The sequence below is a fragment of the Streptomyces sp. NPDC058751 genome (genome assembly GCF_042746485.1).
GTDB lineage: Bacteria > Actinomycetota > Actinomycetes > Streptomycetales > Streptomycetaceae > Streptomyces.
Window position 1 is genome coordinate 277849 of record NZ_JBHYPZ010000003.1, and the last position, 57224, is coordinate 335072.

The 57224-nt window shown below is 71.3% G+C and carries 50 protein-coding genes and 1 riboswitch (2 of these 51 only partly in view); of the genes, 15 read left to right on the forward strand and 35 right to left on the reverse strand.

All coding sequences use genetic code 11. The annotated features are described in order from the left end of the window. The 9 genes from gatB to ACFW6B_RS05020 all read right to left on the reverse strand — a co-directional run. Nucleotides 1-955: the 5' portion of an Asp-tRNA(Asn)/Glu-tRNA(Gln) amidotransferase subunit GatB gene (gatB, locus tag ACFW6B_RS04980; protein WP_386592074.1), read on the reverse strand. The gene continues 560 nt to the left of window position 1, outside the view; only the first 955 of its 1515 coding nucleotides appear in the window; it begins with the start codon at nt 953-955; its stop codon lies off the left edge, out of view. 16 nt (nt 956-971) lie between these two features. After that, a complete protein-coding gene (locus tag ACFW6B_RS04985) occupies nt 972-1202 on the reverse strand; it encodes a hypothetical protein (protein WP_103550499.1) in 231 nt (76 codons plus the stop codon). Nucleotides 1203-1210: 8 nt separating this feature from the next. Next, on the reverse strand, nt 1211-2716 hold the full coding sequence (gene gatA / locus ACFW6B_RS04990) for an Asp-tRNA(Asn)/Glu-tRNA(Gln) amidotransferase subunit GatA (protein ID WP_386592075.1): 1506 nt from the start codon (nt 2714-2716) through the stop codon (nt 1211-1213). Nucleotides 2717-2721: 5 nt separating this feature from the next. After that, nucleotides 2722-3018 carry an Asp-tRNA(Asn)/Glu-tRNA(Gln) amidotransferase subunit GatC gene (gene gatC / locus ACFW6B_RS04995; protein ID WP_037622623.1) on the reverse strand — a complete coding sequence of 99 codons (297 nt, stop codon included), beginning with the start codon at nt 3016-3018 and terminating at the stop codon, nt 2722-2724. A 398-nt stretch (nt 3019-3416) separates the two neighbouring features. After that, the gene (locus ACFW6B_RS05000) at nt 3417-5648 is read right to left on the reverse strand and encodes a putative bifunctional diguanylate cyclase/phosphodiesterase (protein WP_386592078.1); all 2232 of its coding nucleotides are present in this window, start codon (nt 5646-5648) and stop codon (nt 3417-3419) included. 260 nt (nt 5649-5908) lie between these two features. Beyond that, the gene (gene ligA, locus ACFW6B_RS05005; RefSeq protein WP_386592080.1) at nt 5909-8104 is read right to left on the reverse strand and encodes an NAD-dependent DNA ligase LigA; all 2196 of its coding nucleotides are present in this window, start codon (nt 8102-8104) and stop codon (nt 5909-5911) included. A gap of 15 nt (nt 8105-8119) precedes the next feature. After that, the gene (locus ACFW6B_RS05010; protein ID WP_386592189.1) at nt 8120-9076 is read right to left on the reverse strand and encodes a methionine synthase; all 957 of its coding nucleotides are present in this window, start codon (nt 9074-9076) and stop codon (nt 8120-8122) included. 81 nt (nt 9077-9157) lie between these two features. Further along, nucleotides 9158-9856: an SDR family oxidoreductase gene (locus tag ACFW6B_RS05015; protein ID WP_386592082.1), complete on the reverse strand. Its 699-nt coding sequence runs from the start codon at nt 9854-9856 to the stop codon at nt 9158-9160. Between the two features lie 42 nt (nt 9857-9898). Next, nucleotides 9899-10438 carry a TIGR00730 family Rossman fold protein gene (locus tag ACFW6B_RS05020; RefSeq protein WP_386592084.1) on the reverse strand — a complete coding sequence of 180 codons (540 nt, stop codon included), beginning with the start codon at nt 10436-10438 and terminating at the stop codon, nt 9899-9901. 71 nt (nt 10439-10509) lie between these two features. Here ACFW6B_RS05020 and ACFW6B_RS05025 point away from each other — a divergent pair, with 71 nt between their 5' ends. Both ACFW6B_RS05025 and ACFW6B_RS05030 read left to right on the forward strand, forming a co-directional pair. After that, nucleotides 10510-10833: a DUF427 domain-containing protein gene (locus tag ACFW6B_RS05025; RefSeq protein ID WP_386592086.1), complete on the forward strand. Its 324-nt coding sequence runs from the start codon at nt 10510-10512 to the stop codon at nt 10831-10833. Between the two features lie 64 nt (nt 10834-10897). Continuing rightward, the gene (locus tag ACFW6B_RS05030; RefSeq protein WP_386592088.1) at nt 10898-11683 is read left to right on the forward strand and encodes an alpha/beta fold hydrolase; all 786 of its coding nucleotides are present in this window, start codon (nt 10898-10900) and stop codon (nt 11681-11683) included. A gap of 80 nt (nt 11684-11763) precedes the next feature. On the opposite strand, the gene mnmA is transcribed toward ACFW6B_RS05030, so the two are convergent. Continuing rightward, nucleotides 11764-12885, reverse strand: a complete 1122-nt coding sequence (gene mnmA / locus ACFW6B_RS05035) for a tRNA 2-thiouridine(34) synthase MnmA (RefSeq protein ID WP_386592090.1) — start codon at nt 12883-12885, stop codon at nt 11764-11766. Nucleotides 12886-12957: 72 nt separating this feature from the next. Between mnmA and ACFW6B_RS05040 the strand changes: the two genes are divergently transcribed. Continuing rightward, nucleotides 12958-13650 (forward strand): N-acetylmuramoyl-L-alanine amidase, encoded by a 693-nt coding sequence (locus tag ACFW6B_RS05040; RefSeq protein ID WP_386592092.1) that lies wholly within the window; start codon nt 12958-12960, stop codon nt 13648-13650. A 63-nt stretch (nt 13651-13713) separates the two neighbouring features. Here ACFW6B_RS05040 and ACFW6B_RS05045 read toward each other — a convergent pair whose 3' ends face one another. The 3 genes from ACFW6B_RS05045 to ACFW6B_RS05055 all read right to left on the reverse strand — a co-directional run bounded on the left by ACFW6B_RS05045 (nt 13714) and on the right by ACFW6B_RS05055 (nt 15555). Then, entirely contained in the window at nt 13714-14883 is a 1170-nt protein-coding gene (locus tag ACFW6B_RS05045; RefSeq protein ID WP_386592094.1) for a cysteine desulfurase family protein, read from the reverse strand. Nucleotides 14884-14952: 69 nt separating this feature from the next. Further along, on the reverse strand, nt 14953-15309 hold the full coding sequence (locus tag ACFW6B_RS05050) for a DUF4190 domain-containing protein (protein WP_386592095.1): 357 nt from the start codon (nt 15307-15309) through the stop codon (nt 14953-14955). A gap of 78 nt (nt 15310-15387) precedes the next feature. Then, a complete protein-coding gene (locus ACFW6B_RS05055; protein ID WP_386592096.1) occupies nt 15388-15555 on the reverse strand; it encodes a hypothetical protein in 168 nt (55 codons plus the stop codon). A gap of 181 nt (nt 15556-15736) precedes the next feature. On the opposite strand from ACFW6B_RS05055, the gene ACFW6B_RS05060 reads away from it, so the two are divergent. Then, nucleotides 15737-16363: a TetR family transcriptional regulator gene (locus ACFW6B_RS05060; protein ID WP_386592098.1), complete on the forward strand. Its 627-nt coding sequence runs from the start codon at nt 15737-15739 to the stop codon at nt 16361-16363. A gap of 164 nt (nt 16364-16527) precedes the next feature. Here the strand turns inward: ACFW6B_RS05060 and ACFW6B_RS05065 are convergent, their stop codons facing one another. Continuing rightward, on the reverse strand, nt 16528-16881 hold the full coding sequence (locus tag ACFW6B_RS05065; RefSeq protein WP_386592100.1) for a hypothetical protein: 354 nt from the start codon (nt 16879-16881) through the stop codon (nt 16528-16530). A 267-nt stretch (nt 16882-17148) separates the two neighbouring features. Continuing rightward, nucleotides 17149-18009 (reverse strand): thioesterase family protein, encoded by an 861-nt coding sequence (locus ACFW6B_RS05070; RefSeq protein ID WP_386592102.1) that lies wholly within the window; start codon nt 18007-18009, stop codon nt 17149-17151. 161 nt (nt 18010-18170) lie between these two features. On the opposite strand from ACFW6B_RS05070, the gene ACFW6B_RS05075 reads away from it, so the two are divergent. Next, nucleotides 18171-19457: an alpha/beta hydrolase gene (locus ACFW6B_RS05075; protein WP_386592104.1), complete on the forward strand. Its 1287-nt coding sequence runs from the start codon at nt 18171-18173 to the stop codon at nt 19455-19457. Here ACFW6B_RS05075 and ACFW6B_RS05080 read toward each other — a convergent pair. The 10 genes from ACFW6B_RS05080 to ACFW6B_RS05125 all read right to left on the reverse strand — a co-directional run bounded on the left by ACFW6B_RS05080 (nt 19357) and on the right by ACFW6B_RS05125 (nt 30860). Continuing rightward, the gene (locus ACFW6B_RS05080; RefSeq protein WP_386592106.1) at nt 19357-20028 is read right to left on the reverse strand and encodes a trimeric intracellular cation channel family protein; all 672 of its coding nucleotides are present in this window, start codon (nt 20026-20028) and stop codon (nt 19357-19359) included. The two genes, ACFW6B_RS05075 and ACFW6B_RS05080, sit on opposite strands and share 101 nt — an antisense overlap. Nucleotides 20029-20099: 71 nt before the next feature. Further along, nucleotides 20100-21491, reverse strand: coding sequence for a M1 family metallopeptidase (locus ACFW6B_RS05085; RefSeq protein ID WP_386592108.1), 1392 nt, complete (start codon nt 21489-21491; stop codon nt 20100-20102). Between the two features lie 108 nt (nt 21492-21599). After that, nucleotides 21600-22796, reverse strand: coding sequence for an ABC transporter ATP-binding protein (locus tag ACFW6B_RS05090; protein ID WP_386592109.1), 1197 nt, complete (start codon nt 22794-22796; stop codon nt 21600-21602). Beyond that, on the reverse strand, nt 22793-23863 hold the full coding sequence (locus ACFW6B_RS05095; RefSeq protein ID WP_386592111.1) for an ABC transporter ATP-binding protein: 1071 nt from the start codon (nt 23861-23863) through the stop codon (nt 22793-22795). The genes ACFW6B_RS05090 and ACFW6B_RS05095 overlap by 4 nt, the downstream gene beginning before the upstream one ends. Continuing rightward, nucleotides 23860-24867, reverse strand: a complete 1008-nt coding sequence (locus ACFW6B_RS05100) for an ABC transporter permease (protein WP_386592113.1) — start codon at nt 24865-24867, stop codon at nt 23860-23862. Before ACFW6B_RS05100 ends, ACFW6B_RS05095 begins: the two co-directional genes overlap by 4 nt. A gap of 72 nt (nt 24868-24939) precedes the next feature. Then, a complete protein-coding gene (locus ACFW6B_RS05105; RefSeq protein WP_386592115.1) occupies nt 24940-26712 on the reverse strand; it encodes an ABC transporter substrate-binding protein in 1773 nt (590 codons plus the stop codon). 34 nt (nt 26713-26746) lie between these two features. Continuing rightward, nucleotides 26747-27745 (reverse strand): ABC transporter permease, encoded by a 999-nt coding sequence (locus ACFW6B_RS05110; protein WP_386592117.1) that lies wholly within the window; start codon nt 27743-27745, stop codon nt 26747-26749. A gap of 478 nt (nt 27746-28223) precedes the next feature. Then, nucleotides 28224-29024 carry an enhanced serine sensitivity protein SseB C-terminal domain-containing protein gene (locus ACFW6B_RS05115; protein WP_386592119.1) on the reverse strand — a complete coding sequence of 267 codons (801 nt, stop codon included), beginning with the start codon at nt 29022-29024 and terminating at the stop codon, nt 28224-28226. Nucleotides 29025-29255: 231 nt separating this feature from the next. Further along, nucleotides 29256-30029 carry an enhanced serine sensitivity protein SseB C-terminal domain-containing protein gene (locus tag ACFW6B_RS05120; RefSeq protein WP_386592121.1) on the reverse strand — a complete coding sequence of 258 codons (774 nt, stop codon included), beginning with the start codon at nt 30027-30029 and terminating at the stop codon, nt 29256-29258. A 156-nt stretch (nt 30030-30185) separates the two neighbouring features. Beyond that, nucleotides 30186-30860, reverse strand: coding sequence for an AAA family ATPase (locus ACFW6B_RS05125; RefSeq protein WP_386592191.1), 675 nt, complete (start codon nt 30858-30860; stop codon nt 30186-30188). Between the two features lie 169 nt (nt 30861-31029). After that, nucleotides 31030-31127: riboswitch (glycine riboswitch) on the forward strand. A gap of 145 nt (nt 31128-31272) precedes the next feature. Here ACFW6B_RS05125 and gcvT point away from each other — a divergent pair. The 4 genes from gcvT (at nt 31273) to ACFW6B_RS05145 (ending at nt 35787) form a co-directional block, all read left to right on the forward strand. After that, nucleotides 31273-32391: a glycine cleavage system aminomethyltransferase GcvT gene (gcvT, locus tag ACFW6B_RS05130; RefSeq protein WP_386592123.1), complete on the forward strand. Its 1119-nt coding sequence runs from the start codon at nt 31273-31275 to the stop codon at nt 32389-32391. A gap of 214 nt (nt 32392-32605) precedes the next feature. Continuing rightward, a complete protein-coding gene (gcvH, locus tag ACFW6B_RS05135) occupies nt 32606-32983 on the forward strand; it encodes a glycine cleavage system protein GcvH (protein WP_386592125.1) in 378 nt (125 codons plus the stop codon). Between the two features lie 12 nt (nt 32984-32995). Beyond that, the gene (gene glyA / locus ACFW6B_RS05140; RefSeq protein WP_386592127.1) at nt 32996-34255 is read left to right on the forward strand and encodes a serine hydroxymethyltransferase; all 1260 of its coding nucleotides are present in this window, start codon (nt 32996-32998) and stop codon (nt 34253-34255) included. A 164-nt stretch (nt 34256-34419) separates the two neighbouring features. Then, entirely contained in the window at nt 34420-35787 is a 1368-nt protein-coding gene (locus ACFW6B_RS05145; protein WP_386592129.1) for an L-serine ammonia-lyase, read from the forward strand. A gap of 77 nt (nt 35788-35864) precedes the next feature. Here ACFW6B_RS05145 and ACFW6B_RS05150 read toward each other — a convergent pair whose 3' ends face one another. Continuing rightward, the gene (locus ACFW6B_RS05150; RefSeq protein WP_386592131.1) at nt 35865-37169 is read right to left on the reverse strand and encodes a nitrate/nitrite transporter; all 1305 of its coding nucleotides are present in this window, start codon (nt 37167-37169) and stop codon (nt 35865-35867) included. Between the two features lie 319 nt (nt 37170-37488). Between ACFW6B_RS05150 and ACFW6B_RS05155 the strand changes: the two genes are divergently transcribed. Further along, nucleotides 37489-38031, forward strand: coding sequence for an MOSC domain-containing protein (locus tag ACFW6B_RS05155; RefSeq protein WP_386592133.1), 543 nt, complete (start codon nt 37489-37491; stop codon nt 38029-38031). Nucleotides 38032-38119: 88 nt separating this feature from the next. Here ACFW6B_RS05155 and ACFW6B_RS05160 read toward each other — a convergent pair whose 3' ends face one another. The 7 genes from ACFW6B_RS05160 to ACFW6B_RS05190 all read right to left on the reverse strand — a co-directional run bounded on the left by ACFW6B_RS05160 (nt 38120) and on the right by ACFW6B_RS05190 (nt 45288). Then, nucleotides 38120-38332, reverse strand: coding sequence for an EF-hand domain-containing protein (locus ACFW6B_RS05160; RefSeq protein WP_386592135.1), 213 nt, complete (start codon nt 38330-38332; stop codon nt 38120-38122). Between the two features lie 233 nt (nt 38333-38565). Then, a complete protein-coding gene (locus ACFW6B_RS05165; protein ID WP_386592137.1) occupies nt 38566-39765 on the reverse strand; it encodes a YncE family protein in 1200 nt (399 codons plus the stop codon). Continuing rightward, a complete protein-coding gene (locus ACFW6B_RS05170) occupies nt 39765-40589 on the reverse strand; it encodes a polysaccharide deacetylase family protein (protein WP_386592138.1) in 825 nt (274 codons plus the stop codon). Before ACFW6B_RS05170 ends, ACFW6B_RS05165 begins: the two co-directional genes overlap by 1 nt. Nucleotides 40590-40877: 288 nt before the next feature. Then, entirely contained in the window at nt 40878-41486 is a 609-nt protein-coding gene (locus ACFW6B_RS05175; protein WP_386592140.1) for an ATP-binding protein, read from the reverse strand. Nucleotides 41487-41735: 249 nt separating this feature from the next. Next, entirely contained in the window at nt 41736-42503 is a 768-nt protein-coding gene (locus ACFW6B_RS05180; RefSeq protein ID WP_386592142.1) for an enoyl-CoA hydratase/isomerase family protein, read from the reverse strand. A gap of 123 nt (nt 42504-42626) precedes the next feature. Continuing rightward, entirely contained in the window at nt 42627-43874 is a 1248-nt protein-coding gene (locus ACFW6B_RS05185) for an Ig-like domain-containing protein (protein ID WP_386592144.1), read from the reverse strand. Nucleotides 43875-44043: 169 nt separating this feature from the next. Continuing rightward, a complete protein-coding gene (locus tag ACFW6B_RS05190; protein WP_386592146.1) occupies nt 44044-45288 on the reverse strand; it encodes an Ig-like domain-containing protein in 1245 nt (414 codons plus the stop codon). A gap of 151 nt (nt 45289-45439) precedes the next feature. Between ACFW6B_RS05190 and glgX the strand changes: the two genes are divergently transcribed. The 3 genes from glgX (at nt 45440) to ACFW6B_RS05205 (ending at nt 51701) form a co-directional block, all read left to right on the forward strand. Beyond that, complete coding sequence (gene glgX / locus ACFW6B_RS05195) at nt 45440-47794, forward strand: glycogen debranching protein GlgX (RefSeq protein WP_386592148.1); 2355 nt, start codon at nt 45440-45442, stop codon at nt 47792-47794. Between the two features lie 131 nt (nt 47795-47925). Further along, nucleotides 47926-49839, forward strand: coding sequence for an ABC transporter ATP-binding protein (locus ACFW6B_RS05200; RefSeq protein WP_386592150.1), 1914 nt, complete (start codon nt 47926-47928; stop codon nt 49837-49839). After that, a complete protein-coding gene (locus tag ACFW6B_RS05205; RefSeq protein ID WP_386592152.1) occupies nt 49836-51701 on the forward strand; it encodes an ABC transporter ATP-binding protein in 1866 nt (621 codons plus the stop codon). Before ACFW6B_RS05200 ends, ACFW6B_RS05205 begins: the two co-directional genes overlap by 4 nt. Here ACFW6B_RS05205 and ACFW6B_RS05210 read toward each other — a convergent pair. Continuing rightward, entirely contained in the window at nt 51698-52114 is a 417-nt protein-coding gene (locus ACFW6B_RS05210; RefSeq protein WP_386592154.1) for a hypothetical protein, read from the reverse strand. The genes ACFW6B_RS05205 and ACFW6B_RS05210 overlap by 4 nt on opposite strands. A gap of 91 nt (nt 52115-52205) precedes the next feature. Next, the gene (locus ACFW6B_RS05215) at nt 52206-53006 is read right to left on the reverse strand and encodes a TNT domain-containing protein (protein WP_386592156.1); all 801 of its coding nucleotides are present in this window, start codon (nt 53004-53006) and stop codon (nt 52206-52208) included. A 573-nt stretch (nt 53007-53579) separates the two neighbouring features. Between ACFW6B_RS05215 and ACFW6B_RS05220 the strand changes: the two genes are divergently transcribed. Together ACFW6B_RS05220 and ACFW6B_RS05225 are read left to right on the forward strand one after the other, a co-directional pair. Then, complete coding sequence (locus ACFW6B_RS05220) at nt 53580-55619, forward strand: M4 family metallopeptidase (RefSeq protein WP_386592158.1); 2040 nt, start codon at nt 53580-53582, stop codon at nt 55617-55619. A gap of 303 nt (nt 55620-55922) precedes the next feature. Continuing rightward, a protein-coding gene (locus tag ACFW6B_RS05225; protein ID WP_386592160.1) for a M4 family metallopeptidase crosses the window boundary here: on the forward strand, nt 55923-57224 show its 5' portion. It continues 360 nt past the right edge of the window; the window shows 1302 of its 1662 coding nt (coding positions 1-1302); its start codon is at nt 55923-55925; its stop codon lies beyond the right edge, outside the window.

Consider the following 57224-nt stretch of genomic DNA (forward strand, 5'->3'; position numbering starts at 1 on the left):
CGGCGCGCAGCTCCTCGACCCACTCACGGGACGGGGCGACGGGGACGAGGTCGGGCTCCGGGAAGTACCGGTAGTCCTCCGCCTCCTCCTTCACGCGGCCCGAGGTCGTGGACCCGGTGTCCTCGTGGAAGTGACGGGTCTCCTGGATGATCGTGCCGCCCGAGTTCAGCACCGCGGCGTGGCGCTGGATCTCGAAGCGTGCGGCACGCTCCACGGAACGCAGGGAGTTGACGTTCTTCGTCTCGGAGCGCGTGCCGAACTTCTCCCGCCCGTGCGGGCGCAGCGAGAGGTTCACGTCGCAGCGCATCTGCCCCATCTCCATGCGGGCCTCGGACACGCCGAGGGCCCGGATGAGCTCGCGCAGTTCGGCGACGTACGCCTTGGCGACCTCGGGGGCCCGCTCGCCCGCGCCCTGGATCGGCTTGGTGACGATCTCGATGAGGGGGATGCCCGCGCGGTTGTAGTCGAGCAGGGAGTGCGAGGCGCCGTGGATGCGGCCGGTGGCACCGCCGACGTGCGTCGACTTGCCGGTGTCCTCCTCCATGTGGGCGCGCTCGATCTCCACGCGGAAGACCTCGCCGTCCTCCAGCTGGACGTCCAGATAGCCGTTGAAGGCGATCGGCTCGTCGTACTGGGAGGTCTGGAAGTTCTTCGGCATGTCCGGGTAGAAGTAGTTCTTCCGGGCGAAGCGGCACCATTCGGCGATCTCGCAGTGCAGCGCGAGGCCGATCTTGATGGCGGACTCCACACCGGTCGCGTTGACGACCGGGAGGGCGCCGGGCATGCCGAGGCAGGTCGGGCAGGTCTGCGAGTTGGGCTCGGCGCCCAGCTCGGTCGAACAGCCGCAGAACATCTTCGTCTTGGTGCCGAGTTCGACATGGACCTCGAGGCCCATGACGGGGTCGTACGACGCGAGCGCGTCCTCGTACGACACCAGGTCGATCGTGGTGGTCACGGTGAAAACTTCCCTCTCAGCCCAGCAGGACGTCGTCGTCGCCCAGGCGCTTGAGCTCCCGGTAGAGGATGGCGAGGCCGGTGACGATGGCGGCGGCGGACAGGGCCGCGTCGATGAGGCGCAGCGTGTCGTTCTCCTTGCGGGCCTTCTTGACCTGCTTGGCGACACCGATGGCACCGAACGCCGTGCCCGCCATGGACAGATACGTGCCGGACTTGGACTTCTTGAAGCCCTTGGCCTTGGACATTGCCTTGCTCACAGCGACGGAGCCTCCTCGAGCAGCGGGTGCCCCCACTTTTCCACGAAGGCCGCCTCGACCGCGGCACCGACCTTGTACAGACGGTCGTCCTTCAGCGCCGGGGCGATGATCTGCAGGCCCACCGGGAGGTTGTCCTCCGGGGCGAGGCCGCAGGGCAGCGACATGGCGGAGTTGCCGGCCAGGTTGGTCGGGATGGTGCACAGGTCCGCGAGGTACATCGCCATCGGGTCGTCGGCGCGCTCGCCGATCGGGAAGGCGGTGGTGGGCGTGGTCGGGGAGACGATCACGTCGACCTGCTCGAACGCCTTGTCGAAGTCGCGCGAGATGAGCGTGCGGACCTTCTGGGCGCTGCCGTAGTACGCGTCGTAGTAGCCGGAGCTGAGCGCGTACGTGCCGAGCATGACACGGCGCTTGACCTCGGGACCGAAGCCGGCCTCGCGGGTGAGGGCGGTGACGTCCTCGGCGGAGCGCGTGCCGTCGTCGCCCGTCCGCAGGCCGTAGCGCAGGCCGTCGAAGCGGGCGAGGTTGGACGAGCACTCGGACGGCGCGATCAGGTAGTACGCGGAGAGCGCCAGGTCGAAGGACGGGCAGTCCAGCTCGACGATCTCGGCGCCCAGCTCCTTCAGCAGCTCGACGGACTCGTCGAAGCGCTGGATGACACCGGCCTGGTAGCCCTCGCCGCGGAACTGCTTGACGACGCCGACGCGCATGCCCGCCACGCTGCCGTTGCGGGCGGCCTCGACGACCGGCGGGACCGGGGCGTCGATGGAGGTCGAGTCGAGCGGGTCGTGCCCGGCGATGACCTCGTGCAGGAGGGCGGCGTCCAGGACCGTACGGGCGCAGGGGCCGCCCTGGTCGAGGGAGCTGGAGAACGCCACCATGCCGTAGCGGGAGACCGCGCCGTACGTCGGCTTGACGCCGACCGTGCCGGTGACGGCGGCCGGCTGGCGGATGGAGCCGCCGGTGTCGGTGCCGATGGCGAGGGGCGCCTGGTAGGAGGCGAGGGCCGCGGAGGAGCCGCCGCCGGAGCCGCCGGGGATCCGGGTGAGGTCCCAGGGGTTGCCGGTCGGGCCGTACGCGCTGTTCTCGGTGGAGGACCCCATGGCGAACTCGTCCATGTTGGTCTTGCCGAGGATGACGACGTCGGCGGCCTTGAGCCGCTTGGTGAGCGTCGCGTCGTACGGCGGGATCCAGCCTTCGAGGATCTTCGAGCCGACGGTGGTCGGGATGCCCTCGGTGGTGAAGATGTCCTTGAGCGCGAGCGGCACGCCGGCGAGCGGGCCGAGCTTCTCGCCGGCCTCCCGCTTGGCGTCCACGGCGCGCGCCTGGGCGAGGGCGCCCTCGCGGTCGACGTGCAGGAAGGCGTGCACCTTCTCGTCGACGGCCTCGATCCGGGCGAGGTGCGCCTCGGTGACCTCGACGGCGGTCAGCTCGCCGGCCGCGATCTTCTCGGCGGTCTCGGCCGCGGTGAGCTTGATGATGTTGACGTTGGTGTCCGTCATGGTGATTAGTCCTCCCCCAGGATCTGCGGCACCTTGAAACGCTGCTGCTCCTGGGCCGGGGCGCCGGAGAGCGCCTGCTCGGGGGTGAGCGACGGACGGACCTCGTCCACGCGCATGACGTTCGTCAGCGGCAGCGGATGAGAGGTCGGCGGTACGTCTTGGTCGGCGACCTCGCTGACGCGGGCGACCGCGCCGATGATGTCGTCCAGCTGGCCTGCGAAGTGGTCGAGCTCTTCGCCCTTCAGCTCCAGACGCGCCAGCCGTGCGAGGTGGGCGACCTCCTCGCGCGTGATGCCAGGCATGCAGCGATCCTCTGGGGGTGAGTTGTTTGGTTTGGCCCAATCCTATGGGGCCCGGGCCGATGCCCGCGCCCGGGTTTGCCGGGGGCCGCGACTCCCCGCCCTCCAGCCGGACGTCTCCCACCCGCACAGTCCCGTACTGCCGTCCCGCCGTCGGCGGCTCCCGGCCGGGTGAACTCACCGGCCCGCGGCCGGGTGTTCCCCGCCCGCGCACCACCCGTTCGCCCCCACCCGACAAGCCGGGCTCTCCCGTCCGGGCACATCACCGTAGGCGTCGACCGGCCGTGCCCCCACGGCCGCGTGCCGCCGACGGCGGGACGGTGAAGCGGGCGAGCCCGGGTTGTCGGATGGGGGTGAACAGGTGGTGCGTGGGTGGGAGACGAACCGGCCGGAGGCCGGAGCTACTCGGCGGCGGGCAGCGCGGCCCGCGGCCGCTGCCACCCCCGGACCCCCCGGGCCAGCAGCCAGGCCGTGGCCTCCTCGGGCGGCATCGCCGCGGCGACCAGCCACCCCTGGACGGCGTCACAGCCCAGGTCCCGCAACCGCTCCCACGTCTCGTCGTCCTCGACGCCCTCGGCCACGACGAGGAGCCCCAGCGAATGGGCGAGGTCGACGGTGCACCGCACGATCTCGGCGTCCTCGGCGTCCACGGCGAGCCGTGCGACGAACGAACGGTCGATCTTCAGCTCGCTGACCGGCAGCCGCCGCAGATGGACCAGGGAGGAGTACCCGGTGCCGAAGTCGTCCAGCGACATCTTCACCCCGTGCCCGGTCAGCGCCGCGAGGGTGTCGGCGGCACGCTGCGGGTCCTCCAGGAGCACGTGCTCCGTTATCTCCAGTTGGAGCGCTCCCGCGGGGACTCCGTGCCGGGCCAGACGCGCGGCGACGGCGCCGGCGAAGCCCGGCGTGTGGACGTCGCGCGGCGACACGTTCACCGCGACCGGCACGTACAGTCCCTGCGCCCGCCAGCGCGCGACCTGTCCGAGGGCCGTCTCCAGGACGTACTCGGTGAGGTGCGGCATCAGCCCGGACGACTCGGCGATGGCGATGAACTCGTCCGGCGGAACCTTGCCGCGCTCGGGATGCACCCAGCGCACCAGGGCCTCCAGTCCGGCGACCTGTCCGTCGAAGCGGACCTTGGGCTGGTAGTGCAGTTCGACGTCGCCGGTGTCCAGGGCCCGGCGCAGATCGCCCAGCAGGCCCAGCCGGTCGGGGGTGTTGGAGTCACGCTTGGACTCGTACACCTCGACGCCCGTGCGGTCCCGCTTCGCCTGGTACATCGCGATGTCCGCCCGGCGCAGCAGCCCCTCCGCGTCGAGCGCGTGGTCGGGGAAGACGGCGAGCCCGGCGCTGGCCTCCAGGACGAGGGTGAGCCCGTCCAGGTCGAGCGGCGAGCCGAGGGTGGCGACCAGGTTGCGGGCGACCCGCGTGGCCGACGTGGTGGAGTCCGCGACCGGCAGTAAGACGGCGAACTCGTCACCGCCGAGCCGCGCGGCCTCCGCCCCGCGCGGCAGCGCGTTCCGCAGCCTCTCGGCTATCTGGAGGAGCAGCCGGTCACCGGCGAGGTGTCCCAGCGTGTCGTTCACCGAACGGAAGCGGTCCAGGTCGATGAGCATGAGGGCGGAGCGTGCGCCGACGCGCTCGGCGTCGTCCAGGGCCGTCCAGGTGCGCTCCAGCAGCCACTGACGGTTCGGCAGCCCGGTCAGCGGGTCGCGCAGTTGCTCCTCGGCCCGCGCGCGGGCTATCCACAGGGTGGAGTCGAGGGCGATCAGCGGGATCGAGAACAGCGGCAGCAGCGTCGGCTGGGCCAGCGCGACGACACAGATCAGCGGGGCGATGCCGAGCAGGGCCACGGCGACGAGTCCGTGTCGGACCAGGGCCGTACGGGCGACGGTGGGCAGGCCGCCGCCCGGCGTGTTCAGGTACCAGAGCAGGACGCGGGTGACGGCGAGATAGGCGCCGGCGACCAGCACCACCTGGGGTGCGGCGTAGAACGTCCAGGTGTCGGGGGCCCAGGGCGTCTCGACGCTCGGGAACCGCCCGAACGACGCGAGGACCAGGGCTCCGGCGCCGATCCCGAGGATGTCGACGGCGCCGTGCAGGACGCCCTGGCGCCAGCGGTTGCGGCGGGCCGTGCCCACCAGGACGACGACGGTGAGGCTGACCATGCCGGCCGGGACCCAGCCGTACAGCAGCAGGACCGCGAGGGTGAGCGCGGCACCGGAACCGGTGCCGCCCCACCAGCGGGCCCGGCCGAGGGCGACCAGGTGGCCGACGATGACGCCGGTCAGCAGGGCCAGCGCCCAGCCGACGGTGCCGCCGGGGAAGAGGGCGTGGTGGCCGCTGAAGGCCCGGTAGAAGCCCGCTCCCAGGACGAACGCGGCCGTGGCCACGACCGCCGACGGCAGCGCGGGCCAGGACAGGGGGCGTTCGGGGTCCTGTCCGGGCAGTCCGGTGCCGTGCCCGGCCGTGACGGCGACGGGGACGGCGGGAGCGGCGAGCGGTGCGGCACCGGGCCCGCTCCGGGCGGCACGCTCCGACGGCCGTCCCGTCCGCAGGCCGGTCAGCCACGCGCCGGTCGTCCGGCGCAGGCGCAGCCGTGAGCCGGGAGCGGCGCTCTCGGTCGGTTCCATTCCCGTCCCTCTCACTGCCGGCGGTGCCCACGCCACACGATCGGTCGCCGGCGACGACCGCCGACGGTGCCGCGTCGGAAAACCCTTCCCCCGGCTCGTGCGGAGCGGGGGATGCGCCGGTCGCGGCCGGGCACGGCAGGCGCACACGTCAACAGTAGGCCGCGGAAGGCTTCCACGGGCAGCGGTCGTCCACGGTTGCCCGAATGCGACCTGGTAACCCCTATCTCACCGATATGCGCCGAACGGGTGGTCTCCAACCGCTATCCCTCGACCGGGAGCGCGACTTCCGCCGCCGCGTCCGGCCCCTGCCCCAACAGGACGGCGAAGCCCTCCTCGTTGAGGACCGGCACCTTCAACTGCATCGCTTTGTCATATTTCGAGCCGGGATTGTCACCCACAACAACGAAAGACGTCTTCTTCGAAACAGAGCCGGTCACCTTTGCTCCACGGCTCTGCAGTGCCTCCTTCGCCCCGTCCCGCGTGTGGTGTTCGAGCGTGCCCGTGACCACGACGGTGAGGCCTTCGAGCGGACGCGGCCCCTCGTCCTCGCCCGCGCGCTCGTCCTCCATCCGGACGCCGGCCGCCTTCCACCTGCGGATGATCTCGCGGTGCCAGTCCTCGGCGAACCACTCCTTGACCGAGGTCGCGATGATCCCGCCGACCCCGTCGACCGCGGCGAGTTCCGCCTCGGTGGCCTGCTCGATGCGGTCGATGGAACGGAACTCGCGGGCCAGCGCCTCGGCGGCCACCGGACCCACGTGCCTGATGGAGAGCCCGTTGACGAAACGGGCGAGCGGACGGCTCTTCGCCTCGGCGATCTTGTCCAGCATGGCAAGCGCGTTCTTCTTCGGCTCGCCCTGCTGGTTGGCGAAGACCGTGACGACCTTCTCCTCACCGGTCTTGGGATCCCTCTTGGGCAGGCCGCTGACCTGGTCGAGAACGTACGCCTCGATGGGGAGCAACTGCTCGATCGTGAGGTCGAAGAGGTCGCCCTCGTCGACGAGCGGCGGGGCCACGGGCGCCAGCGGACGGGTCAGCGCCGCTGCGGCCACATCACCGAAATGATCGATGTCGAGGCATTCCCTGCCCGCGAGGTAGGAGACCCGCTCTCTCAACTGGGCGGGACAGGAACGGGCGTTGGGGCAGCGCAGGTCGACGTCGCCCTCCTTCATCGGCCGCAGCGCCGTACCGCACTCGGGGCACTCGGCCGGCATCACGAACTCCCGCTCGGTGCCGTCGCGCAGGTCGGCGACCGGCCCGAGGATCTCGGGGATGACGTCACCGGCCTTGCGCAGCACCACCGTGTCCCCGATGAGCACGCCCTTGGCCTTCACCACGTCCTGGTTGTGCAGGGTGGCGAACTCGACCTCGGAACCCGCGACCGTGACCGGCTCGACCTGCGCGTACGGCGTGACCCGGCCCGTACGGCCCACGCCCACGCGGATGTTGACGAGCTTGGTGTTGACCTCCTCGGGTGCGTACTTCCAGGCGATCGCCCAGCGGGGTGCGCGCGCGGTGGAGCCGAGCCGGCCCTGGAGGGGGATCTCGTCGAGCTTGACGACCACTCCGTCGATCTCGTGCTCCACCGAGTGGCGGTTCTCCCCGTAGTACGCGATGAACTCCCGTACGCCGTCGAGGTCGTCGACCACCTTGGCGTACCGCGTGGTGGGCAGTCCCCAGGAGTTCAGCAGGTCGTACGCCTCGGAGAGCCTGCCGAGGCCCTCGAACCCCTCCAGGGCGCCGATGCCGTGGACGACCATGTGGAGCGGCCGGGTCGCGGTGACGCGCGGGTCCTTCTGGCGCAGCGAACCGGCCGCCGCGTTGCGGGGGTTGGCGAAGGGCTTGTCACCCGCCGCCACCAGCCGGGCGTTGAGCTCCTCGAACTTCTCCATCGGGAAGTAGACCTCGCCGCGGATCTCCACGAGGTCGGGGACGTGATCGCCCGTCAGACGGTCCGGGATCTCCGTGATCGTACGGACGTTGGGCGTGATGTCCTCGCCCGTGCGGCCGTCGCCGCGGGTCGCCGCGCGGGTGAGACGGCCGTGCTCGTACGTGAGGTTGACGGCGAGGCCGTCGACCTTCAGCTCGCACAGGAAGTGGTGCTCCGAGGCTCCCACGTCCTTGGCCACGCGCTCGGCCCACGCGGCCAGTTCCAGGTCGGTGAACGCGTTGTCGAGCGACAGCATGCGCTGCCGGTGCTGGACGGAGGTGAACTCCGTGGCGTACGCCCCCGCGACCTTCTGGGTCGGCGAGTCCGGCGTCCGCAGCTCGGAGTACTCGTCCTCCAGCGCCTCCAGGGAACGCAGCAGCGTGTCGAACTCGGCGTCGCTGACGACCGGGGCGTCCTTCACGTAGTACCGGAAGCGGTGCTCCTCGACCTGCTCGGCGAGCCGCGCGTGCCGCTCCCGTGCCTCGGCGGGTACCGATGTGGGCTCTGCGTGCATTTCGCCGGCCACCGTTGTGTCCTCCCGTTACTCTGGGTTGTCCGCGAGGGACCTCGCCGCCCGGACGCAGTGGGCCAGCGCCCTGCGCGCGAAGTCGGGGGATGCCCCCGCGAGTCCGCACGACGGAGTGAGCGTGACCGCCTCCGCGAGCAGACCCGGCCGCAGCCCCAGCCTGCGCCACAGCGTCCTGACACCCATGACGCTACCGGCAGGGTCCGACAACGGTACGTCCGTGCCGGGGACGACACCGGCGAACAGACGGGTACCGCCCTCGACCGCCTCCCCGATCGCCTCGTCGTCACGTTCGGTGAGGAGCGAAAAGTCGAACGAGACCGCCGCCGCGCCCGCCCGGCGCAGCAGGGCGAAGGGGACGTCCGGCGCGCAGCTGTGGACCACGACGGGCCCGCCCGCGTTCGCCCCGATGACGTCCCGGAGCGTGGCCTCGGCGATCTGGCGGTCGACCGCGCGGTGGGTGCGGTAGCCGCTGGCCGTCGGCACCCGGCCGCGCAGCACGGCGATCAGGGAGGGTTCGTCGAGCTGCAGGACGAGCTCCGCCCCGGGGACCCGCCGACGGACCTCGTCGAGGTGCAGGCGCAGGCCCTCGGCGAGCGATCCCGCGAGGTCGCGGCAGGCGCCGGGGTCGGAGAGGGCGGACTCGCCGTTCCTCAACTCCAGTGCGGCGGCCAGGGTCCAGGGACCGACGGCCTGCACCTTGAGGGGGCCCTCGTACCCCTGGGTGAACTCCTCCAGGGCGTCGAGGTCCTCCCCCAGCCACGACCTGGCCCGCTTGGTGTCCCGGCCCGGCCGGTCCCCGAAGCGCCAGCCGCTGGGCTCCACGCGCGCGTACAGCTCGACGAGCATCCCCGCGGTCCGGCCGATCATGTCCGCGCCGGGCCCGCGCGCGGGCAGTTCGGCGAGGAAGGGGAAGTCCTCGAAGGAGCCGGTGACGGTCTTCGCGGCCTCCCGCGCGTCACCGCCCGGCATGGACCCGACCCCGGTGGCGGGACCGAACCTGAACTCGCTGTTTTCGCTCACCCCGGAAGCCTACGGAATCCCGTGCGGAGGTCAGCCTCCCGGGCGCACCGTGAGGTCGTTGACCTCGGCGTCGCGGGGCAGGTCGAGCGCCATGAGGATCGTCGTCGCGACCGACTCGGGGTCGATCCACCGGGAGGCGTCGTACTCCTTGCCCTCCTGCTGGTGGACCTTGGCCTGCATGGGGCTGGCGGTGCGGCCGGGGTAGACGGAGGTCACCCGGACCCCGGCCGCGTGCTCCTCGTGGCGCAGGGAGTCGGCGAGGGCCTTCAGCCCGTGCTTGGAGGCGGCGTAGGCGGACCAGTCGGCGTGGGCGTTCAGACCGGCGCCGGAGTTCACGAAGACCACGTGGCCCTGGGCCAGGCGGAGCTGGGGCAGGAAGTGCCGGGTCAGTTCGGCGGGGGCGATCAGGTTGACGTTGAGCTGGTGGCGCCAGGCCTTCGGGGTCAGTTCGCCGACCGGACCGAGGTCGACCACGCCCGCGATGTGCAGCAGGGAGTCGACGCGGCCGGGGAGCGCCTGGTGCGAGAACGCCCAGGAGAGCTTGTCGGGGTCGGCCAGGTCGCCGACGAGGGTCTTCGCCCCGGGGAACGCGGCGGCCAGGTCCTTCGCCCGGCCCGCGTCGCGCGCGTGGAGCACGAGTTCGTCCCCGCGCGCGTGCAGACGGCGGGCGACGGCCGCGCCGATGCCGGAACCGGCCCCGGTGATCACATGTGTAGGCATGGACGCCATGCTCGCATCACCGGGGCCGGGTCCGGACCGTTCACGGGCGCCTCAGCGGATGCCGGCGCTCTCCTCCAGATAGGCCAGCGCACCCACCGGCTCCTCGGCGAAGAACACCAGGTCGGTGAGCGGGCGCGGCAGGAAGCCCTCGGCGTCCATCCGCCGGAACTGCTCCTTGAGGCCGTCGTAGAAGCCGGCCGTGTTGAGCAGGACCACCGGCTTGTCGGTCTTCCCGTGCTTCTTCAGTTCCAGGATCTCGGTCGCCTCGTCGAGGGTGCCGGTGCCGCCGACCATGACGACCACCGCGTCGGCCTTCGCCAGGAGCAGCGCCTTGCGCTCGGCCAGGTCGCGGGCGACGACCATCTCGTCGGCGCCCGGCCGGACCCTGTCCGCCAGGAAGTCCACGGAGACGCCGACCAGCCGTCCGCCCGCCTCCTGCACCCCGTCGGCGACGACCTTCATCAGTCCGACGTCGGAGCCGCCCCACACGAGCGTGTGGCCGCCCTTGCCGAGGAGTTCGGCGAACTCCCGGGCGGGGCGCGTGTAGCGGTCGTCGAGGTCGGCGGCGGAGAGGAAGACGCAGATGTTCATGCCCTCACCGTACGCGGGAACGAATCGGGGCCCGGCGGGAACGAATCAGGAGCCGCGAGCGCTTTCCGTACATGGCTGAAGGACACACGATCACCATCGAGCAGGGCGACCAGCACGTCCGCGTCGTGCACGGCGGCCAGGTCCTGGCGGAGAGCGACCGCCCCCTGGTGCTGCGCGAGACGGGCTGTCCGGTGCGCTACTACCTCCCGCCCGAGGACGTCCGCACGGACCTGCTGACGCCCTCCGACACCCACACGTACTGCCCCTTCAAGGGCACCGCGTCCTACTGGTCGCGCCCCGGCGCGGCCGATCTGGTGTGGGCCTATCCCGATCCCAAGGACGAGGTCGCGGAGATCAAGGGCCACCTCTGCTTCTACGAGGTGGACGTGTCCTGAGACCGGGCGGGACGCGGGCGTGGTGACGCGATGAGTTCCCCGGCGGCGGGCAGTCTGTACAGGCATGGACAAGAAGACCATTTCCCGCGACGGGACCCCCATCGCGTACGAACGCCACGGTGACGGCCCGACGGTCGTCCTGGTCGGCGGCGCCATGTGCACGGGCGCCACGCTCGCGCCCCTCGCCGAGGCGCTCTCGGACCGCTTCGGCGCCGTCACCTACGACCGGCGGGGCCGCGGCTCCAGCGGCGACACGGCGCCCTTCGCGGTGGCCCGGGAGGTCGAGGACATCGCGGCGCTGATCGAGGCGTCCGGGGGCGGTGCGGCGCTCTACGGCATCTCGTCGGGCGGCGCGCTGGCCCTGGAGGCGGCCATGAGCGGGCTGCCCGTCCGCGAGGTCGCCGTCTACGAGACGCCGTTCGCCGTCGACGAGATCGCGGCCAAGCGGCGGGCCGAGTACACCGGACGGCTGACCGAGCTGCTCGGCCAGGACCGGCGCGGCGACGCGGTGGAACTGTTCCTGGCCCACGTGGGCACGCCCCCGGAGATGATCGCCGGAGTGCGCAAGTCCCACGCCTGGCCCGGCATGGAGGCCATCGCGCCGACCCTGGCGTACGACGACGCCGCGATGGGCGAGAGCCGGGTGCCCCGCGAACGGCTGGCCGCGCTCCGGGTGCCCCTGCTGTCCGTCGCCGGTGACGCGAGCCCCGCGTGGATGCGCGAGGCGGCGCGGAGCATCGCGGAGGCGGCGCCGAACGGGTCGTACCGCACGCTGGAGGGCCAGACCCACATGGTGGATCCACGGGCGCTCGCGCCGGTGCTGGCGGAGTTCTTCGGCACGGGCGGATAGACGGGTTCCGCGTCGGGGTCCCGCACGGACCCGGCCGCCGGGACCCCCGCGCGCCGTCCGGGCCGGCGCGGCCCGCCGTCCTAGACGGCCGCCGTCGCGCGCGTGGTCGTCGCGATCGTCGCCGAGCCCACCACGCGGGTGCCGTCGTACAGGACGATCGCCTGGCCGGGGGCGACGCCGCGGACCGGCTCGGTGAAGGTGACCCGCAGCTCGCCGTCGACCATGCCGGCGCTCACCTCGGTCTCGCCGCCGTGGGCTCGCAGCTGGGCGGTGTAGGTGCCGGGGCCCTCCGGGGCGGCGCCGCACCAGCGGGGCTTGATCGCGGTCAGCGCGGACACGTCCAGGGAGGCGGCCGGGCCGACCGTGACGGTGTTGTTCACCGGTGAGATGTCGAGGACGTACCGGGGCTTGCCGTCGGCGGCCGGGGTGCCGATGCGCAGCCCCTTGCGCTGGCCGATCGTGAAGCCGTACGCGCCCTCGTGGGTGCCGATCGTGGCGCCGGTCTCGTCGACGATGTCGCCCTCGGCCTTGCCGAGCCGGTTCGCGAGGAAGCCCTGGGTGTCGCCGTCGGCGATGAAGCAGATGTCGTGCGAGTCCGGCTTCTTGGCGACGGCCAGGCCCCGGCGCTCGGCCTCGGCACGGATCTCGTCCTTGGTGGTGACCGTGTCGCCGAGCGGGAACAGGGCGTGGGCGAGCTGGCGGTCGTCCAGGACACCGAGGACGTACGACTGGTCCTTGGCCATGTCGGAGGCCCGGTGCAGCTCGCGCGTGCCGTCCTCGCGGACGATCACCTGCGCGTAGTGGCCGGTGCAGACGGCGTCGAAGCCGAGCGCGAGCGCCTTGTCCAGCAGCGCGGCGAACTTGATCTTCTCGTTGCAGCGCAGGCACGGGTTCGGGGTGCGGCCGGCCTCGTACTCGGCGACGAAGTCCTCGACGACGTCCTCGCGGAAGCGCTCGGCGAGGTCCCAGACGTAGAACGGGATGCCGATGACGTCGGCGGCGCGGCGGGCGTCGCGCGAGTCCTCGATGGTGCAGCAGCCGCGCGCGCCGGTCCGGAAGGATTGCGGGTTCGCCGAGAGGGCGAGGTGCACGCCCGTCACGTCGTGCCCGGCTTCGGCGGCACGGGCGGCGGCTACGGCGGAGTCCACGCCGCCCGACATGGCGGCGAGGACGCGGAGGGGGCGCTGCGAGGTGTCAGTCATAACCTCTCCAGGGTACGGGGCCGCGGGAACCGGGACCCGCGAGTATCCGTTGAAGATCGCATGGGGGCGAAAATGGGGAAGCCGGGAGTGCCGGGGAGCCGGAGAGCCGCGGCGAGGGCTGCGGACGGCGACCGGCCGGTCGGGCGCCGGGTGCTGCTCGTCGGCGGTCTGGCGGCCGCCGCGGGCGCGGCCGCCCTCGCCCGGGAGGAGCTGTCGCACCTGTGGTGGCGGCTGCCGGGTGTGGAGAAGCCTCGCGTCGCGGGGGCGGTGGACTTCCGGGGCGCGCGGTGGGTGGCGGCGTCGACGGCGAACTGGCGCCGGGCCGACCGTCCCGACGACTACGGGATAGACCGCGTGGTCGTCCATGTCACCCAGGGCAGCTTCGCGAGCGCGCTGAAGGTCTTCCAGGACCCGGAGCACGGGGCGGCCGCCCACTACGTGGTCCGCAGGGACGGTCATGTCACGCAGATGATCCGTGAGCTGGACGTGGCGTTCCACGCGGGAAACCGCGCGTACAACGAGCGCAGTGTCGGCATCGAGCACGAGGGCTTCGTCGACCGCCCCTCGTCGTTCACGGACGCGATGTACGAGGCCTCGGCGCGGCTGACGGCCGCGATATGCGGGCGGTACGGCATCCCCGTGGACCGCGAGCACATCGTCGGGCACGTCGAGGTCCCGGGCACGGACCACACCGACCCCGGACCGCACTGGGACTGGGACCGGTACCTGCGGCTCGTACGACGGGCGCGCTCGGCGGCCGCCTGACGCGCGCCCGTACGCCGGCGCGCGTACGGGCGGCGGCACGCACCGCACCCGCCCCGGCGGACGTCAGGTGAGGCCGGCCCTGCGGGCCCGCTCCACCGCCGGTCCGATGGCCCGCGCCACCGCCTCGACGTCCGCCCGTGTGGAGGTGTGGCCGAGGGAGAAGCGCAGGGTGCCCCGGGCGAGGTCGGGGTCGGTGCCGGTGGCGAGCAGGACGTGGCTCGGCTGGGCCACCCCCGCCGTGCAGGCGGAGCCGGTGGAGCACTCGATGCCCTGCGCGTCGAGCAGCAGGAGCAGCGAGTCGCCCTCGCAGCCGGGGAACGTGAAGTGCGCGTTGGCGGGCAGCCGGCCCCCGGGTGCCGGGTCGCCGCCGAGGACGGCGTCGGGCACGGCCTTGAGGACGGCGTCGGCCAGGTCGTCGCGCAGGGCGCCGATCTCGCGGGCGAACCACTCCTGCCGCTCGGCGGCCAGCCGTCCGGCGACCGCGAAGGACACGATGGCGGGCACGTCGAGGGTGCCGGAGCGGACGTGGCGCTCCTGACCGCCCCCGTGCAGCACGGGCACGGGGCTGTACTCGCGTCCGAGGAGCAGCGCGCCGATCCCGTAGGGACCGCCGATCTTGTGGCCGGACACCGTCATCGCGGCGAGGCCCGAGGCCGCGAAGTCGACGGGGACCTGACCGAACGCCTGGACCGCGTCGGCGTGCAGCGGGACTTCGAACTCGGCCGCCGCGTCCGCCAGTTCACGGACCGGCATGACGGTGCCGATCTCGTTGTTGGCCCACATGACCGTGGCGAGGGCGACGTCCTCGGGGTTGCGGGCGATGGCCTCGCGCAGGGCATCGGGATGGACGCGGCCGTACGGGTCGACGGGCAGGTACTCGACCGTGGCGCCCTCGTGCTCGCCGAGCCAGTGGACCGCGTCGAGGACGGCGTGGTGCTCGACGGGGCTCGCGAGGACGCGGGTACGGGCCGGATCGGCCTCCCTGCGGGACCAGTACAGGCCCTTCACCGCGAGGTTGTCGGCCTCGGTGCCGCCGGAGGTGACGACCACCTCGCTGGGGCGGGCTCCGAGGGCGTCCGCCAGGGTCTCGCGGGCCTCCTCGACGGCCCGCCGCGCGGTGCGGCCGGCGGCGTGGAGGGAGGAGGCGTTGCCCGTGACGCCCAGTCTGGCGGTCAGAGCCTCTACTGCCTCGGGAAGCATGGGGGTGGTCGCGGCGTGGTCGAGGTAAGCCATGGTGGGCTCGATTCTACGGGCCCGCTCCCTCTCTTCCCGGCCCCGGCGGCCCCGGCCTCCGCGGCGGCCTCAGAAGCTCCAGGACACCGTGTTGTCGACCTGCATGAAGGTGACCAGGACGACCAGGTCGGCGATTCCGAGGCCGAGGCCGAGGAAGGCGCGGCCGCGGCGGGCCGTGCCGCGCCACAGGGCGATGGAGGCCAGGACGATGGCGACGGGGCCCAGGAAGACGTTCAGCACGAGGAGGCCGAGCAGGCCGAGGACGAAGGAGGCCACGGCCATGCCGTCGGCGTCCTGGACTCCGGTCCGGCGCGGGGCGCGGACGGTCCCGGTGGCACCGGCCGCGGTGGCACCGGAGGTGCGGACGGGGGTGCGGGTCGTGCCGGTGGTGCGGGTCGTGGCGGTGGTGTGCGCGGTGAGTTCCATGACGTGAGTCAGCTCCCAGCGATCGGTTGGTGCGGGTGTGGGACCAACGGCCGGTCGGCGGAGGTGCGGGACCGGCGGTCAGTGGGCGGAGTGGTGGCGTCGGCGGGCCCCGCGCTCGCGCAGCGCGAAGACGGTCAGCCAGACGCCGATGACGGCGGCGGCGACGAGGGTGAAGGACAGCGGCGCGTGCGCCACGGAGCCCAGCACCACGCCGAGCAGCAGGAGTGCGGCGACGAGGAACAGCATGGGACGCCTCTCGAAGTCTCGTGGTCCGGCCCCGGAACGTCCGGCACCTCAACGGTGAGGGCCCGGTGTTTCCGGGACTTGACGACTCGGTGAACGGTTGTAGTAACAGTTGTCCACTGACTTCCGAGTCTAACGGCTCCACCGCTTTGAAATTCCGGAGAACAGTTGTTAACTGCATGGCATGAGTCACACTCTCGGCATCCGCCAGGCGCAGAAGCAGAAGACCCGACAGGCGCTGCTGGACGCCGCGTTGGGGCTCCTGGAGCACCAGAGCCTGAGCAGCCTGGGGCTGCGTGAGGTCACCCGCGCCGTCGGAGTCGCCCCGACCGCCTTCTACCGGCACTTCCGCTCGACGGCGGATCTCGGCGCGGCACTGGTCGAGGAGGCGCTCGGCAGTCTGCACCCGATGATCGAGGACACGCTGTCCACGGCGGGGGACAGCGACGAACGCATCGCCCGCGCCGTGGAACTGATTGGCCGTCACGTGGCGGCGCACCCGGCGCACGTACGCTTCATCGCGCGCGAGCGGCACGGCGGCGTGCAGCCCGTGCGGGACGCGATCCGCGAGCAACTGGCCCGGTTCGCCGAAGAGGTCAGGGACTCGCTGGCCGAGCACCCCGAGTCGGCGGGGTGGAGCGACGACGATCTGCTGATGCTGGCGGGCCTGTACGTGGACCACATGCTGATGGCGGCCTCGGCGTTCCTGGAGGCGCTGGACGGGCCCGAGGCGGAACGGGAGCGGGTGGCGCGGGTGGCGAGCCGTCAGATGCGGCTGATCAGCATCGGCCGCCACCACTGGCTCGGCTGACCGCCGCCCGCCCCGGTCGACACACCCGCCGCCCCGCCGCCCCACCGCGCCCCTCAGCCCCACGGAGCCCGCCGGAAGCCCGGGGCACCCGCCCGGCGGGAAACCCGGCGCACGGCCCGGGAAGCCCGCCCCGCCCGGCCGGCTCCCCGCCGCTCCCCCTGGCCTCAGCCCTGCTCTTGCCCCTGCCCCATCCGGCCGCCGCCCGGGCCGCCGCAGCCGCCGCCCGCACCACCGCCCGGGGCACCACTGGGGGCACCGCTGGGCATGCCCGAGGGGAAGCCCGAGGGCGCCTCGCCGGTGGGCATGCCCGACGGGGTGCCCGACCACGAGGGCACGCCCGAGGGAGCGCCGCCGGGGCGTCCCGCCCCGCCGCTCGGCATCCCGGAGGGGCGGGCGCAGTCCTGTCCGCCGGAGGTCCTGCCGTCCGAGGACGACGTGTCACCGGAGCCGCAGGCCGCCAGCAGCGGTGAAAGGGCGAGGACGGCGACGAGGGGAACGAGTCGTGCGCGACGGTTCATTGAGGCAACTCCCGGTCAGGTCACATGAGTCGGCCGACGAGGGCCGGACGAGCGGGAGACAGCGGACCAGATCCGCGTAGGGCCGCGCTGTGCCGGAGCTGTGCCTTGCTGTGCGACGGGTCCCGGCACCGGGCACCCGGGCCCCGCCGGCCGCCCGAGACCGTTCACAGGTCAGGGCGGGACGCGGAGCGCCCGTACCCCGGCCCGACGCGCCTGGGCACGTCGGGCCGGGGTGCATCGGGCCGGGGTACGGGCGGTCCCGGGGAATCAGCCGAGGCGGGCGCGGGCGAGCTGGCGGGACTGGGCGACCAGGCGGTCCTGGCTGTCCCAGACCTCCGCGTCCTCCTCCAGGAAGCCACCGGCGAGGTTGCGGGTCGTGATCGACACCCGCAACGGGCCGGGCGCCGGACGGCACCGCACGTGCACGGTCAGCTCGACGGTCGGCACCCAGCCGGAGAGGCCGATCTCGAAGGCCGTCGGCGGCAGCGCGTCGACGGCGAGGAGCAGCGAGAGCGGGTCCGCGTCCCGGCCGTCGGCGAGTCCGAACCACGACCGCATCTCGCCCTTGCCGGAGGGGGCGCCGAGCGCCCAGCCGAGGGTCGCGGGGTCGAGCTTGAGGAACAGCCGGTCGGTGATCGCCGAGCTGCCGGGGATGGGCGCGGGCGCGTCCTGCGGTCCGAAGCACTGGTCCATGGGCGGGATCACCGGCGGCAGCGCGGTCGTGCGGACGTCGTCGGGCAGGGAGTCGAGGTCGCCGTACGAGGCGAGCACGCGGATGCGCTCGACCTCACGGCCCTCGTCGTCGTACTGGAAGAGGGACGCCTGTCCGGTCGACAGCGTGCGGCCGGTGCGTACGAGCTCCGTGCGGATGACGGCGGGGCCCGGCTGGGACGCGGTCAGATAGTGCGCGGAGACCGTGAACGGGTCGGAGTGCGGGAGGGCGTCGGCGAGCGCCCGGCCGAGGACGGCCAGCAGGTAGCCGCCGTTGACGGCGTTGATGATCGTCCACCCGGCGGAGAGGTCGATGTCGTAGACACCGGCCCCGCGCGGGGTGACGGCGGTGTCCCGGTCGAACTCGCTGTCGCCGATCGTGGCGCGTACGGCCTGTACCGAAGCTGCTTCTGGCATACATGAACGGTACAACAGGAAATTACTAAGCGGTAGCTTTTGCCCGTCCGGACGAGCGGACACCCCCATCATCCGGTCATCCGGGTGAGGAGTCGGAAATTTCTTGTCAAGAATTCACAGCAATCCGTGACCAACCGGTCCGAGTTCTCCTCTGATGGAACATGAGCCTCACCGGGACACCGTTCCTCCTGACCTCTTTCGCGCTGTGTGCCGTCGCCCTCGCACTGCCCCTGGTCCTGTGGTCCCGGGTGCGCGGACCGGCGCCGGTGCGGGCCGCGGCCCGGCTCCTGATGCTGCTGTTCGTCCAGGGGACGGCGGTCTGCCTGGTGTTCGTCCTCGTGAACAACGCCAACAGCCTGTACGACGACTGGGCCGACCTCCTCGGCACCGGCGACCACGTCCGGCAGGCCCCCGACCTCGGCGCGGACGGCACCGGAGGGATCGCCCCGGAGAGCCTGCCGAGGGTGCGGCAGACCTTCCGGCAGGCCCGCGGACCCCACATGCGTGAGGCCGGCGGGGTACGCGTCACCGACCTGAGGGGGCGGGTGTCGGGCGTCGACGCCGAGGTCTACGTCTGGCTGCCGCCGCAGTACGGCGAACCCGCCTACCGGCACCGGACGTTCCCCGTCGTGGAGCTGCTGCCGGGATATCCGGGGTCCGCCAAGGCGTGGTTCGGCTCCCTGAGGGTGCACGAGCAGCTCCGGCCGATGATGCTGGACGGCCGGGTCGCGCCGTTCATCCTGGTCGCGCCGCGCACCAACCTGCTGGCCCGCTCGGACACCGGCTGCGCGAACCTCCCGGGAACGGTGAACGCGGAGAGCTGGCTCAGCATCGACGTACCGCGGATGGTCATGGACAACTTCCGCGCCGAGCCCGCTCCCGGGGGCTGGGCCACGGCCGGGTACTCGGCCGGCGCGCACTGCGCCACCAAGCTGGCCGTCGCCCATCCCGACCGCTACCGGGCCGCGGTGAGCATGTCCGGCTACAACGACCCGAGGGGCGAGCGCAGTTCGCTCGCCGGGCGGACCCCCGAACTGCGCCGGCGCAACGATCCCCGTCTGCTGCTGCTCGCCGGCCGCGTCCACCCCCGGGTCGCCCTCTACTTCTCCGGCGAGTCCGGTGACGGGTACCAGGCGGGCGCGGCGATCCAGGCGATCGCGAAGCCGCCGACGAGCGTGGACGTGGTGCTGCTGCCGCGCAGCGCGGGCGGTCACGACATGGGGCTGTGGCGGCCGCAGCTGCCGGAGGTGTTCCGCTGGCTGACCGGTCGGTTCGCCTCCGACGGGGGAAGCGCGGCGGACGCGGGAGACACCGCCGGCACGGAGGACGCCACGGACGCGGCGGGCCTCAGGAGCCCTCTTCCTCACGCACCGTCGAACGACGGTTCCACGCGCGCGGAGCCCGCCAGTGGAACCGCATCGCGAGCAGGCGCAGCACGAAGGCCGTGACGACGGCGAGACCGCTGGTGAACGGGGTGAGCGCGTCGTAGCGGATGCAGAGCACCACCATGGTGGCGCCGACCATGGCCGGGACCGCGTAGAGGTCGCGGTCCCAGCGCAGCAGGGAGGGGACCTCGTTGGCGAGGACGTCCCGCAGCACACCGCCGCCCACGGCGGTCGCGAGGCCGAGGGCGGCGGAGGCGGTCAGGCCGAGCCCGTAGTCGTACGCCTTGACGGTGCCGGTGACGCAGAACAGTCCGAGCCCGGCCGCGTCGAAGACGTTCACGCCGACCTGGATGCGTTCCACCTCCGGGTGCAGGAAGAACACGAGCAGGGCGGCGACGAGCGGGGTGGTGAAGTACCCCAGGTCGGTGAAGGCCGCCGGGGGTACGGCACCGATGACGATGTCGCGCAGGAGCCCTCCGCCCAGCGCGGTGATCTCCGCGAGGACGGCCATCCCGAAGACGTCGAAGTTCTTGCGGACGGCCAGCAGGGAGCCGGAGATCGCGAAGACGAAGATGCCGATCAGGTCGAGCGTGTGCTGGACGGAGGGGGTGAAGAATTGCTGGAACACCCTCATATTCTCACCCGCCGCGGGGCGTGCACCTTACGAAAGAAGGTTCGAAGGGTGTGCGACTTACGAAGGAAGGACTAGAGAGCCGGCTTGCCCGTGGTGAACAGCCAGGTCCGGAAGAGATCGTCGAGCTGCTGCCCGGAGATCCTCTCGGCGAGGGCGACGAATTCGGCGGTGCTCGCGTTGCCGTGGCGGTGCAGCTTCGTCCACGCGGGCAGCAGTTCGAAGAAGGCGGTGTCGCCGATGCGTTCGCGCAGCACCTGGAGGGTCATCGCGCCCCGCTGGTAGACCGCCGAGGCGAACATCGTGTCGCGCTGGGGGTCGCCGACCGTGGTCTGCCAGAAGGCGGAGTCCGCGGGCCGCTGGCCGTACCCGGCGAGGAACGAGTCGTGCGCCGACCGGGTGCCCCTGTGCTCGGCCCACAGCCACTGGGCGTAGGTCGCGAAGCCCTCGTTGAGCCAGATGTCCTTCCAGCGCGCCACCGAGACGGAGTCGCCGAACCACTGGTGGGCCAGTTCGTGCACGATGGTCGACTCCGAGCGCACCGCGGAGTACACGGGCTTCGACTGGACCTCCAGCGAGAAGCCGGCCTCGGGCATGTCGTCGACGATCGCGCCGGTCTCCTCGAACGGGTACGGGCCGAACACCTGCGACCAGTAGTCGGTGGCCTCGGCGGTGACGCCGTACACGTCGACGCTGCTGCCGTTCGCGAGCACCGGGTCGACGGCGACGTAGATCGGTGTGCCGCCCGGGGTCGTGCCCGTCCTCACGTCGAACTTCCCGATGGTCGCCGTCGCGAGGTAGGTGGCCATGGGCCGGCTCTCGCGCCAGTGGGTGACCGTGGAGGCGCCCTTGTCGCGGGTCGACACCAGCCGCCCGTTGGAGACCGCCGTCAGGCCCTTGGGGGCCGTGATGCGGATGTCGTAGGTCGCCTTGTCGGAGGGGTGGTCGCTGGAGGGGAACCAGGTGGAGGCGGCGTTGGGCTCGCAGGCGACGAACACACCGTCCGCGGTCTTCATCCACCCGTACTCGGAGCCGAACACGATCGGGCCGCCGAGCGGCTCGGGGACCCCGCCGTAGGTGACGGTCACCCTGAAGTCCTTGCCCCTGGCCAGCGGGCCGCGCGGGGTGACGCGGATCTCGTCGCCCTCCCGCGTGAAGCGGGCCGTTCTGCCGTTCACCACGACCTCGGCGACGTCCAGCTTCTGGAGGTCCAGGTCGAAGGAGGAGAGGTCACGGGTGGCCCGGGCGGTGAGGGTCGTGACGCCGTCGAGGCGGTCGGTGCCGGGGTCGTACGCCACGTCGAGGGCGTAGTGGCGGGCGTCGAAGCCGCCGTTGCCGAGCCGGGGGAAGTACGTGTCGCCGATGCCGTCCGCGCCGGGGGTGGGGGCCGAGGAGGCGGCGACGAGGAAGAAGGAGGCCGTCGCGGTGGCGAGCGCGCCTAAACGTGCCGAACGGGAGAGTGCCATGTCGCGTCCCTTTCGTACGTGTTGCCGATCGTTTCCGATCAGACGGACACGCAGGACTGTGCACTCTCCCGCTCGGACATGCTCACGACTTTGCCAAGTCGTCATGACCTACCGGTCAGTTGACTCCTGGCGGTCGGCTTCCGCGACCGTGGAGTCCGACGCCGTGGCGGCGGGCTCGGCCGGAGCCTCGACCGACGCCAGGTCGACCGCCTGCCCGGCACCCGAGAGCAGGACGACGTCCTGCGGGGCCTGGTCCGGGCCGTTCTCCGGGTGGTGGCAGGCGACGCGCTGACCGGGCCTCACCTCGAGGAGCAGCGGCTCGGTCGTCTTGCAGACCTGCGTGGCCTTCCAGCACCGGGTGTGGAACCGGCAGCCGCTCGGCGGCTTGAGCGGGGAGGGAACGTCACCCTTGAGCAGGATGCGGTCGCTCTTCGTGCCCCGACGGCTCGGGTCCGGCACCGGCACGGCCGACATGAGCGCCTTGGTGTACGGGTGCATCGGCGTCTCGTACAGCTTGGTGCTGTCGGCGAGTTCGACCATCTTGCCGAGGTACATCACCGCGACCCGGTCCGACACGTGCCGGACGACCGAGAGGTCGTGCGCGATGATCACGTACGTCAGGCCCAGCTCCTGCTGGAGGTCGTCCATGAGGTTGACGACCTGGGCCTGGATCGACACGTCCAGCGCGGAGACCGGCTCGTCGGCCACCACGAGCTTCGGCTTGAGCGCGAGCGCGCGGGCGATGCCGATGCGCTGGCGCTGACCGCCGGAGAACTCGTGCGGGTAGCGGTTGTAGTGCTCGGGGCTGAGGCCGACGAGCTCCAGCAGCCGCTGGACCTCCTTCTTGACCCCGCCCTCGGGCTCGACGCCCTGGAGCCGGAAGGGCGCCGAGACGATCGAACCGATGGTGTGACGGGGGTTGAGGGAGCCGTACGGATCCTGGAAGATCATCTGGATGTCACGGCGGAGCGGGCGCATCTTCGCGGTGCTGAGACGCGTGATGTCCCTGCCCTCGAAGTGGATCGAGCCGCCCGTCGGGTCCTGGAGGCGGGTGATGACCCGGCCCATGGTCGACTTGCCGCAGCCCGACTCGCCGACGACGCCCAGGGTCTCGCCCTTGCGCACCTCGAAGTCGATGCCGTCGACCGCCTTCACCGCCGCGACCTGGCGCTGAAGGATGCCCTTCTTGATCGGGAAGTGCTTGGTCAGACCCTCGACCCGGAGCAGCACGTCGCGGTCCTCGGGAGCCGACGCCTGCCTCGGGACCGAGGCCCCGGCAGCGTCCGTCTTCTTCGTCTCACTCACAGCTTCGGCGCAATCTCTTCGGTCCAGATCCGCGTACGGTCCTCGGTCGAGAGGTGACAGGCGGACCAGTGTCCGCCGTCGGCCAGCTCGAGCTCGGGACGCACCGTACGGGTGACGTTCCCCTTGGGGAGGTCCGCGTACGGGCAGCGCGGGTTGAAGGCGCAGCCCGAGGGGACGTTGATGAGGCTGGGCGGCGAGCCCTTGACCGGGATGAGCCGTTCCGAGGTGTCGCGGTCGATGCGGGGCATCGAGCCGAGCAGACCCCAGGTGTAGGGGTGCTGCGGCTTCTCGAAGACCTCGACCAGCGGACCGCGCTCCACGCACCGGCCGCCGTACATCACGAGGACGTCGTCGGCGATCTCGGCGACCACACCCAGGTCGTGGGTGATCATGATGACCGCGGAGCCGAACTCCTTCTGCAGGTCCCGGATCAGGTCGAGGATCTGCGCCTGGACGGTCACGTCGAGGGCGGTGGTCGGCTCGTCCGCGATGAGCAGCTCGGGGTTGTTCACCAGCGCCATGGCGATCATGGCGCGCTGGCGCATACCGCCGGAGAACTCGTGCGGGTAGCTGTCCACGCGCTTGCCCGGCTCGGGGATGCCGACCCGGTCCAGCATCTCGATCGCCCGCGTGCGGGCGACCTTCTTGCTGACCTTGTGGTGCACCCGGTAGGCCTCCACGATCTGGTTGCCGATCGTGTAGTACGGGTGCATCGCGGACAGCGGGTCCTGGAAGATCATCGCCATCTCGCGGCCGCGGAGCTTGCGCACCTCGTCCGGGGAGGCGGAGACCAGTTCCTGGCCGCCCAGCCAGATCTCGCCGGACATCTGCACGTTCTTGCCGCGCGTGCCGAGCCGGTGCAGACCCATGATCGCCTGCGAGGTGACCGACTTGCCGGAGCCGGACTCGCCGACGACGGCGAGGGTCCGGCCCTTCTCCAGCGAGAAGGTCAGTCCGTCGACGGACTTGACCAGACCGTCGTCGGTCGGGAAGTGCACCTTGAGGTCGCGGACCCGGAGGAAGGCCTCGGACGCCGTGCCGGCGCCGGTGTTGGAGAGTCCGGTCACGAGAGCCTCACCCGCGGGTCGGCGGCGGCGTAGAGCACGTCCACCAGGAGATTTGCGATCACTACGAAGAAGGCGGCGAGCAGGGTCACGCCGAGGATCTTGGGCAGGTCGTTGTCGGTGATGCCCTGCACCGCGTACTGCCCGATGCCGGGCAGCGAGAAGACGCTCTCGGTGATGACGGCGCCGCCGAGCAGCAGACCGATGTCCATGCCGAAGACGGTGATGATCGGCGTGAGGGCGGCCCTCAGACCGTGCCGGACGACGACCGTGCGCTCACCCAGACCCTTTGCGCGGGCCGTGCGGATGAAGTCCTCGTTCATCGTCTCCAGCATGCCCGAGCGGGTGAGCCGGGCATAGATGGCCGAGTACAGCAGAGCCAGCGAACACCACGGGAGGAAGAGGGTGTTGGCCCACTGCGAGGGGTTCTCGGTGAGCGGGACGTAGTCGTCTCCGAAGAGGGGCCACGTGAAGTGGAAAAGCAGGAGCGCCAGGTTGCCCGTGAAGAACATGGGCAGCGAGACACCGGCGAGCGCGATGCCCATGAAGGTCCGGTCGAGGATCGAGCGCGGCTTCAGTGCCGAGACGACACCGGCCACCACACCCGAGACCAACCACAGTACGGCGGCACCTGCGGCCAGCGAGAGGGTGATCGGAAGGCGGGAGGTGAGCTCCGGCCACACTGCCTGGTGGTTCTTGAAGGAGTAACCGAAGCAGGGTGTGTCGCAGTGCACCGTGGTGGGGCCGAGGTCGTAGTTGGCGCCGGCCACGATCCCCTTGATGAAGTGCCAGTACTGGACGTAGACGGGCTGGTCCAGACCGAGGTTGTGCTTGACAGCAGCAATGTCCGCCGGTGACGGGCTCTTGCCGATGTACTGCTGCGCCATCTGGTCCGCTGTCTGGCCGGCAAGCCGTGGCAGCAGGAAGAAGATGGCGAAGGTGACCGCGGAGACGACCAGCAGCAGGATCACTGCCGCGAACGTCCGGCGGAGGATGTACGAGATCACGGGGATCGGCGCTGGTGCCCGCGGACCTTTCGGCCCGCGGGCACCAATGCCTTCACCTGCCTTCCGGGGCTGCTACTTCGACGCGACGCCGATGTTGAGGTAGTCGTACTGACCGCTGAAGGCCGCCGAGGAAACCAGGTTGGTGTAGGTCGTCGGGCGGGCCAGCAGGACCTTGAAGTAGGTCAGCGGGACGAGGACTGCGTCGTCCATGGTCTTCTTGTCGATCTGCGTGTAGATGCTGTTGCGCTCGGCCATGTCCTGCGTGCCGATCGCCTTCGCGAGCAGGTCGTTGACGTCCTTGTTGTCGTACTGCGACAGGTTGGTGTTACCGGACTCGCCGATGGCGCTGCCGTTCAGGATCTGCTGCAGGAAGCCGTAGCCGGAGGGCCAGTCGGCACCCCACTGCATCATCTCCAGGCCGATGTTCTCCTTCTTGGTGAACTTCGGCACACCCGCGTAGTCGGTGAAGTACTTACCGGACGGGTACTGCTTGAGGTTGGCCGTGATGCCGACCTTCTTCAGCGAGTTGATGATCGCCGTGGCGGCGTCCACCTCCTGCTGACGGTCCGAACGGGCCGAGATGTTGGTGGTGATCTTGTCCTTGCCGCAGGCCTTCAGCTGCTCCTTGGCCTTGGCGACGTCACCCTTGCTGCCGGCCGACGCGTAGACGTCGGACTTCTCGTAGCCCGGGATGTCCGGCGGGAGGACCGTGGTGGCGATGTCGCCGCGGATCGGGCCGCCCTCGGCGGTCTGCACCGAGACCTTGTCGATCGCGAACTGCACGGCCTTGCGGCACTCGACCTTGTCGAACGGCGCCACGGTGGTGTTGATCGCCATGTAGACGAGACGGCCACCGTAGGTGTTGTCCGTGTTGGCCTTCTTCGAGGCGTCGGTGAGCACCTGCGCCTGGGTCGCGGCCTGGACACCCGTACCGGCGAGGTCGATCGCCTTGCCCGCGAGGACGTCCTTGTCGATCGTCTCCGGGTTGACCTTCAGCTTGACGACGATCCGGTCCGGCAGCTGCTTGCGCAGCGGGTCCGTCTTCGCGTTCCACTTGTCGTTGCGGACGAGGACGGCTTCCTTGCCCTCGGCGTAGCTCTCGAACTTGTACGAGCCCGAGGACACGATCTTCTTGACGTAGTCGACGCCGGTGTCCTTCGCCTGCGGCACCGGGGCCGTCTGCGGCGAGGCGACCAGGTAGTCGAACTCCTGGAAGGCCTGCTTCAGGTGGAAGACGATGGTGGTGTCGTCCGGGGTCTCGATGGAGGAGAGGCCCTTGCCGCTCTTGTCCTTGTAGGGACCCTTGTACTTGTCGCCGCCGACCATGAACTGCTGGAAGTAGTTCGGGCCGAGGGAGAGCACGTCACGCGCGAAGTTGGAGCGCTCGACGGCGTACTTGACGTCCTTCGAGGTGATCGGCGTGCCGTCCTCGTAGGTCAGGCCGGCGCGCAGCTTGTACGTCCAGACCTTGCCGCCCTCGCTCGGGACACCCTTGCCCTCGGCGAGGTCGGGGACGAGGGTGTTGCCCTTGTCGCCCGGACCGGGCTGGAAGGTCATCAGCGGGCGGGCCCACAGACGGCTCAGGTTGTACATGTACGCGTAGTACGTGTTGCCCGGGTCGAACGAGTCCGGGACGTCGGACAGCTCGTAGGTGAGCGTCCCGCCCTTCTTGTCCGACGCGTTCACGACGCCCTTGGTCGCGGCATCGGCGCCAGCCGACTGCGTGCCGTTGTCGTTCTTGTTGTCATCGGCCTTGCTGCAGCCCGTGAGGAACAGGCTGGCGGAACCGATGGCCGCGATCGCGGCCAGCGCTGACCTTCGCATGATGGGGGCTTTCTCCTCCATTGTTGGAAACTTTTCGATCTCTCGGTGGCAGTCGTCAGCGACTGCGCGGGTCGAGAGCGTCGCGGAGACCGTCGCCGAGCAGGTTGAACGCCAGGACGGTCAGGAAGATGGCAAGGCCCGGGACGACCATGTACGCGGGATCGACCTGGTAGTAGGTGACCGCCTCGCGGAGCATGCCGCCCCAGGACGCCTGCGGCGGCTGGATGCCCACGCCGAGGAAGCTCAGGGACGCCTCGAAGAGGATGTTGGTCGGGATGAGCAGCGTCGAGTAGACGATGATCGGGCCGACCAGGTTGGGCATGAGCTCCCGGAACAGGATGTACGGCGCCTTGGCTCCCATGCCGCGGGAGGCGTCCACGAACTCGCGCTCACGCAGGGCCATGGTCTGGCCTCGGACGATCCGGCCCAGGTAGGGCCAGTTGAAGAAGCCGATCACGAAGATGAGCACCGCGAGGTGCAGCGGCAGTCCGTTGAGACCGAACGCGCCGCCCTGCAGGCTGGCGGAGATGGAGATCGCGAACAGCAGGAGCGGGAAGGCGAGGAACGTGTCCATCAGCCGGCTGATGATCGAGTCGACCCGTCCGCCGTAGTAACCCGCGACGACACCGAGGATCGCGCCGATGACGTTCGACAGGATGGTGGCACCGAAGGCGACCACCAGCGACACCCAGGAGCCCTCCAGGATTCGGGTGGCGATGTCGCGTCCGAACTTCGGGTCCACGCCGAGCGGGTGGTCGGCGCTCATGCCGCCCAGGTCGCCCTTGGGCAGCGAGGTGTTCGGGTCGATCAGGTCCTGGTTGAAGGCGTTCGGGTCCAGCCCCAGCATCGACTGGAGAGGCCGGGCGAGGATCGCCATCAGGACGAGCAGTACGACGATGACACCGCCGGCAACCGCCACCTTGTCGCGCTTGAAGCGCGTCCAGGCGATCTGTCCCAGGGAACGGCCCTCGATCTGCCCCTTGCCGGTTCCGGCGAGCACAGCCTCTGGCTGCGCTTCCGATTCCGCCGCGGTGGTCTCGATCGGTGCGGTCACAGTGACCCGACCCCTCTCGCCGGTGGTGACCGGCCTACGACTGCCGCTGTCTGCGGCTTGGTTCACTTGCTCGCCGGGAAGTCGACCGCAGATGGTGCGGCCCGGTGACCCGGTCGATGGTTCGACTTGCACTCGCTCACAGGATCGATCGATCCGGTGTCTGATGGGCGAGTCTTCAGTGCCGCCACGATCAGGTGCCAGGCCTCATGGAGAAACTATGCGCAACCGTGATGCTTGTTGAGGGATTCCGTTATCCGAACAGTGGGTAACGAGAGTCGGACGATTGCCAATTGATCTCAAAAGACTCACAGAGTCCGTTTTGACCAGGAGCCCCGCCAAAATGGGACAATAGGCACATCTATCCGCTTCCCTGCAGGTCAGCAGCATGGAATGCACGCTTCACGAAGGCTGTGTGCAGTCTCATGATGCCAGCAGTTCTCGCACGGTTATGCGAGGGGGTCCGGAATCCGGAACGCTCTCAGTAACCGCCGCGGGCCGGCGGATAGCCGTAACCGCCCGCCGTCGGCGCCTGCGAGGGAGCCGCGTGGGCCTCGCGGTCGTAGAACGGGCGTGCGTTCGCACGCAGCCACATCGCCACCGGGTCGAACTCGTCCGACATCGCGACGGTGGAGACCGGCAGCCCGTCCGGAACCGCGCCGACGGACTGCTGCATCATCGCCCGGACCGAGTCGACGGCGGGCGGCGAGGTGTCGTACACGTCGAGACCGATGGCCAGATACGGCGCCCCGAGAGTGGGTTGGACCCAGGCGCGGCGCAACGACCGTACGGCCGGGGTGCGATGGGCGTTCTGCGTGAGCAGGGCGTAGAACTGCGGGATCTCGATGCCCGGTTCGGACAGGCTCAGCGGGCCGGCGGGCTGCCGCTCCAGACCCGTGGCGATACGGCGCAGATCCAGCCACGGGATACCGAGGCCGCCGTTCGGAGCGTGCGGATTGAGCCAGAGGCCGAAGTGGTCGGGGTACAGGGTGCGGGCGACGTCCAGCCCGTCCACGACCTCGTAACTGCGGTTCCAGCCGCTGGCCGAGAGCTCCTGGGCGGAGGTGACGCAGGGCGCGTACCCGAAGCCGTCCACCTCCATGTTCCCGTACTGGGCGTCCGGAGAGCCCGCCTGGCCGTGCCAGAGCAGCATCCACACCTGGCCGGAAGACGGTGTCGCGAGCGCGCGAAGGAGCGCCTCGTAGGCGTCGTAACGCCCGGGAGTCACCTGGCGCAGCATGTGCTCGACCTGCCCGGCCGCGGCCGTGCCCGACGCGCTCACCCTCAACCGCCCCTTCGCGAACAATTCACGACGAACTCATCCCTTGTGCCCGAGGTACCCCGGTTTACCGACATGGGTCAACACCTCGACCAGGCCATGAAACCAGCTTATGCGGCGATCGTGCTCCGCCGGGTGAAGCAGTCGAGAGCCGGGAACCCCCGCGCGGGGCGACCCGGAACCCCCGCGGCGGGGGTGCGCGGCCCGGCCGGGCGCCCCCGCCGCGGGCGCCTTTCAGTGGCCGTGCTGGTAGAAGGGCCGCACCCGGTCCCGCATCCAGTCGGCGACCGGATCCTGCGCCACGTCGAGGAGGACCAGGTTCACCGGGACGTTCACCGGGACACGGCCCAGGGCGCGGCCCAGGGCGTCCAGGGGCAGGGCCCGGACGTCGCCCTCCCACGCCGAGAGCTCGACGCCGACGAACATGACCGGTGCGTCGCCCTCGATGCTGGCCAGACAGCGGCGGGCGCTCAGGACGACGCCGGTCGCGGCGAACTCCGCCGAGGCCGCGGCGAGGAAGTCCACCGGGTCGTCCTGCCAGTCGGGCTCGAAGAGCCGCACGCGGCCCCCGGTCGCCGCCCCGTCCAGCTCGGTCCGCCCGGCCCGGCACAGCTCGGCGACGGCCGGCGGCGGCAGCGGCACGCCGACCACGCCGTCCGGGTTCACCACGATGCCGACCTGCGGGGGAAGACCGCGGGCGAACTCCACGGCGGGCGCGATCGTGTACGACATGTGGCCGCCGACGACCTGGCGGAACTGCTCCTCGGAGCTGAAGACGGGGACGTGGACCTGGCCGCCGATGTCCATGGTGGGCAGGTCGAGCGGACCGGTCTGCGGGCCGCCGCCGTTGGGCAGCGGCACCCACACGAAGCTGCGCCCGAGCACCTCGACGATGCGGGCGGCCGCCGAGGGCCCCGGCACGCCGAGGGAGGAGGACAACACCTCCTCCAGCTCGTTGCCGGGCCAACCGCCGTGCGGATGGGGGTGCGCCTGTGCCGGGAAGTCCATCTGTCTACCGTCCGCTTCGAACCATTGTTCCGGCTGGAAAGGTTAGGGCCTGCGCGGCGGATCGGGGCCGGGGACGGCCCGCGGACCCGCGTCCTCCCGCGGACCCGCGTCCGCGTCGTGGTCCGCCGGACGGGCCCGGTGGGTCCGCGCGGTCCGTCAGTGGCCGAAATCGATGCTTCGCAGCACGTCCGCCGCCTCTCGGTCGATCAGTACCGCGGAGCCGCACCCCCGGGGCAGGTTCCCCCGCTCGGCGGAGCGCAGCAGCCGGGCGATCGCGCCGCGGTGGCGGGCGAAGGCGTAGCGCGAGACGCCCCGGCCGCGCTCGCGCTGGCCGTCCAGCGCGGTGGCGGGCGTGACGTCGAGCAGCAGCAGGTGCAGCGCACCGCCACGGCGCCGGGCCTCGCGGGCGAGCCAGCGGCGCACCCAGGCCTGCGTACCGCAGTCGTGCACGACGAGTCCGCCGCCCTCGCGCAGGACGCGGCGCAGGCCGGCGTAGTGCGCGAGGCGGACGAGGGGGCGGTAGAGCGCGTACGGCACCAGCCCGGCCGCCCGGCCGTCCCAGCGGTCGCGGGTGTCCTGCGAGTCGACGCGCGTGCCCCGCACGGCCCGCCGCATCAGCGTCGACTTGCCGCTGCCGGGCAGTCCGCTGACGACGACCACGTCGTGCGGCCCGAAGCGCAGGCCGCGCGGGCTGCGTCCGGCACGGTCACGGAGATCCCGCACGACGGCCGCGGGACGCGCCGCGCGGGCGGCCCGCGCGGGTGCGCCGGGCTGCCCGGGAAGTGCGAGACCCGAGGTCGTCGCGTACGCCGAAGTCCTGTTCACCGTGATCGTCCTCCCCTTGGATGTGGAGTCCCATCCCCGTCGAGTGTAAAGAGAAGGTAATGCCCTGCGCTTCCCCATTTCGTGCGCGGACTGCCACAGCCCGGTCACAGATGGCGGGCTGCCGTGATCCGGCGGCCCGTGCGATGATGGCCGCGCCAACTGCATACCGGCCGCTTGAATCCGCGCGGGAGAGTCCTGGGTAGGTGTTACCCGGGCGCCGAAGGAGCAAGTCCCTCCCTTGAATCTCTCAGGCACCGTTACCGCGCGGGCGAGGCACATCTGAAAAGCGGGCCGCTCCGCCGGCTCCACCCAAGGTGCAAGTCACGACCACCGTTTCGCGGGGTCTTGATGAACCTCTCAGGTTCCGATGACAGATGGGGAGGAACGACCTCGCCGTCATGCCCTGGGAGCCAGACCGATGAGCAGCAACGCACCCCGTCGCACCGCGCTCGATGCCCTGCATCGTTCGCTCGGCGCGACCATGACCGACTTCGCGGGCTGGGACATGCCCCTGCGCTACGGCTCGGAGCGCGACGAGCACGTCGCCGTCCGTACGAAGGCCGGTCTCTTCGACCTCTCCCACATGGGCGAGATCACCGTCACCGGACCGCAGGCCGCGGCCCTCCTGAACCACGCGCTGGTCGGCAACATCGCCACCGTCGGCACCGGCCGCGCCCGCTACACCATGATCTGCCAGGAGGACGGCGGCATCCTGGACGACCTGATCGTCTACCGGCTCGCCGAGCACGAGTACATGGTCGTCGCCAACGCCTCCAACGCCCAGGTGGTGCTGGACGCCCTGACCGGGCGCGCCGCCGGTTTCGACGCCGAGGTGCGCGACGACCGTGACGCGTACGCGCTGATCGCCGTGCAGGGCCCCGAGTCCCCCGGCATCCTCAAGACGGTCACCGACGCCGACCTCGACGGCCTGAAGTACTACGCGGGCCTGCCGGGCACGGTGGCCGGTGTCCCGGCCCTGATCGCCCGCACCGGCTACACCGGCGAGGACGGCTTCGAGCTGTTCGTCGCCCCCGCCGACGCCGAGAAGGTGTGGCAGGCGCTCACCGACGCGGGCGCCCCGGCCGGTCTCGTCCCCTGCGGTCTGTCCTGCCGCGACACGCTGCGCCTGGAGGCTGGCATGCCGCTGTACGGGCACGAGCTGACCACCTCGCTGACCCCCTTCGACGCCGGTCTCGGCCGGGTCGTGAAGTTCGAGAAGGACGGCGACTTCGTGGGGCGCGCGGCGCTCCAGGAGGCCGCCTCGCGTGCCGAGCAGAACCCGCCGCGGGTCCTCGTCGGCCTGATCGCCGAGGGGCGCCGCGTGCCGCGCGCCGGGTTCTCGGTCGTCGCCGGCGGCGAGGTGATCGGCGAGGTCACCTCCGGCGCCCCCTCCCCCACGCTGGGCAGGCCGATCGCCATGGCGTACGTCGACGCCGCGCACGCCGCGCCGGGCACCGCCGGGGTGGGCGTGGACATCCGAGGGAAAAGCGAGCCGCACCAGGTCGTCTCGCTCCCCTTCTACAAGCGCCAGAATTGAATCCTCCCTGACCACGAAGGCAAGGGATTCCTGACTCACGCTGCTCGATGACCAGGCAAGCCATCGAGTCTGACGCGATCAGCGCCAGCCGGGTTGAAACCAGCCCGGGAAACGACACAACCGTAGCACGCAGCAACCGGCTGATTCCCCCGCGTAATCAAGGCCGTACAGCCCCGTGCAACAGCACTCCACCGCGTACAGGAGAATTCAGGTCATGAGCAACCCCCAGCAGCTGCGTTACAGCAAGGAGCACGAGTGGCTGTCCGACGCCGAGGGCGGCGTCCGGACGGTCGGCATCACCGAGTTCGCGGCCAACGCGCTCGGCGACGTCGTCTACGCCCAGCTCCCGGCCGTCGGTGACACGGTGACCGCGGGCGAGGCCTGCGGCGAACTGGAGTCGACCAAGTCGGTCAGCGACCTGTACTCCCCGGTCGACGGCGAGGTCGTCGAGGCCAACCAGGACGTCGTCGACGACCCGGCCCTGGTCAACTCCGCCCCGTTCGAGGGCGGCTGGCTGTTCAAGGTGCGCGTCACGGACGAGCCCGAGGACCTGATGTCCGCCGACGAGTACACCGCCTTCACGGCCGGCTGAGGAGTCACCTACATGTCGCTCATGAACACCCCCCTCCACGAGCTCGACCCGGACGTCGCGGCCGCCGTCGACGCCGAGCTGCACCGCCAGCAGTCGACCCTGGAGATGATCGCCTCGGAGAACTTCGCTCCGGTCGCGGTCATGGAGGCCCAGGGCTCGGTCCTGACCAACAAGTACGCCGAGGGCTACCCGGGCCGCCGCTACTACGGCGGCTGCGAGCACGTCGACGTGGCCGAGCAGATCGCCATCGACCGGGTCAAGGACCTGTTCGGCGCCGAGTACGCCAACGTGCAGCCCCACTCGGGCGCCTCCGCCAACCAGGCCGCGCTGTTCGCGCTCGCCCAGCCCGGCGACACCATCCTCGGCCTGGACCTGGCCCACGGCGGCCACCTGACCCACGGCATGCGCCTGAACTTCTCGGGCAAGCAGTTCGACGTGGTCGCGTACCACGTGGACGAGGCCGGCCTGGTCGACATGGCCGAGGTCGAGCGGCTCGCCAAGGAGCACCGCCCGAAGGTGATCATCGCGGGCTGGTCGGCGTACCCGCGGCAGCTCGACTTCGCCGAGTTCCGCCGGATCGCGGACGAGGCCGGGGCCTTCCTGTGGGTCGACATGGCCCACTTCGCGGGTCTGGTCGCGGCGGGTCTGCACCCGAACCCGGTCCCGTTCGCGGACGTGGTCACCTCCACCACGCACAAGACCCTCGGCGGTCCCCGCGGCGGCATCATCCTGGCGAAGAAGGAGTTCGCGAAGAAGCTGAACTCCTCGGTCTTCCCGGGCTTCCAGGGCGGCCCCCTGGAGCACGTGATCGCCGCCAAGGCCGTCTCCTTCAAGGTCGCCGCCTCGGACGACTTCAAGGAGCGCCAGCAGCGCACGCTGGACGGCGCGCGCATCCTGGCCGAGCGTCTGGTCCAGGACGACGTGAAGGCCGTCGGCGTGGACGTCCTGTCCGGGGGCACGGACGTGCACCTGGTCCTGGTCGACCTGCGCGACTCCGAGCTGGACGGGCAGCAGGCCGAGGACCGCCTCCACGAGGTCGGCATCACGGTCAACCGCAACGCCATCCCGAACGACCCGCGCCCGCCGATGGTCACCTCCGGCCTGCGCATCGGCACGCCCGCCCTCGCCACCCGCGGCTTCGGCGCCGAGGACTTCGCCGAGGTCGCGGACATCATCGCCGAGACGCTGAAGCCGTCCTACGACACGGAGTCCCTGAAGGCCCGTGTGTCCGCTCTGGCCGACAAGCACCCGTTGTACCCCGGCCTGAAGTAGTTCCGTAGGATTTCCTTCATTTCCTTTTCACCCGTACGGTCTCTATTCGTACGGACATCCGGGGCACCGCGCACACTGGAAGCAGAGCGCGGTGCCCCGTTCCATGCAGTCACGCACCACCTCGGCCGGACAACGGCGTCCGGCGAAACCAGCAAGGAGTTCCCGTGGCCATCTCGGTCTTCGACCTGTTCTCGATCGGCATCGGCCCGTCCAGCTCCCACACGGTGGGCCCGATGCGCGCCGCGCGCATGTTCGCCCGGCGGCTGCGCAACGAGGGCCTGCTGGCCCCGGTCACCTCGATACGCGCCGAGCTGTACGGCTCCCTGGGCGCGACCGGCCACGGCCACGGCACCCCCAAGGCGGTGCTGCTCGGCCTGGAGGGCTCCTCGCCCCGGACGGTGGACGTGGAGGGCGCCGACGAGCGGGTCGAGCAGATCAAGGCCTCGGGCCGGATCCGGCTGCTCGGCGAGCACGAGATCGCCTTCTCCTTCGACGACGACCTGGTCCTGCACCGCCGCAAGGCCCTGCCGTACCACGCCAACGGCATGACGATCTTCGCGTACGACGCCTCGGGCGCCCTCGTCCTGGAGAAGACGTACTACTCGGTCGGCGGCGGCTTCGTGGTCGACGAGGACGCGGTGGGCGAGGACCGCATCAAGCTCGACGACACGGTCCTGAAGTACCCGTTCCGCACGGGTGACGAGCTGCTGCGGCTCACGAAGGAGACCGGTCTGTCGATCTCCGCCCTGATGCTGGAGAACGAGCGGGCCTGGCGCACCGAGGAGGAGATCCGCGAGGGGCTCCTCGGGATCTGGCGCGTGATGCAGGCCTGCGTCTCGCGCGGCATGACCCGCGAGGGCATCCTGCCCGGCGGCCTCAAGGTCCGCCGCCGCGCCCCCCTCTCGGCCCGCCAGCTGCGTGCCGAGGGCGACCCGCTGGCCCACGCGATGGAGTGGATCACCCTCTACGCGATGGCGGTCAACGAGGAGAACGCGGCGGGCGGCCGGGTGGTCACCGCCCCCACCAACGGCGCGGCGGGCATCATCCCGGCGGTGCTGCACTACTACGTCAACTTCGTGCCGGGCGCCGACGAGGACGGCGTCGTGCGGTTCCTGCTCGCGGCCGGGGCGATCGGCATGCTCTTCAAGGAGAACGCCTCCATCTCGGGCGCCGAGGTCGGCTGCCAGGGCGAGGTCGGCTCGGCCTGCTCCATGGCGGCCGGCGCGCTCGCCGAGGTGCTGGGCGGCAGCCCCGAGCAGGTCGAGAACGCCGCCGAGATCGGCATGGAGCACAACCTCGGCCTGACCTGCGACCCGGTCGGCGGCCTGGTCCAGATCCCCTGCATCGAGCGCAACGGCATGGCCGCGGTGAAGGCCGTCACGGCCGCCCGGATGGCCATGCGCGGCGACGGCTCGCACCTGGTCTCCCTCGACAAGGTCATCAAGACCATGAAGGAGACCGGCGCCGACATGAGCGTCAAGTACAAGGAGACGGCCCGGGGCGGGCTGGCGGTCAACATCATCGAGTGCTGAGCGGGCACGTCCGCCCGGCACGCCGAAGGGCCGGCCCGTCGGTCGACGGGCCGGCCCTTTTCCGCGTCGGTCGGACCTCAGCGTGTCCGCGCCGGGGCCCCGGCGGCCGCCAGGGTCCGCCGGGACACCGCCTGACGGACTCCGGTCCCGGTGAAGGCCAGTGCGGCCGCGGCGACGAGTCCCAGCAGGACCAGACCGGCCCCGTAGTCGCCGTACGCCCCGTAGAGCATGCCCATGATCAGCGGCGGGAGGAATCCGCCCAGGCCGCCCGCCGCGCCGACGATGCCGGTGACGGAACCGACCTGGCTGGCCGGGGCCAGCAGCGCCACCAGGGCGAAGACCGCTCCGCTGCCCGCGCCGAGGGCGGCGCCCATGGAGAGGAAGGCGACGGTGCCGACCGGGGCCAGCGAGGGGGTCAGCGACTGCACGGCCGCGCCGACGACCAGCACGCTCAGCGATCCGGTCAGGACCCGGACCGGGCCCATGCGGTCCGACAGCCAGCCGCCGACCGGCCGCATCGCCACGGCCAGCAGCACGAATCCGGCCATCCGGTCCGCGGCGTCGGCCTGGGCCAGGCCGTAGCCGGTCTTGAGGTAGGTCGGCAGGTAGACGGAGAAGGCCACGTAGCCGCCGAACGCCACCGCGTACAGGGCCGAGGACTGCCAGGTGATGCCCAGTCGGACGGTCGCCGCCAGCCGGCGGGCGAGCGGCTCCGCAGGCACGGTGCGCCCCGGGGCGTCGCGCAGCAGGAGCGCCGCGGTCACCGCGTACACGGCCAGCACCCCGGCGGTGATCAGGAACGGGGCGGCCAGTCCGTGCGCGTCGACCAGCTTCACCGTGGTCAGGGCGCTGACGGCGGTTCCGCCCATGCCCGCGCCGAAGACCCCGATCGCCAGGCCCCTGCGCTCGGGCGGGAACCAGGCGCTGACGAGCGGCACCCCGACGGCGAAGGCGGTGCCTCCGATGCCGAGGAAGAAGCCGCCGACCAGCAGGGCGGTCAGCGAGGAGTGCCCGGCGAGTCCGAGGTAGAGCACCGGGACGATCGTGGCCGCCGAGACCAGCGGGAACATCACCCTGCCGCCGAACCGGTCGGTGAGGGCCCCGACCGGGATGCGGCCCAGCGAGCCGACCACGACCGGCACCGCCACCAGGAGCGACTGCTGGAAGGAGGACAGGTCCAGGGAGTCCTTGAAGCGCGTGCCCAGCGGGCTGAGCAGCGCCCACGCCCAGAAGTTGACGGCGAACCCGAGCGTGGCGATCGCCAGCATCAGCCACGCCTTGCCGGGCACGGCGGCCGCGGACGCCTGCGCCGGGTCCTGCCCGCGGGTCCGTTCCCGTTCCGGACCCGGCTCCGGTTCCTGGTTCCTCGACGACTGCAGCATTCCGCCCGCTCCTTCGCTCACTCCGGCCGGGTCCGGTCGTCCTCCGGTCCCGCGGGACGACGGCCCGTTCGCGCGGTCGCCGCCCGGAGCCAGAATCCGTGAGACGGGGGGTCCACGGCGTGGGCCACCCGGCCCCGGGAGCCCGGCCGATGGGGCATCACGGCGCGGCCGACCGGCCCGGCCCGCACAGCCCGTCCGGGCCGGCGCGGGCGTGCCGCCCACACGTGCGGGCGCGGAGGGGGCCGGACCGGGGCCTTACGATTTGGCCGGTCACCGGCGCGACCGGGCGCCGGACGAACGGGTAACGGGGAGTGGTCACATGGGCGGGACGGTCACAGCGGTCAGCAGGAACGGGACGTACTCGTTCACCAAGCCGAACCGGGAGAGCGTCACCCTGCTCGCCGGGCTCGGGGTGGAGGGCGACGTGCACGCCGGGACGACGGTCAAGCACCGGTTCCGGATGGAGAAGGACCCCACGCAGCCGAACCTGCGGCAGGTGCACCTCATGCACGAGGAGCTGTTCGACGAACTCCGGGAGGCCGGGTTCGAGGTCGCGGCCGGTCAGCTCGGCGAGAACGTCACCACCCGGGGCGTCGATCTGCTGGGGCTCCCCACCGGGACGCGGCTGCGCCTCGGGGCGGAGGCCGTCGTCGAGGTGACCGGACTGCGCAATCCCTGCGCCCAGATCGACGGCTTCAGGAAGGGACTCCTGAAGGAGGTCGTCGGACGGGACGCGGACGGGCGGGCCCGGTTCCGGTCCGGGATCATGGGGGTCGTCCTCGCCGGCGGAGTGGTACGGCCCGGCGACGGCGTGGCCGTGGAGCTCCCGGACGGGCCGCACCGGCCCCTGGAGATCGTCTGACCCCGCTCCGGGACGCGGGGACCCGGGATGTCCGGGTACGCGGAAGGGGCGCCCGCCGAAGGACCGGTGGGCGCCCCTTCCGCCGACGTCACTTGTTCAGGTGGGTCCAGAACTCGTCGAACGAGAGGACCTTGTCGCCGTTGAGGTCGCGGCTGGCGATGACGGCCTCCGCCACCGTCTCGGTGACGTTCCAGTCGCCGCCCTGGGCGAGAGCGCTCTTGAACTCGGCCGCGGTGATGAATCCGTCACCGTCCGAATCGATCCGCTCGAACTGCTTGCGTGCTTCCTCGATGTCGGCCACCGATCCACCCCTTCGTCGTGCATCACTGCATGCGTCAGCCTTTTGTACGAAGGTCAGGTTAACGGTCTCCCCGAGCGCGCAATGCGGCGAGTACCCGGGCGAATCTCACACGGCCCGGACGGAGGCCCGGTCCGCCCCTCGCGCTCACGGAGACCGAGGCCCCCGCCCACCCGCGGGTCGCGGGGCCCGCAGGCGGCGCGACGGTGTGCGGGCGTGGGCCGCCGACGGCGGGCCTAGCGGAAGATGCCGGTGTGGCCGAGCGAGTACCGGCCGGGCTGGGGGTAGACGGCGAGGCCGTGCGGGCCGCTGCCGACGGGGATGCGGGCGAGCTGACGGCCGGTGCGGGTGTCGATGGCGTACACCTCCGCGTCGTAACGGCCGGAGAGCCACAGGACCTTGCCGTCCGCCGAGACACCGCCCATGTCGGGGCTGCCGCCGTCGGGCAGGCGCCACTTCTTGGTGAGCCGGTTCTGCGGGAAGTCGAAGACGGAGACGGTGCCTTCGCCGCGGTTGGAGATGTACATCTCGCGCGAGTCCCGGCTGATGTACAGCCCGTGGGCGCCCTTGCCCGTGTGCAGCAGCGTCGGCTGGGTGAACCTGTCACCGTCGAGGACCCACACGCCGTGGGCCATCATGTCGGCGATGTAGAACCTCTTGCCGTCCGGGGAGATCTTCACGTCCTGCGGCATCGCCCCGTGGAGGGGCAGTCTCTGCTGGCCGATCACCTTCATCCGCTCGGTGTCGACCTTCAGCAGCTCACCGCTGAACTCGCAGGACACGATGAAGTAGCGGCCGTCCGGGGAGAAGTCGGCGTGGTTGACGCCGTAACAGCTGACCGGTTCCGCCTTGACGGTCTTCATGGTGTGCGCGTCGCGGAAGACGAGCTCGCGGTCCAGGGAGGCCATCACGATCGCGTGCTTGCCGTCGGGCGTGAAGTAGAGGTTGTACGGGTCGTGCACGTCGACCGGCTCGCCCGCCCTGCCGGTCCTCGGGTCGATGGGGGTGAGGGTGTTGCCCCGGTCGTTGTTGACCCACAGGGTCTTCATGTCCCAGGAGGGGACGACGTGCTGGGGCTGGTTGCCGACCGGGATCGTCTCGATCACCTTGTACGTCTTCGGGTCGATGACCGAGACCGTGTTGGAGTTGGTGTTGGGCACGTAGACGCGGGACGGGAAGTCCTTGACCACCGGGGAGAGCCGGTTCGGGCGGTCGGCTGCGTAGACGTCCGCCGGGTCCAGCAAGGGGGGCATGCCGGGCAGGCCCTGGACGGCCGGCTTCTTCACCGGGGCGGGCCGGACGGCCGCGTTGGTGGTCGCGCGGGCCTGCTCGGCGTGGTCCCGGGAGGAACCGCCGCAGCCCGCGAGGAGGGCGAGCGCGGTGAGGGCGGCACCGGCGATCAGCGCGCGGCGCGGGGAGGAGGGTGGTGTCGGCATCAGCTCAGCAGCTCCGTGGTGGTGACCGCGCCGAGGCCGCGGCGGTCGAGTTCGTGCAGGAGGGCGGGGAGGGCGGCGACCGTGCCGGGGTGTCCGAAGTGCAGGCTCACGACGGAGCCGGGACGGATCTCGGCCAGCACCTTGCGGGTGACGGCGGCGGCTCCCGGATCGGTGTGGTCGAGGGAGTCGACGTCGTAGGAGAGCGTGTGCGGGTAGCCCGCGTCGCGGGCGAGGCGCTGGACCAGGGGGGAGGCCCGGGGACTGCGGGAGGGCCGGAACCAGGTGCCGATCGAGCCGGTGAGCCGCTTGAGGCGGTCCGCGCAGCCCCGGATCTCCGCGGCCGCCTCCGTCGCCGTCATGGCGTTGATGTCGAGGTGGCGCAGGGTGTGGTTGCCGAGGTCGTGGCCGCCGTCGAGGACGCGGCGGGCGAGGTCCGGGTGCTCGTCCAGCCAGGTGCCGACGGCGAGGACGGTGACCCGGGCGCCGGCCCGCTCCGCTTCGCCGAGCAGTGCCTTCGCGACGGCGGGCTCGCCCTGGCCGTGGAAGGTGAGGGCCACGCGGGGCGGGTGGGTGCGGGGGCCGTGGGTGATCTCGAGGGGCTGGGCGGGATAGCGGCGGGGGGCGGGCGCGGTGACCGGGCGGGTCACCGTGGCGGCGGGCGCGGCCGGAGGCGTCGCGAGGGAGTGGGGGCGGGTGCTCCGCTCGGCGGAACAGCCCGCGGCCGCCCCGGCGGCGAGGGTTCCCGCGGTGAGCGCGAGTCCCGTGAGCAGGGCGGCGCGCCGGGGCGGGGCGGGGGCTGCCGGGTCTTCGGCGGGCGTGGTCACCGGACCATTTAAGGGCGAATGGGACGGAAAACCGGCGATTGGTCCGATCGGACGGCCGTACGGGTCGCCCCACGGCTTCCGGGCACGAGGCCGTACGGGGACGAGGGGCCAACCCACGGAAACTACGGGGACGTACGGAACCACAGGGGCACACGGAACCACGGGGACGTACGGGAGCGACGGACCCGCGAGCGGAGCGGGACCCGCCGTCCCGGATCGACGGGCCGGTCCACGACGGCCGGCGGCCGGAGCGGACCGGTGACCGGGCGGGTCGGCGGCCGGAGCGGATCAGCGGTCGACGACGCGCATCTCGAACCAGGTGGTCTTGCCGCGGGGCAGCAGGTCGACGCCCCAGCGGTCGGAGAGCTTGTCGACGAGGAAGAGGCCCCGCCCGCTCAGGTCCAGTTCCTGGACCGGCATGAGACAGGGCAGACCGCGCGAGGGGTCACGGACCTCGATGCGGATCCAGCCCCGGCGGCGGCGCGTGCGGAGTCCGAAGACGCGGGCGCCCGTGTGCCGTACGGCGTTGCCCACGAGTTCGGAGACGAGCAGGACGACGTCCTCGGTCATCTTCGGGGAGAGCCCCCAGTGCCGCAGGACCACGACCTGGGCGAGCCGCCGCGCGGTGGCCGCGGACTCCGGACGGGACGGCAGCAGCACCTCCGCCTCGGCGGGATTGCCGAACAACTCCAGCGCCTTGAGGGCCCGTTCGTCCTCGACCGCAGGTGTCCAGCGCGCCGCGGTCGCACTTCCGTGCCGCCGCGGCTGTTCCATGCCCTCCAGCCCCGCCATGCCCCCATCATGGCCGTCCACCGCCCCCGCCGGGGCCGTTCCAAAGGATTGGGCCCCCCGGAACGGGACATTCCGCACCATTCGATAGGCATATGCCAACGGCATTTCAGAGGCGGCCACAGCCCGTCCGACCTGCCGGAACCGACCGTTCGAGGGCAATCGCCCCGTCTCCCGACAAGGCACGCTTAAGGCTGCCTTAAGGCTGCGGCAAAGCGCCCCATCGAGGGACACCGGCAGGACACCGCGTCAACCACGGGTGGACCGGAGGGAACCGGGAGGGCGGAACCGGCCGCGCCGGCCCGGGAGGCGGACGCCGCGCCCCGGGCCGGCGCGACGGACGGCTCGGCGGACGGCTCAGAGGAACTTCGCCTTGCCGGGGCCCTCCTCCACGAAGCTCCGCATCCCCCGCTCGCGGTCCTCCGTCGCGAACAGGCCCGCGAACCAGTTCCGCTCGACGGTCAGCCCGGTCTCGATGTCCGTCTCCAGACCGGCGTCGATGGCCTCCTTGGCGGCCCGCAGCGCGATGGCCGGGCCCTGCGCGAGCTTGGCCGCCCAGGCGTGCGCGGCGCTGTAGACCTCGTCGGCGGGGACGACCCGGTCGACCAGACCGAGGGCGAGGGCCTCGTCGGCCTTGACCATGCGGCCGGTGAAGATGAGGTCCTTGGCCTTGGAGGGGCCGATGAGCCGGGAGAGCCGCTGGGTTCCGCCGGCGCCGGGGATCAGACCGAGCAGGATCTCCGGCTGGCCCAGCTTGGCGTTGTCCCCGGCGATGCGGTAGTCGGCGCACAGGGCCAGTTCGCAGCCGCCGCCGAGCGCGTATCCGGTGACGGCGGCGACGACGGGCTTGGGGATGCGGGCGACGGCGGTGAAGGAGTCCTGCAGGGCCCGGGACCGCACGACCATCGCGGCGTGGTCCATGGCCTGCATCTCCTTGATGTCCGCGCCCGCCGCGAACACCTTCTCCCCGCCGTACAGCACCACGGCGCGGACGTCCGGCCGGTTCGTGGCCTCCTCGGCCAGTTCCTTGAGGCGGTCCTGCGTCGCCACGTCCAGGGCGTTCATGGGAGGGCGGTCCAGGCGGATGGTACCCACGCCTTCGGCCACTTCGAGATGCACAGTCATGTAAGCAGGTTAATGGCCGTTAACGCCACCGGGCCGGGTGTGCTGAGTCACAGCACACCCGGCCCGGTGGGGAGCGGTCACGCGAGCCGGACGAGAGCCGTCACGCGGCCCGGTGCGGCGGGATCACTTGGTCCAGTCCGCCCAGGACATGTTCCAGCCGTTGAAGCCGTTGGCCGGGTCGACCGTCGGGTCGGTGGAGTTCTTCACGACCACCACGTCACCGACCATCGAGTGGTTGAAGAACCAGGCGGCCGGCACGCCGCTGTCGTAGCCGCCGCGCACGTCGCGCAGACCGACGCAGCCGTGGCTGGCGTTGTAGTTGCCGAAGGCGCCGCCGCCCCAGTAGTTGCCGTGCACGAAGGTGCCGGAGTTGGTCAGGCGCATGGCGTGCGGGACGTCCTTGATGTCGTACTCGCCGTCGTAGCCGACGGTGTCGCCGTTCATCCGGGTCACCTTGAACTTCTCGCTGATGACCATCTGGCCGTTCCAGGTGGCGTAGCCGGCCTTGCCGGTGGTCACCGGGATGGTCTTGACGACCTTGCCCTCCTGCATGACCTTCATCGTGTGCTTCTTGGCGTCCACGACGGACACCTGGTCCCGGCCGATGGTGAAGGAGACGGTCTTGGCCTGCTTGCCGTAGACGCCCTTGCGGCCCTCGACGCCGTCGAGGTTCAGCTTCACGGTGACCTTGGTGCCGGCCTTCCAGTACTTCTCGGGCCGGAAGTCGAGGCGGTCGTTGCCGAACCAGTGGCCCTGAACGTCGACGGCCGGCTCGGTCGTGATCTTGATGGCCTTCTCGACGTCGTCCGGCTTGGTGATGCCCCGGGTGAAGCGGACCGAGAACGGCATGCCGACGCCGACCTTGGAGCCGTCCTCGGGCGTGAAGTTGCCGGTGAAGGTGTTCTGCGGGCTCAGCGTCGTGAAGGACGAGTCCTCGGCCGCCGTGCGGCCCTCGGAGTCCTTCGCGACCGCGTGCACCTTGTACTTGGTGGACGCCGCGAGGTGCGTGGCGGGCGTCCAGCCGGCGCCGTCGGCCGATATCTCGCCGTCGATCTTCGTGCCCTCGTCGTCCTTGACGGTGACCTCGGTCAGCTTGCCCTTACTGGCCGTGACCTTGAGGGTGCCGCTGGTGTCGACGTCCTTGGCGCCGGCCTTCGGCGCGATCGTGACGACGGCCACCGACTGCTTGCTCTCCGCGGTGGTGCTGCCCTTGCCGTCCTTGTCCTTCCCTTCGGACCCCGAGTCCGTTCCCCCGCCTCCGCCGCAGGCCGTGACGGCCAGCAGCGCACCGCCGACGATCACCGCCCACCGCTTGTTGCGGCCGCGTGAGCGTCCACCTGCCGACGCCCCCGATATCGGTCGCACGTTCACAGTCTTTCTCCCCTCGCAAGGCCTGATCAGGCCCCCCACCCCAGCGCGTCCCGCGCGATCACTGGCGCATATTAACCTCACGGTTTTGAGCTCCGTGTCAGGCCAATGTCACCGTTCCGTCGCAACTTGGACCATCGGCCGCGAAGATGGTTGCACCGGGGAGCGAAGATCAGTCGACCGCGCTGCCGGTCCTCCACTCCTTCCAGCCCATGTTCCAGCCGCCGAGTCCGTTGTCGGGGGCGACTTCCTTGTCCTCGCTGTGGACCACCTCGACGACGTCCCCGACGAGGGTGCGGTCGAAGAACCAGCCCGCCGGGGTGTCGGAGCCGCCGCCCTTCACGTCGCGCAGGCCCACGCAGCCGTGGCTCACGTTGGCGTTGCCGAAGACGTCCTGCGCCCAGTAGTTGCCGTGCAGGAAGGTGCCGGACTCGGTCAGCCGCATGGCGTGCGGCACATCCGGGATGTCGTACTCGCTCTTGCCGTCCTTCTTCTTGAAGCCGACCGTGGCACCGTTCATCCGGGTCAGTTCGAACATCTCGGTGACGACCATCTTCCCGTTGTACGTCGTCGACTTCGGCGCGCCCGCCGTGATCGGCACCGTGGCGAGGAGGTCGCCGTCACGGCGCACCTCCATGGTGTGGGCGGCGGCGTCGACGAGGGACCTCTGGTCGCGGCCCACGGTGAACGAGAAGGTCCTGGACTGGAGTCCGTACACACCGGGTGACCCCTCGACGTCGCGCAGCCGCAGCGCCACGGTGACCTTCGTGCCCGGCTTCCAGTACCGCTCGGGACGGAAGTCGACGCGCCCGCCGCCGAACCAGTGCGCGCGGATCTCGACCGGCGGCCGCGCCTCGACGTGGATGGCCCGCTCGACGGCGGCCCGGTTCTCCACCTCCCGGTTGAACTCGAGGGAGACGATCATCCCGGTGCCGACGACGGAGCGGTCCTCCGGGGTGACGTACCCGATGAACCGCTCGTCGGGGACGGCCGTGGTGAACGTGGTGTGGCGTGCCGAGCGGTGCCCGTCGCCGTCCAGGGCCACCGCGTCCACGGTGTACTCGGCGGCCAGGGCGAGCCGCCTGTCGTCCGGTCTCCAGGACAGGCCGTCGTCGCTGATGCGTCCCGGAACGGGCGACTCCCTGGCGTCCTGGGACTTGACGACCTTCACGGACTCCAGGCGCCCGCCGGGCACCCGTACCACCAGCGCCTCCCCGGGCCGTACGCCCTTGGCGTCGTCGTCGGGCGAGACGCGGATGACGTCCTCGGCCGAGCGCGGTTTGCCGAACGCCTCCCCGATCCCGTCCGAGATCCCGCCGGAGGTGCAGCCGGAGGCTCCGGCCAGCAGACCGGCCCAGGTCAGTACGGCGGCCAGCGCGGCCCCTGCGCGCCACGCGCGCGTCTGTACGTGCTTCACAAGGGACCCAACGACGCCGCCCCTCCGGGGAAACGTGAGTGCGAGGCACGCTCTGGGCAGAACAGTGGGGAGGACGACACGACGAGGAGCCGCGACCGGGACGCCGCGCACCCTTTTCCGTACCGTTCCACGAGCCGTGGGAGGCTGACCGGTGTCGAGCGCACCCGAGCAGGAGGCGGTCCACGAGGGACACGCCGCGGGCGGCGGCGGGCTGCCCGCGCAGACCGTCACGGACCCGGCGGGACCGCCCGCCGCCCCGCCGTCCGCCGGCGCGACGGCGGTCACGGAGCCGGCCGTCGCGGACCCGGCGGCGGAGCCGGCCGCCCCCGCGCTGAACGGCTCACGGCATCCCGCGGCGCCTCCCGCCGGCGCCTGGCCGGGTGCCCCGACCCCGCTCGGAGCACGGTTCCGGGTCGGTCCCGAGGGCACGGCGGGCACCAACTTCGCCCTGTGGGCGGGCGGTGCGGAGGCCGTCGACCTGTGCCTGTTCGACGAGGAGGGCGCCGAGACCCGCGTCCCGCTCACCGAACTCACCCACGAGATCTGGCACGGCTTCGTCCCCGGAGTGCGCCCCGGCCGCCGCTACGGCTTTCGGGTGCACGGCCGCTGGGACCCGTGGACCGGCGCCCGCTGGAACCCGGCGAAGCTGCTCCTCGACCCGTACGCCCGGGCCGTGGACGGCGACTTCACCCTGCCGCCGCAGGTGTACGGGCACGTCCGTGACTGGCCCCAGCAGCAGGTCGCGGACACCGTGCGCGACGACCGCGACTCGGCGCCCTTCGTCCCCAAGGGCGTCGTCGTCCAGGACGACGACGACTGGTCGGACGACCACCGCCCCAAGACCCCGTGGGCGGACTCGGTCATCTACGAACTGCACGTGCGCGGATTCACCCGTCTGCACCCGGGCGTCCCCGAGGAACTGCGCGGCACGTACGCGGGACTGGCGCACCCGGCCGCGATCGAGCACCTGGTGAACCTCGGCGTGACGGCGGTGGAACTGCTGCCGGTGCACCAGTTCGCGCACGAGGACCACCTGCTGAGCCGGGGCCTGAGGAACTACTGGGGCTACAACTCGATCGGCTACTTCGCCCCGCACGCGGGCTACGCCGCCTCGGGCACGGGGGGCGGGCAGGTCGGCGAGTTCAAGCGGATGGTGCGCGCCCTGCACGCGGCGGGGATCGAGGTCATCCTCGACGTCGTCTACAACCACACCGCGGAGGCGGGCGAGCTGGGCCCGATGCTGTCGCTGCGCGGCATCGACAACCGCGGGTACTACAAGCTCCAGTCGGACGCCCGCCGCTACGCGGACTACACGGGCTGCGGCAACACCCTGCACGTCGTGCAGCCGCAGGTGCTGCGGCTGATCACGGACTCGCTGCGGTACTGGGTCACCGAGATGGGCGTCGACGGTTTCCGCTTCGACCTGGCGGCGGCCCTGGCCCGGTCCATGCACGACGTCGACATGCTGTCGCCGTTCCTCGCCGTGATCGCCCAGGACCCGGTGCTGCGCCGGGTCAAACTGATCGCCGAACCGTGGGACGTGGGCTCCGGCGGCTACCAGGTGGGCGCCTTCCCGCCCCTGTGGACGGAGTGGAACGACCGCTACCGCAACGCCGTGCGGGACTTCTGGCGCGGGGCGCTGCCCGACGTACGGGACCTCGGCTACCGCCTGTCGGGGTCGAGCGACCTGTACGCCTGGGGCGGCCGGCGCCCGTACGCCTCCGTCAACTTCGTGACCGCGCACGACGGCTTCACCCTGCGCGACCTCGTGTCGTACGAGCGCAAGCACAACGAGGCGAACGGCGAGGGCAACCGGGACGGCACCGACGACAACCGGGCCTGGAACGGCGGGACGGAGGGCGAGAGCGAGGACGAGGTCCTGCGGGCGCTGCGGCGGCGCCAGCTGCGGAACCTGCTGACGACGCTGCTGCTGTCGACGGGCGTGCCCATGCTGGTCGCCGGGGACGAGTTCGGGCGCACCCAGCGGGGCAACAACAACGCCTACTGCCAGGACAACGAGATCAGCTGGGTCGACTGGTCCCAGCTCGACGACCCCGGCTGGCGGGAGCTGTTCGAGCTGACGTCCCGTCTGATCAGGCTGCGCCAAACGCACCCCGTGCTGCGCCGCCGGGCGTTCTTCTCCGGGCGGGCCCACTCGGCGGACGGACTGCGGGACCTGGCCTGGTTCACCGCGCGGGGCACCGAGATGACGGAACGGGACTGGTACGCGCCCGCCGCGACCCTCGGCATGTACCTGTCCGGCCGGGACATCCCCGGCCGGGACGCGCGGGGCGCCCAGATCGTCGACGACAGCTTCCTCGCCGTGCTGCACGCCGGGGACCGGCCGGTCTCCTTCGACCTGCCGGGACCGCCCTGGGCCGCCGCGTACGAGGTGGTCGTGGACACCTCCCGCGAGGACCAGGCCGCGGCGCCCGCGCTCACGCACCGGGCCGGCACGGCGATCACGGTGCCGGCCCGGTCCGTGCTCCTGCTCAGGGTCCGCTGAGCTCACGGTCCCGGCGGCGCGCCCTCCCGTCGGCCGGGGCACGGCCCGCCCGCCGCGAAGCGCTCCGGACGCCCCGGACGCGCCGAAAACCCGGTGGGCACTGTCAGTGGTGAAACGTAGGCTCGCTCGTGATGACCACATCCGATGCAGCCGCCCCGGACCGTCCCGACCGTTCGACCGTGCGCAGCCTGCTGCGCCTGTGGCCCTACGTCCGCCCGGTGCGGGCGAGGCTGTTCTGCGCCGCGTTCGTCGCCATAGTCGCGTCCTGTCTCTCGCTCGTGTTCCCGCTGATCCTGAAGTGGATGGTGGACGGCCCGGTCGCCGGGCACGATCCGGCGGGGGTCTGGCTCGGGGCGCTGTACCTGCTGCTGCTCGGCATCGCCGAGGCCGGTCTGTTCGGGCTGCGCCGCTGGCTGGTGGCCCGCCCGCTGGCCGGGGTCGAGGCGGGCATGCGTGCCGATCTGTACCGCCATCTCCAGCGCCTGCCGGTCGCCTTCCACGACCGCTGGGCCTCGGGCCAGCTCCTGTCCCGGGCGACCACCGATCTGATGCTGGTCCGCATGTTCCTGGCGTTCCCGCTGACGTTCCTGCTGGTGAACGGCGTGACGATCCTCGTGGGCATCTGCATCATGCTGGCCCAGCAGTGGACCCTCGGGCTGGTGATCCTCGCCCCCGCCGTCCCCGTCGTGATCGTCTGCTGGCTCTTCGAGCGGCGTTACTCGGAGGTGGCGCGGCGGGCCCAGGACCAGGTCGGCGACCTGACGACGGTGGTCGAGGAGAGCGTGCTCGGCATCCGGATCATCAAGGGGTTCGGACGCCACCGCAGCCAGGCGCGCGCGTTCCGCGAGCTGTCCCGGACGTTGCGCGGCACGGAACTGGCCAAGGCCCGGCTGCTCGCCTCCATCTGGGCCGTCATCGTCACCCTGCCCGAGTTCGCCGTCGGCGCCGCCCTCGTGCTCGGCACGGTCCAGGTCGCCGACGGCCGTCTCTCCGCCGGCACGCTGGTCGCGTTCCTGTCGACCGCGCTCGCGCTGCGCTGGCCCGTCGACTCGATCGGTTTCCTCCTCGCGATGAGCCAGGAGGCCGGGACGGCCACGGAGCGGTACTTCGAGGTCATGCGGGCGACGCCGGAGTCCGACGGCCCGGTCGCCGCGTCCGTGGCGACCGGACCCGCTCCGGGACCGGCGGGGGCCGGGGACACCACGGCAGGCCCGGCAGCCGCGGCGCGTACCGCCGGTGGGGCGACCGAACGGAGGGCCGGGACACGGGAATCCGGGGCCGTGGCGGCGGGCGACGGCGAGGGCGGACTCAGGTTCCACGGGGTCGCGTTCCGCTATCCCGACGCCCCCGCGGACGCGCCCCCGGTGCTGGCCCACATCGACCTGCACGTCCGCCCCGGCGAGAGCATGGCGCTCGTCGGCGCCACCGGCACCGGCAAGACCACCCTCACCGCGCTCGTCCCCCGTCTGCACGAGGTGACGTCCGGCCGGATCACCCTGGACGGCCGGGACATCACCGGCATGCCCCGCGAGGAACTGCGCGAACTCGTCGCCGTCGCCTTCGAGGAACCCACCCTCTTCTCCGCCACCGTCGGCGAGAACGTCCTGATGGGCGCCCCGGAGACCGCGGGCCGCGCGGAACTCGACCGCGCCCTGTCCGTCGCCCAGGCCGACTTCGCGCACGCGCTGCCCCGGGGCACGGGGACGCAGGTCGGCGAACAGGGCCTCAGCCTCTCGGGCGGCCAGCGGCAGCGGCTCGCGCTGGCCCGCGCCGTCGTCGGCCGCCCGCGCTTCCTGGTGCTCGACGACCCGCTGTCGGCACTGGACGTGCACACCGAGGCGGCGGTCGAGGCCGCCCTGCGCCGGGTGCTGGCGGAGACGACCGCGCTGATCGTGGCGCACCGCCCGTCCACGGTCCTGCTGGCCGACCGGGTGGCCCTGATCTCCGGCGGCCGGATCACGGCGGTCGGCACCCACCACGAGCTGCTGCGCACCCACGCCGAATACGCCCACCTGATGTCGGGCGCAGAGGAGGACGGCCGATGACGGCGGCACCCACGGCCACCGCGCCGGACAAGGAACCGAAGGACGGGGCGCCCCCGTCGGCTGGACCGCACCAGGACCCCTTCGACCACGACACCCTGCCCGCTCCCCCGGGGGCGACCGCGACGCTGCTGCGCTCGCTGCTCGCCCCGCTCCGCGCCCGGGTCGCCCTGGCCACCGTTCTGCTGCTGCTCCAGCAGGCCGCCGTGCAGGCGGGCCCGCTGCTGGTGGCGTACGCCATCGACCGTGCCGTACCGGCCTTCCGGCAGGACGACAACGGGCCGCTGATCATGGTCGGCGCCGCCTACCTGCTGTGTTCGGCGGCCTCCGGCGGACTCCAGTACGGCTTCATCACCACCTCGGCGCGGGTCAACCAGGACGTGCTGCTCGATCTGCGCGGCCGGATCTTCCGGCACGCCCAGGCGCTCAGCGTCGACTTCCACGAGCGCTACACCTCGGGCCGGCTGATCTCCCGCTCCACGACGGACGTCGAGTCGCTGCGCGAACTGCTCAGCGAGGGCCTCCAGGAACTCGTCACCGTCGTCCTGTCCTTCGTCTGCATCTCGGCGATGCTGCTCTGGCTGGACGCCGGTCTGGGCGCGGTCGCGGTGGCCTCCTTCGTTCCGCTGTACCTGCTCGTCCGCCGCTACCGGCGCCGCGCGGGCGAGATCTTCGCCGTCCGCTCGACGACGATCGCCGCGGTGATCGTGAAGTTCGCGGAGACGATGAACGGCATCCGGCCGGTGCGCGCGTTCCGCCGCGAGGCCGCCAACGAGGCCGAGTTCAAGGTGCTCAACAAGCGGCACGAGCGGACGAACGGCGACGCCCTGCTGGAGATGGCCCAGTACGTCGTCGGCTCCCGGCTCGTCGCCAACACGGCGGTCGCGGGCATCGTCCTGTGGGGCGCCTACCGGGTGGCGTCGGGTTCGCTGGCGCTCGGCGTGCTCGCCGCGGCGGTCCTCTACCTGCGCCGGCTCTACGACCCCATCGACCGCCTCGGCATGTTCCTGAACTCCTACCAGTCCGCCGCGGCCTCGCTGGAGAAGATCGCCGGTCTGCTGGCCCAGACGCCGTCCGTGCCCGAGCCGTCCGTCCCCCGGCGGCTTCCGGCCCTGGCCTCCGAACACCCCGGCCGCGAGGTCGTGTTCGACGCGGTCCGCTTCGCGTACCGCACCGGCGGGGAGGTCCTTCCCTCCTTCTCGCTCACCCTGCCCGCCGGGCAGACGGTGGCCGTGGTCGGCTCGACCGGCGCCGGCAAGTCGACGCTGGCCAAGCTCCTGGCCCGGTTCTACGACCCCTCCGAGGGCCGGGTCCTGCTCGACGGCGTCGATCTGCGCGAGCTGGCGGTGCCCGAACTGCGGCGCGGGGTGGTGATGGTGACCCAGGAGGCGTTCCTGTTCTCGGGCACGGTCGCCGAGAACATCGCGATCGGCCGGCCCGAGGCGAGCCGGGAGGAGATCGAGCGGGCGGCGAAGGCGATCGGCGCGCACGACTTCATCAGCGCCCTGCCCGACGGCTACGACACGGACGTGCGCAAGCGCGGCGGCCGGATCTCCGCCGGCCAGCGTCAGCTGGTCGCCTTCGCGCGGGCGCTGCTCGCCGACCCGGCCGTCCTGATCCTCGACGAGGCGACCAGTTCCCTGGACATCCCTGGCGAGCGGGCCGTGCAGCGCGCCATGTCGACGGTCCTGCAGGGACGTACGGCCGTGGTCATCGCGCACCGCCTGTCGACGGTGGCGATCGCCGACCGGGTGCTGGTGATGGAGCACGGCCGGATCGTCGAGGACGGCGCGCCCGCCGAACTCATCGCGGGCACGGGCCACTTCGCGGACCTGCACCGGGCCTGGCGGGACAGTCTCGTCTAGGGCGTGTCCGAGGGCTCCTCGCGGGGCTCCCGAGGGGGCTCCTCCCCCGGTTTCCCGGCCGCCCCGCGGCGCAGTTCGGCGAGGGCCGCCTCGAGGTCGTCGTCGGCCTGCCGCTGCAGGGCCCCGGGGTCGGTTTCCGGGCCGGCCGGCTCCTCGGGGGCGGGGTCCGTGGCGGGCGGTTCCCCGCCGAGGAGCCGGTCGTGGATCCACCGGCAGGCCGCGTCCTCCTCCGTGAACCGCTCGAAGACCTGGCGGGCCCCCCGTTCGTGGACGCCCACGGTCCAGTCCCCGGCGCGGCCGTCGAGGAAGTAGCGGTCGGCCGCCCGGTGGGGGCTCGGGCAGTCCACGATCTCGTAGGACGTGGCGGGGACCCGGGCCTCCCGGAGGGCCCGGCACAGCGCGAACCGGTCCATGCGCTCCGCCTTCCGCCGGGGCGGAGCCGGCCCGGCCGTCGCCGGGACCGGCTTCCGCGCGCGATCGCGCGCCCGTGGACGGGCGGCGCGGTCAGCCGTCGGTCCGCACCAGCGTGCCGTTGCTCACGAGGTCCGCGACCGTGGTGCGGGGGATGTCCGGGCAGAACCTGCTCGACGTCACGTACTGGGTGCCGAGGCCGGGCTGTTCGAACCCGGGGGCGGTCTTGCCCGCGCAGACCGTCACGTCCTTGGCGAGCCGGTAGGAGTGGTAGTTGTACGGGTAGCGCGGGTCGGCGGTGTTGAGGCTCGACGGGGGGATGGCCCGCTTGCCGTACTTGGTGCCCTCGGGGGCCAGGAAGCGGCCCGCCTCGCTGCCGAAGCGGTCGAGCCGCAGACCGGCGTGGAGCACGAGCGGGGCGGCGAGCACCGTCCCGTTGTCGTGGGTGAAGCCGTCGTCCGGCGGGTAGCGCCAGTCGCCCTGGCCCGAGTCGGCGGCGGGGTCCCACCACTTGTCGAGGAACGCGACGGCGGTGAGGCCACCGAGGCGGTCGTACCGGTCGAGGATGCGCCCGAGCACGCCCCTGTCCGGCAGCCACCGGGGGCCGAGGCGCCAGTCACCGCAGAAGTAGAGGCGGCTCAGCCTCGGCGGGATGGGGTCCGGTACGAGCCCCCTGCACACGCGCGAGGCGTCGGACCCGTTCCCGTCGCCCGGCTTGACGTGCCCGGGGGCCGGCTTCGGCTCCGGGGTGGCGGACAGGGCGTGGACGGTGCCGGTCGCGCGGCTGCCGTCGGGACGGTCGGGCGCCGCGGACGAGACGGAGGAGCCGAGCATCAGGGAGCCGGTCAGGCCCCCCAGCGCCGCGAGGCTCGCACACCAATGTGACCTTCTCACCAAACCTCCTGCGGGTGTACCTGTCCGGATCGCACCGCCTCGCCCGGTCGGGACGCCCGGTACGGGCCGGAATGCCGGAGATCACTCAAACCGCAGGGGCGGGAGGCGGGCGAGCGGACGTGCCGGTGGGCCCCCGAAAGGGGCCGGTCTTCATTCCGTTGCTGACGGCGGTCCGGTCATCTGGCGGTACGCGCCGCCCTGCCGGGTCCTCGCTCCGGGGCGCCCCGGGGCATTGGCCGAAACACCGTCACGCCTTCACGCCGGCCCGCCCTCGCGCCGTCACGTCCGGCACGCCGAGGCGAACACCCGAAGGACAGTCCGTATACCGAACACGACCAACCGGACAACGAACCGTTTCCGGCCATTTTTGTGACGCGGTCCTGACAGAAAGGGTTATCTCCTGCCACTCTTCCCTCGGTCACTTCACAGCAACCTCACAGCAAATCCGGCTGTGCCGTGCCGAACGACCCCATGCACCTGGTTCCGCGTACGCCCAGTTCTGCCCGGACGGCTTCGTCCATCGTCCGGTCTCCCCTGGCCGCGCGATCCGCGGCCATGCAGAAGGAGTCAGTGTTGAGCAGCAGTTCTCCCCACAGACGCACCTCCCACATCACCAAGCGCCGCGTCGCCGGTGTCGCCCTCGTCGGCGTCACCGCCCTGCTGGCCGCGGCCGTCCAGTCGGGCGCCGCGAGCGCCGCCCCCGAACAGGCCCCCCGGGCGGACAGGGGCAACCCGGGCACCGTCTCCGTGAAGCTCACCGCCTCGCAGCGCACCGAGCTGATACGCGACGCCGACGCCGCCAAGGCCACGACCGCCAGGGAGCTCGGTCTCGGCGCCGGCGAGAGCCTCGTCGCGCGTGACGTCATGAAGGACGCCGACGGCACCGTCCACACCCGCTACGAGCGGACGTACGAAGGACTGCCGGTCCTCGGCGGCGACATGGTCGTCGACACCGCGAAGTCCGGGAAGACCGGGCACGTCTACAAGGCGACGAAGGCGGCCCTGAGGGTCGCCGACCTCACGCCCGCGATCACCGCCGGCAAGGCCGAGAAGCAGGCGCTGTCCGCCGCCAGGGCCGCCGGTTCGAAGAGCACCGCCGCCGACCGCGCGCCCCGCAAGGTGATCTGGGCGGCCACCGGCAAGCCGGCCCTCGCCTACGAGACCGTCGTCGGCGGCCTCCAGGACGACGGCACCCCCAACGAGCTGCACGTCATCACCGACGCGGCCACCGGCCAGAAGCTCTACGAGTACCAGGGCGTCAAGACCGGCACCGGCAACACCCAGTACAGCGGCCAGGTGACCCTGACGACCACGCAGTCGGGCTCCAACTACACGCTCAACGACGGCGCGCGCGGCAACCACAAGACGTACAACCTGAACCGGGGGACGTCGGGCACCGGCACGCTGTTCTCGCAGACGAGCGACACCTGGGGCAACGGCTCCGGGTCGAACGCCGCCACGGCCGGTGCCGACGCCCACTACGGCGCGGCCGAGACCTGGGACTTCTACAAGAACACCTTCGGCCGCAGCGGCATCAAGAACAACGGGGTGGGCGCGTACTCGCGCGTCCACTACGGCAACGCGTACGTCAACGCGTTCTGGGACGACAGCTGCTTCTGCATGACCTACGGCGACGGGTCGGGCAACACCCACGCACTGACCTCGCTGGACGTCGCGGCCCACGAGATGAGCCACGGCGTCACCTCCAACACCGCGAACCTCAACTACTCGGGCGAGTCCGGCGGCCTCAACGAGGGCACCTCGGACATCTTCGCCGCCGGCGTGGAGTTCTACGCGGCGAACTCCTCCGACCCGGGCGACTATCTCGTCGGCGAGAAGATCGACATCAACGGCGACGGCACCCCGCTGCGCTACATGGACAAGCCCAGCAAGGACGGCGCCTCCAAGGACTCCTGGTACTCCGGTGTCGGCGGCGTCGACGTGCACTACTCGTCCGGCATCGCGAACCACTTCTTCTACCTGCTGAGCGAGGGCAGCGGCGCCAAGGTCGTCAACGGCGTCAGCTACAACTCGCCCACCTCCGACGGCCTTCCGGTCACCGGCATCGGCCGCGACAAGGCGCTGCAGATCTGGTACCGCGCGCTCACCACCAAGTTCACCTCGACCACCAACTACGCGGCGGCCCGCACCGGCACGCTCGCGGCGGCGGGTGAGCTGTACGGCACGACGAGCGCCGAGTACACGGCGGTGCAGAACGCCTGGGCGGGCGTGAACGTCGGTTCACGGCCCGGCGGCGGTGGCGGCACGTCGTTCGAGAACACGGCCGACGTGTCGATTCCGGACAACGGAGCGGCGGTCACGTCCTCGGTCACGGTCAGCGGCCGCACCGGCAACGCCCCGTCGAACCTCGCGGTCGCCGTGGACATCGTGCACACCTGGCGCGGTGACCTGGTGATCGATCTGGTCGCCCCGGACGGCTCGACCTACCGCCTGAAGAACTTCAGCTCGTCCGACTCGGCGGACAACGTGAACACGACCTACACGGTCAACGCGTCCTCCGAGGTCGCCAACGGCACCTGGAAACTGAAGGTCCAGGACCAGGCGGCCCAGGACACCGGCTACATCAACAGCTGGAAGCTCACCTTCCCGTAGACCGCGGCGGAAGTCCGCACGCGAGCAGCGCGCCAGGGCGGAGTTCGCGTTTCGCCCGGGTGGAGGTTCGCGTTTTACCCGGGCGGAGGTTTGCGTTGACCGGCCCTTGACGGTGCCCGGTCCGGCGCCGTGGAACCCGATTGTTCACCTGATCGACGATTTTCGGCCAAGGTCCTTATGGGCTCCTGACATGTACGCGCCTGGGATGGCACGCTTCACCCGCACGGCTCACCCGCACCGCAACTTCCCAACCGTCCGCCCGGCCCCCACGCCGTTCGGACGTCCCCACATGAAGGAGCTTGCGTGACTCCCCTCTACGCGCGTCACAAGCGCACCACTCTGGCCATCGCCACCGCTGTCGCTGCCGGAGCCCTGCTCACCACCGGTCTGACCACCGGTGCCTCCGCCCAGACGGAGGCCGCCCCCGCCGGCAAGTCCGCCACCCTCGCCGGTGCGCCCCTCCTGCTCTCCGCGTCCGCGCGTACCGCGCTCATCCAGGAGGCCGACGCCGCCAAGACGGAGACGGCCGAGCACATAGGCCTCGGCGCCCAGGAGAAGCTGGTCGTCAGAGACGTCGTCAAGGATGTCGACGGTACGGTCCACACCCGCTACGAGCGCACGTACCAGGGACTTCCGGTCCTCGGCGGCGACCTCGTCGTGCACGAGAAGGCCGGCAAGGCCGAGACCGTGACGAAGGCGACGAAGGCCGCCATCAAGGTCTCCTCGCTCAAGCCGCTGGTCACCACCGCCAAGGCCGAGAAGCAGGCACTGACCGCCGCCAAGGACGCCGGCTCCGCCAAGACCTCCGCCGACCAGGCCCCCCGCAAGGTGATCTGGGCCGCCACCGGCAAGCCGACCCTCGCCTACGAGACCGTCGTCGGCGGCCTCCAGGACGACGGCACCCCCAACGAGCTGCACGTCATCACCGACGCGGCCACCGGCCAGAAGCTCTACGAGTACCAGGGCATCGAGACCGGCACCGGCAAGACCCTCTACTCGGGCACCGTCACCCTCAACACCACGCTGTCGGGCTCGACCTACCAGCTGACCGACGGCACCCGCGGCAGCCACAAGACGTACAACAAGGCGCACGCCACGTCCTCCTCCGCGGGCACGCTGTTCACCGACGCGGACGACGTGTGGGGCACCGGCGCGGCCTCCAGCTCCACCACCGACCAGACCGCGGCCGCCGACGCCGCCTACGGCGCCCAGACGACCTGGGACTTCTACAAGAACACCTTCGGCCGCAGCGGCATCAAGAACAACGGCGTCGCCGCGTACTCGCGCGTCCACTACGGCAACGCGTACGTCAACGCGTTCTGGGACGACAGCTGCTTCTGCATGACCTACGGCGACGGGGCGAGCAACACGCACCCGCTGACCTCGCTGGACGTGGCCGGCCACGAGATGAGCCACGGCGTCACCTCCAACACCGCCGGCCTGACCTACTCGGGCGAGTCCGGCGGCCTCAACGAGGCCACCTCGGACATCTTCGGCACCGGTGTCGAGTTCTACGCGGCGAACTCCTCCGACGTGGGCGACTACCTCATCGGCGAGAAGATCAACATCAACGGCAACGGCACCCCGCTGCGCTACATGGACAAG

Bases quoted from the DNA above. Each gene is read 5' to 3' on its own strand.
- ACFW6B_RS04985 (WP_103550499.1), bottom strand. From the start codon at position 1,202: ATGTCCAAGGCCAAGGGCTTCAAGAAGTCCAAGTCCGGCACGTATCTG.
- gatA (WP_386592075.1), bottom strand. From the start codon at position 2,716: ATGACGGACACCAACGTCAACATCATCAAGCTCACCGCGGCCGAGACC.
- gatC (WP_037622623.1), bottom strand. From the start codon at position 3,018: ATGCCTGGCATCACGCGCGAGGAGGTCGCCCACCTCGCACGGCTGGCG.
- ACFW6B_RS05000 (WP_386592078.1), bottom strand. From the start codon at position 5,648: ATGGAACCGACCGAGAGCGCCGCTCCCGGCTCACGGCTGCGCCTGCGC.
- ACFW6B_RS05010 (WP_386592189.1), bottom strand. From the start codon at position 9,076: ATGCCGGGCGGTGACGCGCGGGAGGCCGCGAAGACCGTCACCGGCTCC.
- ACFW6B_RS05015 (WP_386592082.1), bottom strand. From the start codon at position 9,856: ATGGCGTCCATGCCTACACATGTGATCACCGGGGCCGGTTCCGGCATC.
- ACFW6B_RS05020 (WP_386592084.1), bottom strand. From the start codon at position 10,438: ATGAACATCTGCGTCTTCCTCTCCGCCGCCGACCTCGACGACCGCTAC.
- ACFW6B_RS05025 (WP_386592086.1), top strand. From the start codon at position 10,510: ATGGCTGAAGGACACACGATCACCATCGAGCAGGGCGACCAGCACGTC.
- ACFW6B_RS05030 (WP_386592088.1), top strand. From the start codon at position 10,898: ATGGACAAGAAGACCATTTCCCGCGACGGGACCCCCATCGCGTACGAA.
- mnmA (WP_386592090.1), bottom strand. From the start codon at position 12,885: ATGACTGACACCTCGCAGCGCCCCCTCCGCGTCCTCGCCGCCATGTCG.
- ACFW6B_RS05040 (WP_386592092.1), top strand. From the start codon at position 12,958: ATGGGGAAGCCGGGAGTGCCGGGGAGCCGGAGAGCCGCGGCGAGGGCT.
- ACFW6B_RS05045 (WP_386592094.1), bottom strand. From the start codon at position 14,883: ATGGCTTACCTCGACCACGCCGCGACCACCCCCATGCTTCCCGAGGCA.
- ACFW6B_RS05050 (WP_386592095.1), bottom strand. From the start codon at position 15,309: ATGGAACTCACCGCGCACACCACCGCCACGACCCGCACCACCGGCACG.
- ACFW6B_RS05055 (WP_386592096.1), bottom strand. From the start codon at position 15,555: ATGCTGTTCCTCGTCGCCGCACTCCTGCTGCTCGGCGTGGTGCTGGGC.
- ACFW6B_RS05060 (WP_386592098.1), top strand. From the start codon at position 15,737: ATGAGTCACACTCTCGGCATCCGCCAGGCGCAGAAGCAGAAGACCCGA.
- ACFW6B_RS05065 (WP_386592100.1), bottom strand. From the start codon at position 16,881: ATGAACCGTCGCGCACGACTCGTTCCCCTCGTCGCCGTCCTCGCCCTT.
- ACFW6B_RS05070 (WP_386592102.1), bottom strand. From the start codon at position 18,009: ATGCCAGAAGCAGCTTCGGTACAGGCCGTACGCGCCACGATCGGCGAC.
- ACFW6B_RS05075 (WP_386592104.1), top strand. From the start codon at position 18,171: ATGAGCCTCACCGGGACACCGTTCCTCCTGACCTCTTTCGCGCTGTGT.
- ACFW6B_RS05080 (WP_386592106.1), bottom strand. From the start codon at position 20,028: ATGAGGGTGTTCCAGCAATTCTTCACCCCCTCCGTCCAGCACACGCTC.
- ACFW6B_RS05085 (WP_386592108.1), bottom strand. From the start codon at position 21,491: ATGGCACTCTCCCGTTCGGCACGTTTAGGCGCGCTCGCCACCGCGACG.
- ACFW6B_RS05105 (WP_386592115.1), bottom strand. From the start codon at position 26,712: ATGGAGGAGAAAGCCCCCATCATGCGAAGGTCAGCGCTGGCCGCGATC.
- ACFW6B_RS05120 (WP_386592121.1), bottom strand. From the start codon at position 30,029: ATGGACTTCCCGGCACAGGCGCACCCCCATCCGCACGGCGGTTGGCCC.
- gcvT (WP_386592123.1), top strand. From the start codon at position 31,273: ATGAGCAGCAACGCACCCCGTCGCACCGCGCTCGATGCCCTGCATCGT.
- gcvH (WP_386592125.1), top strand. From the start codon at position 32,606: ATGAGCAACCCCCAGCAGCTGCGTTACAGCAAGGAGCACGAGTGGCTG.
- glyA (WP_386592127.1), top strand. From the start codon at position 32,996: ATGTCGCTCATGAACACCCCCCTCCACGAGCTCGACCCGGACGTCGCG.
- ACFW6B_RS05150 (WP_386592131.1), bottom strand. From the start codon at position 37,169: ATGCTGCAGTCGTCGAGGAACCAGGAACCGGAGCCGGGTCCGGAACGG.
- ACFW6B_RS05155 (WP_386592133.1), top strand. From the start codon at position 37,489: ATGGGCGGGACGGTCACAGCGGTCAGCAGGAACGGGACGTACTCGTTC.
- ACFW6B_RS05165 (WP_386592137.1), bottom strand. From the start codon at position 39,765: ATGCCGACACCACCCTCCTCCCCGCGCCGCGCGCTGATCGCCGGTGCC.
- ACFW6B_RS05175 (WP_386592140.1), bottom strand. From the start codon at position 41,486: ATGCCGTTGGCATATGCCTATCGAATGGTGCGGAATGTCCCGTTCCGG.
- ACFW6B_RS05180 (WP_386592142.1), bottom strand. From the start codon at position 42,503: ATGACTGTGCATCTCGAAGTGGCCGAAGGCGTGGGTACCATCCGCCTG.
- ACFW6B_RS05200 (WP_386592150.1), top strand. From the start codon at position 47,926: ATGACCACATCCGATGCAGCCGCCCCGGACCGTCCCGACCGTTCGACC.
- ACFW6B_RS05205 (WP_386592152.1), top strand. From the start codon at position 49,836: ATGACGGCGGCACCCACGGCCACCGCGCCGGACAAGGAACCGAAGGAC.
- ACFW6B_RS05210 (WP_386592154.1), bottom strand. From the start codon at position 52,114: ATGGACCGGTTCGCGCTGTGCCGGGCCCTCCGGGAGGCCCGGGTCCCC.